The organism is Gemmatimonadota bacterium (assembly GCA_026702745.1).
Classification (GTDB): Bacteria; JAAXHH01; JAAXHH01; order JAAXHH01; family JAAXHH01; genus JAAXHH01.
In genome coordinates, this window is the sequence record JAPPBT010000046.1 from 1 (window position 1) to 57,671 (window position 57,671).

The 57,671-nt window shown below is 62.9% G+C and carries 44 protein-coding genes, 1 tRNA gene and 2 pseudogenes (1 of these 47 running past the window's edge); 26 read left to right on the plus strand and 21 right to left on the minus strand.

The features are described 5' to 3' along the window. From OXH56_06750 to OXH56_06765, 4 genes are all read right to left on the minus strand, one after another. Positions 1-686: biotin--[acetyl-CoA-carboxylase] ligase (locus OXH56_06750; protein MCY3555008.1), on the minus strand; the 686-nt coding region annotated here is incomplete at its 3' end. Between the two features lie 77 nt (positions 687-763). Next, on the minus strand, positions 764-1,642 hold the full coding sequence (nadC, locus tag OXH56_06755) for a carboxylating nicotinate-nucleotide diphosphorylase (protein ID MCY3555009.1): 879 nt from the start codon (positions 1,640-1,642) through the stop codon (positions 764-766). A 13-nt stretch (positions 1,643-1,655) separates the two neighbouring features. Then, positions 1,656-3,227, minus strand: a complete 1,572-nt coding sequence (locus tag OXH56_06760; GenBank protein ID MCY3555010.1) for an NAD(P)H-hydrate dehydratase — start codon at positions 3,225-3,227, stop codon at positions 1,656-1,658. 101 nt (positions 3,228-3,328) lie between these two features. Continuing rightward, positions 3,329-4,747: a hypothetical protein gene (locus OXH56_06765; protein MCY3555011.1), complete on the minus strand. Its 1,419-nt coding sequence runs from the start codon at positions 4,745-4,747 to the stop codon at positions 3,329-3,331. Positions 4,748-4,995: 248 nt separating this feature from the next. On the opposite strand from OXH56_06765, the gene hisA reads away from it, so the two are divergent. From hisA to OXH56_06785, 4 genes are read left to right on the plus strand one after another with little or no spacing between them, the layout of a single operon-like run. Beyond that, a complete protein-coding gene (gene hisA / locus OXH56_06770) occupies positions 4,996-5,751 on the plus strand; it encodes a 1-(5-phosphoribosyl)-5-[(5-phosphoribosylamino)methylideneamino]imidazole-4-carboxamide isomerase (GenBank protein ID MCY3555012.1) in 756 nt (251 codons plus the stop codon). A 2-nt stretch (positions 5,752-5,753) separates the two neighbouring features. Beyond that, entirely contained in the window at positions 5,754-7,400 is a 1,647-nt protein-coding gene (locus tag OXH56_06775) for a response regulator (protein MCY3555013.1), read from the plus strand. 33 nt (positions 7,401-7,433) lie between these two features. Continuing rightward, the gene (locus tag OXH56_06780) at positions 7,434-10,418 is read left to right on the plus strand and encodes a response regulator (GenBank protein MCY3555014.1); all 2,985 of its coding nucleotides are present in this window, start codon (positions 7,434-7,436) and stop codon (positions 10,416-10,418) included. Then, entirely contained in the window at positions 10,415-11,551 is a 1,137-nt protein-coding gene (locus OXH56_06785) for an ArgE/DapE family deacylase (protein ID MCY3555015.1), read from the plus strand. The genes OXH56_06780 and OXH56_06785 overlap by 4 nt, the downstream gene beginning before the upstream one ends. A gap of 27 nt (positions 11,552-11,578) precedes the next feature. On the opposite strand, the gene OXH56_06790 is transcribed toward OXH56_06785, so the two are convergent. Next, complete coding sequence (locus OXH56_06790; protein MCY3555016.1) at positions 11,579-13,327, minus strand: NAD-binding protein; 1,749 nt, start codon at positions 13,325-13,327, stop codon at positions 11,579-11,581. 319 nt (positions 13,328-13,646) lie between these two features. On the opposite strand from OXH56_06790, the gene OXH56_06795 reads away from it, so the two are divergent. Continuing rightward, positions 13,647-15,020, plus strand: coding sequence for a dipeptidase (locus OXH56_06795; GenBank protein ID MCY3555017.1), 1,374 nt, complete (start codon positions 13,647-13,649; stop codon positions 15,018-15,020). On the opposite strand, the gene OXH56_06800 is transcribed toward OXH56_06795, so the two are convergent. The 5 genes from OXH56_06800 to OXH56_06820 all read right to left on the minus strand — a co-directional run bounded on the left by OXH56_06800 (position 15,008) and on the right by OXH56_06820 (position 19,759). Next, positions 15,008-16,309, minus strand: a complete 1,302-nt coding sequence (locus OXH56_06800; protein MCY3555018.1) for a dicarboxylate/amino acid:cation symporter — start codon at positions 16,307-16,309, stop codon at positions 15,008-15,010. The two genes, OXH56_06795 and OXH56_06800, sit on opposite strands and share 13 nt — an antisense overlap. 45 nt (positions 16,310-16,354) lie before the next feature. After that, positions 16,355-17,356: an alpha-ketoacid dehydrogenase subunit beta gene (locus tag OXH56_06805; protein ID MCY3555019.1), complete on the minus strand. Its 1,002-nt coding sequence runs from the start codon at positions 17,354-17,356 to the stop codon at positions 16,355-16,357. Further along, a complete protein-coding gene (locus OXH56_06810) occupies positions 17,343-18,272 on the minus strand; it encodes a thiamine pyrophosphate-dependent dehydrogenase E1 component subunit alpha (GenBank protein ID MCY3555020.1) in 930 nt (309 codons plus the stop codon). Before OXH56_06810 ends, OXH56_06805 begins: the two co-directional genes overlap by 14 nt. Before the next feature lie 244 nt (positions 18,273-18,516). Then, the gene (locus tag OXH56_06815; protein MCY3555021.1) at positions 18,517-19,152 is read right to left on the minus strand and encodes an energy-coupled thiamine transporter ThiT; all 636 of its coding nucleotides are present in this window, start codon (positions 19,150-19,152) and stop codon (positions 18,517-18,519) included. Further along, positions 19,106-19,759 (minus strand): LON peptidase substrate-binding domain-containing protein, encoded by a 654-nt coding sequence (locus tag OXH56_06820; GenBank protein MCY3555022.1) that lies wholly within the window; start codon positions 19,757-19,759, stop codon positions 19,106-19,108. Before OXH56_06820 ends, OXH56_06815 begins: the two co-directional genes overlap by 47 nt. 308 nt (positions 19,760-20,067) lie before the next feature. On the opposite strand from OXH56_06820, the gene OXH56_06825 reads away from it, so the two are divergent. From OXH56_06825 to OXH56_06835, 3 genes are all read left to right on the plus strand, one after another. Further along, entirely contained in the window at positions 20,068-21,708 is a 1,641-nt protein-coding gene (locus OXH56_06825) for a methylmalonyl-CoA mutase family protein (GenBank protein ID MCY3555023.1), read from the plus strand. 24 nt (positions 21,709-21,732) lie between these two features. Further along, positions 21,733-22,914: a PLP-dependent aspartate aminotransferase family protein gene (locus tag OXH56_06830; GenBank protein MCY3555024.1), complete on the plus strand. Its 1,182-nt coding sequence runs from the start codon at positions 21,733-21,735 to the stop codon at positions 22,912-22,914. Between the two features lie 219 nt (positions 22,915-23,133). After that, positions 23,134-23,652 carry a MarR family transcriptional regulator gene (locus OXH56_06835; protein MCY3555025.1) on the plus strand — a complete coding sequence of 173 codons (519 nt, stop codon included), beginning with the start codon at positions 23,134-23,136 and terminating at the stop codon, positions 23,650-23,652. On the opposite strand, the gene OXH56_06840 is transcribed toward OXH56_06835, so the two are convergent. Further along, positions 23,624-23,695 (minus strand) — tRNA-Gln (locus OXH56_06840). The two genes, OXH56_06835 and OXH56_06840, sit on opposite strands and share 29 nt — an antisense overlap. A 4-nt stretch (positions 23,696-23,699) precedes the next feature. Then, positions 23,700-24,098, minus strand: coding sequence for a hypothetical protein (locus OXH56_06845; GenBank protein ID MCY3555026.1), 399 nt, complete (start codon positions 24,096-24,098; stop codon positions 23,700-23,702). Between the two features lie 285 nt (positions 24,099-24,383). On the opposite strand from OXH56_06845, the gene OXH56_06850 reads away from it, so the two are divergent. The 5 genes from OXH56_06850 (at position 24,384) to OXH56_06870 (ending at position 33,021) form a co-directional block, all read left to right on the plus strand. Further along, positions 24,384-26,066: an ABC transporter substrate-binding protein gene (locus OXH56_06850; protein ID MCY3555027.1), complete on the plus strand. Its 1,683-nt coding sequence runs from the start codon at positions 24,384-24,386 to the stop codon at positions 26,064-26,066. A 41-nt stretch (positions 26,067-26,107) separates the two neighbouring features. Further along, entirely contained in the window at positions 26,108-27,904 is a 1,797-nt protein-coding gene (locus OXH56_06855; GenBank protein ID MCY3555028.1) for an ATP-binding protein, read from the plus strand. 15 nt (positions 27,905-27,919) lie between these two features. After that, positions 27,920-29,269 carry a sigma-54 dependent transcriptional regulator gene (locus OXH56_06860; GenBank protein MCY3555029.1) on the plus strand — a complete coding sequence of 450 codons (1,350 nt, stop codon included), beginning with the start codon at positions 27,920-27,922 and terminating at the stop codon, positions 29,267-29,269. Between the two features lie 57 nt (positions 29,270-29,326). After that, entirely contained in the window at positions 29,327-30,184 is an 858-nt protein-coding gene (locus tag OXH56_06865; protein ID MCY3555030.1) for a glycosyltransferase, read from the plus strand. Between the two features lie 215 nt (positions 30,185-30,399). Continuing rightward, positions 30,400-33,021, plus strand: a complete 2,622-nt coding sequence (locus OXH56_06870; protein ID MCY3555031.1) for a TonB-dependent receptor — start codon at positions 30,400-30,402, stop codon at positions 33,019-33,021. A 10-nt stretch (positions 33,022-33,031) separates the two neighbouring features. Here the strand turns inward: OXH56_06870 and OXH56_06875 are convergent, their stop codons facing one another. After that, the gene (locus OXH56_06875; GenBank protein MCY3555032.1) at positions 33,032-33,433 is read right to left on the minus strand and encodes a VOC family protein; all 402 of its coding nucleotides are present in this window, start codon (positions 33,431-33,433) and stop codon (positions 33,032-33,034) included. A gap of 18 nt (positions 33,434-33,451) precedes the next feature. Beyond that, entirely contained in the window at positions 33,452-35,482 is a 2,031-nt protein-coding gene (locus OXH56_06880) for a ribonuclease catalytic domain-containing protein (protein MCY3555033.1), read from the minus strand. Positions 35,483-35,667: 185 nt separating this feature from the next. Here OXH56_06880 and OXH56_06885 point away from each other — a divergent pair, with 185 nt between their 5' ends. Next, positions 35,668-36,306: an MBL fold metallo-hydrolase gene (locus OXH56_06885; protein ID MCY3555034.1), complete on the plus strand. Its 639-nt coding sequence runs from the start codon at positions 35,668-35,670 to the stop codon at positions 36,304-36,306. A 184-nt stretch (positions 36,307-36,490) separates the two neighbouring features. On the opposite strand, the gene OXH56_06890 is transcribed toward OXH56_06885, so the two are convergent. The 3 genes from OXH56_06890 to ahcY all read right to left on the minus strand — a co-directional run bounded on the left by OXH56_06890 (position 36,491) and on the right by ahcY (position 39,858). Next, a complete protein-coding gene (locus tag OXH56_06890) occupies positions 36,491-37,723 on the minus strand; it encodes a DegT/DnrJ/EryC1/StrS family aminotransferase (protein ID MCY3555035.1) in 1,233 nt (410 codons plus the stop codon). A gap of 3 nt (positions 37,724-37,726) precedes the next feature. Continuing rightward, positions 37,727-38,350 carry a hypothetical protein gene (locus OXH56_06895; GenBank protein ID MCY3555036.1) on the minus strand — a complete coding sequence of 208 codons (624 nt, stop codon included), beginning with the start codon at positions 38,348-38,350 and terminating at the stop codon, positions 37,727-37,729. A 65-nt stretch (positions 38,351-38,415) separates the two neighbouring features. Further along, positions 38,416-39,858, minus strand: coding sequence for an adenosylhomocysteinase (gene ahcY / locus OXH56_06900; GenBank protein ID MCY3555037.1), 1,443 nt, complete (start codon positions 39,856-39,858; stop codon positions 38,416-38,418). A 304-nt stretch (positions 39,859-40,162) separates the two neighbouring features. Here ahcY and OXH56_06905 point away from each other — a divergent pair, with 304 nt between their 5' ends. Both OXH56_06905 and OXH56_06910 read left to right on the plus strand, forming a co-directional pair. Beyond that, on the plus strand, positions 40,163-40,429 hold the full coding sequence (locus OXH56_06905; GenBank protein MCY3555038.1) for a hypothetical protein: 267 nt from the start codon (positions 40,163-40,165) through the stop codon (positions 40,427-40,429). Positions 40,430-40,488: 59 nt separating this feature from the next. Then, complete coding sequence (locus OXH56_06910) at positions 40,489-41,844, plus strand: Nramp family divalent metal transporter (GenBank protein ID MCY3555039.1); 1,356 nt, start codon at positions 40,489-40,491, stop codon at positions 41,842-41,844. Positions 41,845-41,912: 68 nt separating this feature from the next. Here the strand turns inward: OXH56_06910 and OXH56_06915 are convergent, their stop codons facing one another. Beyond that, the gene (locus tag OXH56_06915; GenBank protein MCY3555040.1) at positions 41,913-45,827 is read right to left on the minus strand and encodes a hydantoinase B/oxoprolinase family protein; all 3,915 of its coding nucleotides are present in this window, start codon (positions 45,825-45,827) and stop codon (positions 41,913-41,915) included. A gap of 174 nt (positions 45,828-46,001) precedes the next feature. Here OXH56_06915 and OXH56_06920 point away from each other — a divergent pair, with 174 nt between their 5' ends. Next, complete coding sequence (locus OXH56_06920; GenBank protein ID MCY3555041.1) at positions 46,002-46,589, plus strand: carbonic anhydrase; 588 nt, start codon at positions 46,002-46,004, stop codon at positions 46,587-46,589. 66 nt (positions 46,590-46,655) lie between these two features. Here the strand turns inward: OXH56_06920 and OXH56_06925 are convergent, their stop codons facing one another. The 3 genes from OXH56_06925 to hisH are packed head-to-tail and all read right to left on the minus strand — an operon-like array spanning position 46,656 to position 49,760. Then, positions 46,656-48,353: a D-aminoacylase gene (locus tag OXH56_06925; protein ID MCY3555042.1), complete on the minus strand. Its 1,698-nt coding sequence runs from the start codon at positions 48,351-48,353 to the stop codon at positions 46,656-46,658. Between the two features lie 16 nt (positions 48,354-48,369). Then, positions 48,370-49,146 (minus strand): imidazole glycerol phosphate synthase subunit HisF, encoded by a 777-nt coding sequence (gene hisF / locus OXH56_06930; GenBank protein MCY3555043.1) that lies wholly within the window; start codon positions 49,144-49,146, stop codon positions 48,370-48,372. Further along, a complete protein-coding gene (gene hisH, locus OXH56_06935) occupies positions 49,140-49,760 on the minus strand; it encodes an imidazole glycerol phosphate synthase subunit HisH (GenBank protein ID MCY3555044.1) in 621 nt (206 codons plus the stop codon). The genes hisF and hisH overlap by 7 nt, the downstream gene beginning before the upstream one ends. A 297-nt stretch (positions 49,761-50,057) precedes the next feature. Between hisH and OXH56_06940 the strand changes: the two genes are divergently transcribed. The 9 genes and pseudogenes from OXH56_06940 to OXH56_06980 form a co-directional block, all read left to right on the plus strand. Continuing rightward, positions 50,058-51,314 (plus strand): Xaa-Pro peptidase family protein, encoded by a 1,257-nt coding sequence (locus OXH56_06940; GenBank protein MCY3555045.1) that lies wholly within the window; start codon positions 50,058-50,060, stop codon positions 51,312-51,314. 22 nt (positions 51,315-51,336) lie between these two features. Beyond that, positions 51,337-51,621: pseudogene (locus tag OXH56_06945) on the plus strand (hypothetical protein). 126 nt (positions 51,622-51,747) lie between these two features. After that, the gene (locus OXH56_06950) at positions 51,748-52,407 is read left to right on the plus strand and encodes a hypothetical protein (protein ID MCY3555046.1); all 660 of its coding nucleotides are present in this window, start codon (positions 51,748-51,750) and stop codon (positions 52,405-52,407) included. A gap of 76 nt (positions 52,408-52,483) precedes the next feature. Beyond that, positions 52,484-53,674, plus strand: a complete 1,191-nt coding sequence (locus OXH56_06955) for a hypothetical protein (GenBank protein ID MCY3555047.1) — start codon at positions 52,484-52,486, stop codon at positions 53,672-53,674. A gap of 87 nt (positions 53,675-53,761) precedes the next feature. Next, entirely contained in the window at positions 53,762-54,088 is a 327-nt protein-coding gene (locus OXH56_06960; GenBank protein MCY3555048.1) for a nucleotidyltransferase domain-containing protein, read from the plus strand. Between the two features lie 141 nt (positions 54,089-54,229). Then, positions 54,230-54,466: pseudogene (locus OXH56_06965) on the plus strand (HEPN domain-containing protein). A 78-nt stretch (positions 54,467-54,544) separates the two neighbouring features. Further along, positions 54,545-55,537, plus strand: a complete 993-nt coding sequence (locus OXH56_06970; protein MCY3555049.1) for a Gfo/Idh/MocA family oxidoreductase — start codon at positions 54,545-54,547, stop codon at positions 55,535-55,537. A gap of 21 nt (positions 55,538-55,558) precedes the next feature. Continuing rightward, the gene (locus OXH56_06975; GenBank protein ID MCY3555050.1) at positions 55,559-56,536 is read left to right on the plus strand and encodes an aldo/keto reductase; all 978 of its coding nucleotides are present in this window, start codon (positions 55,559-55,561) and stop codon (positions 56,534-56,536) included. Positions 56,537-56,552: 16 nt separating this feature from the next. Beyond that, on the plus strand, positions 56,553-57,671 hold the 5' portion of the coding sequence (locus OXH56_06980; GenBank protein MCY3555051.1) for a peptide ABC transporter substrate-binding protein. Its footprint extends 543 nt past the window's final position; only the first 1,119 of its 1,662 coding nucleotides appear in the window; the start codon lies at positions 56,553-56,555; its stop codon lies off the right edge, out of view.

Consider the following 57,671-nt stretch of genomic DNA (forward strand, 5'->3'; position numbering starts at 1 on the left):
CGCCAGGCGAGCCGGGCGTCAACTTCAGCCAGAAAGGAAGAAGGTCCGGTCGCCAGGTAGTGCCCGTAGGTGGTCTCGAAGGAGTCCAGGATGTCCAGAAACAGTTTCTCGCGACCCACGGGTCGTCCCGATGCGATGCGCAGCGAAGTGGCGGAAGTGGAAAGTTCGTCGGGAAACTGTTCACGGGTATGGTTTACGTTGATCCCCATGCCGATCACGATGACCGATTCGTCACTGGAAACGACGCGGGATTCCGCCAGGATGCCGGCGACCTTGCGTCCTCCCATGAGCAGGTCGTTCGGCCACTTGATTTCCACGGACACGCCGGCGGCCGCTTCCAGGACGGGAGCCACGGCCGCGGCCGCACACAACGTAAGCGGTGGAGTCCGGGCGGTGGGCAGCCGGGGCCGGAGCAGGACGGAAGCCCAGATCCCGCATCCGGGGGGCGAGAACCACCCGTATCCGCGGCGGCCCCTGCCGGCCGACTGCTCATCGGCAAGGCAGACCGTCCCATGGGGCGCGGCCTGTTCGGCCAGGTCCAGGATCACGTCATTGGTGGACCCTACCCGCTCGTGGTATTCCAGTACGCGGCCGAAGATCCGCGATGACAGCATCGCACGCATGCGGACCGCGTCGTATCGGTCCTGGAATCTTGCCAACTCATTGTTCGGGGTAGGGGGGTTCATCGTCGTTCCGTCCCGGAAGGCGGGGCGGTACCCACCGGCGGGAGCCAGGGCCGGCAAGTAGTTCCGGCGCATCTGTTTCAGGTGGAAGCCAGCACATTCAGGCTGATATCGAGTGCCGGCGCGGAATGGGTCAGGGCGCCGACGGAAATCACGTCGACGCCGGTTTTCGCGATCTCGTCGAGCCGTTCCAGCGTGATCGCTCCCGACGCTTCGACCACGATGGACCGATCTGCCGCGGTCAACGCGCGGATCCGGCCGACCGCCGTCCGCATTTCCTCAGTGTTCATGTTGTCCAGCATGATCCAGTCCGCCCCGCTGCGCACGGCCTCTTCGACCTGGTCCAGGGTGCCCGTCTCCACCTCGATGTCGTACCGCATGCCCGAATGGGCCATGTTCGACCTGCACTTGCGGACCGCGCCGGCGATGCCTCCAGCGGCGGCGATGTGGTTATCCTTGATCAGCACCATGTCGAAGAGACCGTGGCGGTGATTGTCTCCGCCGCCGTGCAGTACGGCCCCTTTCTCCAGTTCGCGGAGACCGGGCGTGGTCTTGCGGGTATCCACGATGCGCACTCCGGTGTTTCGCACGGCATCGACGTATCGCCGGGTCATGGAGGCGATGCCGGAAAGGTGACGCATGAAGTTAAGCGCCGTTCGTTCGGCGGTAAGTACAGACGGCGCGGCGCCCCGCACTTCGGCGATGGGCTGGCCGGGTACCAAACGGTCGCCATCGGTCAGCAGGGCCCGGAATTCCAGGCTGGGATCCACCTCCCGGAACGTGAGACACGCCGGGAACAGGCCGGACAGTACACCGGGCTGCCGGGCCTCGAACCGGGCGCGTGTCTGAACGTCGGGCTTCAGGGTCCACGCGGTGGTGATGTCGCCGTCTCCCACGTCTTCACGCAAGGCGCGAGCCACGATTTCCTCTAGTGACACCGGGTCGAATTTCGTGTCCACGGAATCCTGCTTTCTAGGGTGAAATCCGCCCCTCGCCCGCGCCCTTGAACGCGCCGGGCAAATAGTCGATAAGATCACCGGCCACCAGGCTGTGCGGCCCCATGGCTTCCGCGCCGAGATCGCCTGCCAGGCCGTGTAGGTATACCCCCAGGCGGGCCGCGTCCCATGCGCCGAGACCCTGTCCGAGCAGGGCCGCGATGAGACCGGTCAGCACGTCGCCCGATCCGGCGGTGGCCATCCCCGGGTTCCCCGTGGGATTCACCGAGACCTGTCCGCCGGGGGAAGCCACCAGCGAGGCGGCGCCCTTGAGCACGAGCGTAACCTGAAGGGAGCCGGCGGCCTGTCTCGCGGCCGTAACCCGGTCCGCCTCGATGTCGTCGACGGCCATGCCGGCCAGCCTGGACAGCTCGAACGCGTGGGGCGTCATGACCACTTCCGGTGCCGTGCCGGCCAGGCGGTCCGGTTGGCCCGCGAAGGCGTTCACCCCGTCGGCGTCGATGACGACCGGTCGCTCGCTGTTCGATACAACGCGGCGGACCAGCTCGGATGTTTCCTCGTGGCGCGTGAGACCCGGACCGATGGCCAGCACATCAGCCCAGGAGAGCAGTTCCTCGATGTCGGACTCGGCCACAAGAGAAAGCGATCCTTCAGCGGTTTCGGGCAGGCCGCGAAGCATCACTTCCGTGTGCCTGGCCGTCAGGGCATCCATAAGGCCCGCGGGTGCACCGAGCATGACCATGCCCGCGCCGCCGCGCAGGGCTGCCCGAGAAGCCAGCGTGGCCGCTCCCGCCATGCCTGCCGAGCCGGCGACGACGGCGACCTTCCCGCGACTTCCCTTGTGATCCCCGGGCCAGTGAGCCGGAATCAGGCCGGCCATCTCGTTTCGCTCGGGCATGAAGAGGTACAACCCCTCCGCTTCTACGGCAGGATCGGGAAAGCCGATGTCCGCGACTTCCAAACCGCCGCACCAGGAACGGCCGGGGAAGGTGGCCAGGTCGACCTTCATCAGGCCGATCGCGAGGGTATGGTCGGCGCGCACGCAGGTCCACTCCGCGCGGGGGCGGGACTGAGGTAATCCGCAACCGGGCGCCAGGCCCGATGGGGTGTCGACGGAGAGCACGGGGGAAGGGCTGAGGTTGATCACCGCGATGGCGGCGTCGTATGGCTCTCTCGGTGGTCCCTTCAACCCGGTGCCGAGGAGCGCGTCGATGATCAGCGCCGGTGGCCGGTCGGGCATTTCGAGCGGACCGTCGGGCCGGAAGTCCGGAACCAGACCAGCTTCCTCGAGCCTTTCCAGGTGCTTGGCGGCATCGACCGGTAGGTTCGGCCTGTCGGCGAGCACGTGACAGGTCACCGAAGCGCCCCAAAGATGGAGATAACGGGCGGCCACGAATCCGTCCCCGCCGTTGTTCCCCTTCCCGCATACCACGGCGACCGTCTTGCCGGCCACACCTTCCAGCAGCTGTTTCGCAGTTTCCGCCACCCGGCAGCCCGCCCTTTCCATGAGCTCATAGCCGGACAGGCCGAAGTCATCGATGGTGCGTCGGTCAATCGACCGCATCTGGAGGGTGGTACAGAGCTTCATGGTCAACACTCGCAGTCCGGACCGCGCTATGTGCTTTCCGCGCCGGTCACGCCATGCGCGCCGGTCTCTGCATGCGTGCCGGTCACGCCATGCGCGTCGGTCTATGCATGCGCGCCGGTCTCTGCATGCGCGCTATCCTCGTAAAGTAGCTTCCGGGCCTGGTCCCTGTTCCGAATATCATATATGGTCTGGATCGTTTCAAGTTTATCGAGCAGGCGACCGACCTCCGGACCCTCGTGCAGGCCCCGGTCGGCCATGATGTCCGCGCCGTTCAACATCAGGCCCTTTGCCCGCAAACTTCGGTGCCGGGTGTAAAGCCGCAGAAGCTGCCGCGCGGCCTTCGCGATTCTTCCGCTCGCCACGCTATCTTCGTCCGGTCCGTGCGCCAGCGCGAGGAGCGCCACTCCGGGGGTTTCGTCTTTAGACCCCCGCAGAATCCGGCAGAGCGCCTCGTCGTCCGGTTCCCGCGTAGCGGCACCATCGAGCAGCCTCGCCGCCCCGAACACCAAATGGTGAAGCGCCTGCCTTTCCCGATTGCTCAGCCTCAACCGGTCGGCCGCGCCTTCGACCCGTTCAAGGGCCGTGTTTGCACTGCCCGTCGCGCCGCCCGTCGCGCCGCCCGTCGCGCCGCCGATCCGGATGCCGCACAGCACGAGGCTGGCGAACCGGAGGATCCACAGGCTGGTCCGGTCGCCCGCCATTTTAGCTTCGTAACCGGTCAGATGGGGGTAAAGTCCGTGATCCTCCATGAAAACGTCCCGTGCGATGAGCCGGTCCGTCCGTTCCATCCGTTGAGACGCCGGTTCCGACAACGATCCCATCCAACCGGGAAAGAGCGACCCGAACACGCCGGAGCGGATCATGGCGGACACCCGGTCCGACGTGCGACGCCGGCCCATGATCAAGGACAGCTCGTAAAGCAGGCGTTCTCCCGATACCTTCCGCAGGTCTTCGTCGCATGCCGTGATCCATGCTTCTGTAGGGGGCGTGATGTCCAGGCCGAACTGGCCGGCAAGTCGGAACGCCCTCAATACGCGCAGTGGGTCGTCACGAAAGGACGCCTCGGATACCGCCTTGAGCCGCCTTGCCGCGAGGTCGGCCGCGCCGCCCAGTGGATCGATGACCGACGGCCGGCCGTTCAGTACGTCCGCCAGGCGGACGGCCATGGCGTTGATGGTGAAGTCCCGCTTGCGGAGATCCGCCTCCAGGGAATCGCCTTTGAAGGACGAGATATCGATCGTGAACCGGCGCCGCAACACGACGCGTCCGGTTCGATCCGTATCATCGAGCGGCACGAAGGGACACCGCAGGCGGTCTGCCAGTTTCCGACCCAGCGTCAGTCCGTCCGCCGCGAGCGTGAGGTCCAGGTCCCGTACCGTGCGGCCCAGGATGGCATCCCGCACGGAACCGCCCACGAGATAGACTTCGTGATTCACTTCCCGGCACAGATCGGCCAGATCGGAGGCCAGTCGCCTATGGGCCTTCAACAGGGGCTGAACAGGATCGACAAGGGCTGACATCGGGTATTTGAAAGGCGTGGGGTCGTGGGTCGGAGGGGAAATCGGCCATCGCACGGGGAACCGGCGAAGAATGGGCCGGGACGCCCGGTAGCCATCGAGCCGGATTCCACCGAAAACTATGGGCCCGGATCCTCCAAGTCAAGGGATTTGTCGGTTGACAGACCGGCGCTTTCCGGTCCATCTTTAGCACAGGACGCGTAGTTCGGAAGCGCGCCGTCGGACAGGGCTTCGGAGGGTGATGATCCCAGATGCAACTCTACCCCGCCATCGACATCAGACAGGGGCGATGCGTCCGCCTCGTCAAAGGCAGGCGCGACCGGGAAACGGTGTATGGTGACTCCCCGGCGGAGGTCGCGTTGAGATGGAAATCGCAAGGCGCGACTTACCTGCACGTCGTTGACCTGGACGGCGCCTTCACCGGCGAAACGGGCAACCGGAAAAGTGTCGTCGGCATCCTGGAAAAGGCCGATATGCCGGTACAGCTGGGCGGAGGCATCCGTACGCCCGAGACCGTGGAGGCCTGGCTGGCGCTGGGGGTGCGCCGCGTCATCCTGGGCACGGCGGCCGTGGAGCGTCCCGACATGGTGCGGCAGGTGGTGGAGGAGTGGGGGCCGGAACGCATCGTCGTCGGAATCGACGCCAGGGCGGGACGGGTTGCGGTCGACGGCTGGACATCCGGCGGGTCCTGTTCATCCCTCGAACTGGCGGAGGCCATGAAGGAAGCCGGGGTCCGCCGGATCGTCTACACGGACATCGACCGGGACGGTACGATGAACGGACTGAATACCGGTTCGACGGCGCACCTGGCCCGTGAAAGCGGACTGCGGGTGATCGCGTCGGGGGGTGTGGCCACGCTGGACGACCTCGAACGGGCATCCGGAGCCGTCGCGGACGGCCTGGAAGGGGTGGTGCTCGGGAAATCCCTGTACGAAGGAACGATCAATCTGTCGGAAGCCGTGTGCAAATACCAGTCAGCCCCTGGCGCTCAGGACCTTGGAGAGTAAACATGCCGGATAACACCGTCGAAGTCCTGATGATCGAAGACAACCCCGTGCACGTGCAGTTGATTCGTCACTACATGGAATCCAGCCGGCTTACGACCCGGCTGCACGTCGCCGGGACGCTCCGGGAAGGACTGGACCAGATCGGGGAGGCGTCCTTCGACGTGGTGCTGCTGGACCTTGTCCTGCCCGACAGCGCCGATCTCGACACGCTCCACAGCGTCCGCGCGGCCGCGCCGGACCTGCCGGTCATCATACTCACCGGGCTCGACGACGTTTCCCTGGCCGCCACGGCCGTGGAAGCGGGCGCCCAGGACTACATCGTGAAGACCCAGGCCAACACGACCCTGCTGTCCCGGTCCATCCACTATGCCATGGAACGCGTGCGCGCGCGCAGCGGCGAGTGGGACTCTGCCATGTTCAAGTTGGCCCAGCAGCAGTTCCTCAAGGCGGCGCAGATCATGGGGCTCGACGAGAACATACGGGAAAGGCTGCTCTTTCCCCAGCGGACCCATATCGTTACACTCCCCTTTCGCCGGGACGAATACCATCTCGTGGAAAATGTCTTCGGATACCGAGTGCAGCACCTGCTCACCATGGGGCCGACCAAGGGCGGCATTCGCTACCACGAGGACGTGAACCTGGGAGAGGTCTCCGCCCTGGCCATGTGGATGACGTGGAAATGCGCGCTGATCAACCTGCCCTTCGGCGGCGCCAAGGGCGGTGTCCGGATCGATCCGACCGACCTGTCCCGCCGCGAGCTGCAGCGCCTCACCCGCCGCTTCACATCGGAAATAATCGACATCATCGGGCCGGACAAGGACATCCCCGCCCCCGACATGGGTACCGACGAGCAGGTCATGGCCTGGATCATGGACACGTACAGCCAGCAGGCGGGCTACACGGTTCCGGGTGTCGTCACCGGCAAGCCGGTCGTGCTGGGCGGGTCCCTGGGACGCCGCGAAGCCACCGGTCGCGGCCTGGTCTACCTGGTCGAAGCGGCCGCGCAGCACATGGACATGTCCCTGGACGGCGCCACTGCGGTGGTCCAGGGCTTCGGCAACGTGGGCAGCAACACGGCGCGATTCCTGGATGCGGACGGAGTCAGGGTGGTCGCGGTAAGCGACGTCACCACCGGGATCTACAACGCCAACGGACTGTCGCTGGAGGACGTCTTCAAGTACTGCGAGAAAAACCGTTTCCTGTCGGGCTATCCCGAGGCCGACGAAGTCACCAACCAGGAACTGCTGGAACTGCCCTGCGATATCCTCGCCCCGGCCGCGTTGCAGAACCAGATCACCGGCGACAACGCGGACCGGTTGAAGTGCGGGCTCCTGGCGGAAGGGGCGAACGGCCCCACCACGCTCGATGCCGACGAGATCCTCGGGGAAAAGGACGTATTCATCCTGCCGGACGTCCTGGGTAACGCAGGCGGCGTAACCGTCTCGTACTTCGAATGGGTACAGGACACGCAGAACTACACGTGGACGCTCGAGGAGATCAACAGCAGGCTGCACAACATCCTCATCGACGCCTTCGGCCGGACCGTCCACCGGGCTTCCGAAGACCAGATCGACATGCGTACCGCGGCGTTGATCGAGGGAATCAGCCGGGTGACCCAGGCGAAACTGCTCCGGGGGATCTTCCCCTGACGAACGCCGGCCTGCGCTGACCGGGAGGTAGCCATGGCTTCAACGGATTCCGACGCGGCTTCGTCGGAAATCGGCGAGGCTTCGACAGCGATCGACGCGGCTTCGACGGAGATCGACGCGGCGTGGGTACGGCTGCTTCAGAAAGCCGCCTACCTGTGCAGCGTGATCGTCATCGCCTGTTCGGTGCTTGTGCTCGCCGGATGGCAGTTCGATCTCGCCGTCCTGCGGGGATTGGTCAACCCCGGGCGGGTTCCCATGAATCCGCTCACGGCCGCCGCCTTTCTGCTGGCCGGCGGCACGTTGTGCACCCTTTTGCCGAGGAACGCTTCGGCATACCGCAGGTGGACGGGTTTCGCCGGCGCGGCCCTGCTCATGGCGCTGGGAGCCGTCAAGCTATTCGACTTCGATCTGGGCGGCCGGGGGATCGACCAGTGGCTTTTTGCCGAGTCCCTGAGCGGCAACCGCATGGCCCCGCACACCGCCTTTACCTTCATGCTCGTGGGCCTGGCACTCCTGCTGCTCGACCTGCGCGGGCCGAGACACTGGCTGTCCCACGTCTGCGTCATGAACGCCGGGATCATCGCCCTGCTGTCCCTGGCCGGTGCGATCTACAGCACCATGGTCCTGTACAGGGTTTCCGGCGTGATCCCCATCACCCTGAATACCGCGCTGGGCTTCGGCGTCCTGTGCGTCGGCATCTTTTGCGCGCGGCCCCGCCGCGAACCGGCGGCCACCCTGGTCAGCGCCACGGCCGGCGGCCTCATGGCCCGCCGCCTGCTTCCGGCGGCCTTTCTCATTCCCATCATCCTGGGCTGGCTCCAGTTCCAGGGAGAAAGGGCGGGATTCTACGGGGTGGAGTTCGGTCATTCGATCTTCGTGGTCTGCAACGTGATCGCCTTCAATATCCTGATCTGGTGGAACGCCCGCTCGATCGGGCAGATCGACGCGGAACGGACGCGAATAGCCCACGAACTGCACCGGCAGAACGCCCTGCTGGAGCAGACGACCCACGACATGGTGCTCTTCCAGGGGGAACTCCAGGAAGCCAAGGAGTCGGCCGAGGAAGCCAGCCGGGCCAAAAGCGAATTCCTCGCCAACATGAGTCACGAGATCCGCACGCCGATCAACGGGATCACCGGCATGACCCAGCTCATGCTGCATACCGACCTCACCTCCCGGCAGCGGGAGTTCATGCGGCTCATCGATCAGTCAACGGAATCGCTCCAGGGCCTTTTGAACGATATCCTGGACTTCTCGAAGATCGAGGCCGGCCGCCTGGAACTCGAATCGATCCCTTTCGAATTGCGGGAGCGCATCGCCAATACGGTGCAGGCCATGTCGATACCCGCTTCGGAAAAGGGCCTCGAGCTAGCGTACCAGGTCGCTCCCGACGTGCCCGACCAGTTGTTGGGCGACCCGGGACGGTTGAGCCAGATCGTGATCAACCTGGTTGGAAACGCCATCAAGTTCACGGAAACGGGCGACGTGGTCCTTTCCATGTCGCTGGCCTCGGAATCGGAGGGAGCCGTGACGCTGTCCTGCTCGGTGGCCGACACCGGCATCGGCATTCCGGAAGACAAACAGCAACTGATCTTCGACGTTTTCAGCCAGGCGGACAGTTCCATGTCGCGGAAGTATGGCGGTACGGGCCTGGGACTGGCCATCTGCGCGCAACTGACCGCCATGATGAACGGACGCATCTGGGTCGAAAGCGAAGAAGGCCGGGGAAGTACCTTCCACTTTACCGTCGAAATGCAAAAACGGCGCGACGCGGTGGAAAAGCCGGCCGTAGACGCCGGGCCGCTGGCCGGCCTGCGGGTACTCGTTGTCGACGACCATCCCACCAATCGGAGGTTCCTGGTCGACATGCTGGCCGAGTGGTCCATGCAGACAATGGAAGCCGGCACGGGCGTGGAGGCCCTCGCCGCCCTGACCGGCGATGGCGGCGAAGCCATCCGGCTGGTCCTGCTGGACGAAACCATGCAGGAAATGGAAGAATACGGTCTCATCCGGGAAATCAACCGGTGTGCCGAAGGACGGGACCTCGCCATCATCCTGCTGGTCACCGCCGGACAGCGGGACGATCTTGAGTTCGGCAAGTCGTTCGGAATTGCCTGTTCAGTCAGCAAGCCGGCCAAGCAGTCAGACCTGCTGAATGCCATCATGGAAACGGTGGCCGGCACGGGCAGCCCCGCGCTGGAAGAGGGCGCCGAAGGCTTGTCCGATGGAGTGGTGCCGAGACGCATCCTCCTGGCCGAGGACGGTGCCGTGAACCAGCGCGTCGCGGTCCTCATGCTGGAGTCCAGGGGCCACGAGGTCACCGTGGCGAACAATGGCCGGGAAGCGGTCGAGCGGTTCAAGTCCGGCGCGTTCGACCTGATCCTGATGGACGTGCAGATGCCCGAGATGGATGGACTGGAGGCGACGCGGACCATTCGCGGCCTGGAAACGGGCGGCGATCATATCCCCATCGTCGCCATGACGGCCCACGCCATGAGCGGCGATCGGGAGCGGTGCCTGGAGGCGGGAATGGATGATTACCTGTCCAAGCCCATCCAGGCCCAGTTGCTTTACGCGGCGGTGGAAAGCGCGCATGTGGTCGGCAGTCCACCGGCCAAACCGGAAACCCCATCATCCACCGTTATTACCGACTCCGCGCCGGTCGATTGGGAAAAGGCCGTGGCACAGGTTGGCGGGGACGAAGCCATCGTCGCTGAGCTGGCCAGACTCTTCCTGGCCGAGTGCCCGGGACTCGAGACCGGCATACGCGAGGCGGTCGCTGCGGGGAACACCGCCGACCTGAGACGGCATGCCCATACGTTGAAAGGATCCGCAGGGGTTTTCAAAGCCGAGGCCGCCGTGGACGTCGCCCAGCGTCTTGAACAGATGGGCAGGGAAGGCGACCTGGACGGTGCGGAAGAGTTCCTGGCGACGCTCGCCCATGAACTGGATCGGTTGAAGCCGGCCCTTGCGGAACGGATAGCCGAAGCGAAACTGCAGGCAGGGAGTGAAAAATGACCAGCACGCTCCAGGAGCTCACCGCCAGACTCGTTTCGATTGACTCGACGAATCCCTCGCTGTCACCGGACGCCGCGGGCGAGCAGGAAATCGCCGCCTTCGTCGCGGACTGGTGCCGGGACCGGTCCCTCGACGTGCGGATCGTGGATGCAGACGGACGTCCCAGCGTGGTTGCCGTCGCGCGGGGTACGGGGGGCGGCCGCGCGCTCATCCTGAATGGTCATCTCGATACGGTCGGCGTTGACGGCATGGACGATCCCTTCCGTCCGAGGGTCGAAGCGGGCAGGATGTACGGTCGCGGCGCCGGCGACATGAAGGCTTCCGTCGCCGCGATGATGGCTGCATTGGCCAGCGCGCGGTCCATGAATCTGAGGGGGGACGTGGTCATGACGGCCGTCGCCGATGAAGAGGCCTACAGCGTCGGCACCACGGCCGTCCTGGACAGCGGCGTGACGGCCGACGCAGCCATCGTGACCGAACCCACCGACGGGGATGTCCTGGTAGCGCACAAGGGTTTCGTCTGGGCGGATGTCATCACGCAGGGTCGTGCCGCCCATGGCTCCAGGCCGGTCGATGGCATTGACGCCATCACGAAGATGGGGGCGTTCCTCCAGGGGCTCGGAAACCTTCAGGCCGAACTGGAAAACCAATCGGGCGATCCGCTGCTCGGTACCGGATCGGTGCATGCATCGGTTATCGCCGGCGGCCGTGAGATGTCAAGCTATCCAGCGACCTGCCGCCTGGGCGTGGAACGGCGCACGGTCCCGGGAGAGACGGCACGGAGCGTGATCAGTGAACTGGAAGATATCGCCGAACGATGCCGCCAGGCCGATCCGGATTTCAAGGCCGCGATCGATCTGACCTTCGAACGGCGGCCGTTCTCGATCGATGCCGGTCATGAGATCGTTGAACTGGTCAGGGAGGTCGCCGAACGGACATCCGGCCACAGGCCCCGTGTTGCCGGGAGTGCCGGCTGGATGGACGCCGCGCTGCTGAGCGAGCGCTCAATCCCGACAGTAATCTACGGCCCGGTGGGAGGCGGCTTCCACGGGGATGATGAATGGGTGGACGTGGCGTCGATCGAAACCTGCGCCGAGGTCCTCGCTGAGGTAGCAAAATCGTTCTGCGCATGACCCGGCGCAATACGGCCCTGTGCCGGGTTACGTTCTCTTGCCGTACCGCTCCAGGTACCTGTTTTCCGCTTCGATCGTCCCAATGAGCAGGATCTCGCACCCGGTGGACAGCTTCATCGACGGAGGGGGACTCACGATGCTCTCTTTCCCGGTGAAAACGGCTGCGATGTAACATCCCGTCTCCGGATAGACCTGCGACTCGGCGATGGTATTGCCGGCCAGTTCGCGGGGAAGCCGGACCCGGAAGAAGTTCAACCCTTCCGTGATCATGACGATGTCGTTCCGCTTGAGCAGGTTCAGGATGATGTTGGCGCCCATGGAAGCGTAGGACATGACGAAATCCGCCCCTGCACGGTGGAGCGCTTCCACGTTCCGTTCCTGTTTCGCCCGCGTGATGATCTGGATATCCGGCCGCAACTTGCGGCAATAGATCGTGAGGTAGATGTTCATGTCGTCTTCATGGGACGTGATGATGACGGTGGGCGCGTCCATGAGTCCGGCATTCTTCATGGTCTCGATATCCGCCGCGTCGCCCAGTACGTAGTGCTTTTCATTCCGGATCCGGTCAGGCTGCTGTTCGATGATCCGGTAGTCCAGCCCTCTTGCCGCGAGCGTGCCTCCCGCGGACCGTCCCACCCGTCCGCCACCGATGATGACAATGGGCGGATCGGAGACGTTGTAGATGGCGAAGAGCTCGTTGTAGGAAGTGATCTGGCTCTCCGTTCCCAGGAGCACCAGGATCATCCGCTCCGTCAGCGGCGTATCGGGCGCGATCACGTGGAACCTCCCCCGCTCCCATACGCCGACGACCGTGACGCCCGTCAATTCGCGAAGCCGCGTCTCGCGCAGGGTCTTGCCGATGAGCGGGGTATCTACGATGCTCGCGTCGGCGACCATCAGGTCTTCCACGTTTCCGAGGACGTGGGACATGGAATCCACGCTCGACGCAAGCCGGGCGAGGAGCTGTCCCATCTGCTGTCCCAGCTGGATCACGTGGGTGCAGCCCGCCAGCTCGAGGATATCCACGGAGTCGGGAGAATTTGCCGTCGCCAGGATAGGGATTTCCCGGTTGATATTTCGGATTGTGAAGGCGATGCTGGTATTCAGGGTGTCCTTGCCGGTGGCTACGACGAGCGCCGCCTGGTCCACGTTCGCGTGCCGGTAGGTTTCCGCGTTGTCCAGGTCGCCGTACACGACGTTGAGACCCCGGTCGTGGAGGAGAAGCGCTTCGTCCAGGTCCGGTATGATGAATACGTAATCGTTCCCGTACTGTTTGAGCCGGGCGGCGAGCGAACTCGTCACCTCGTCGTGATGGGTGATGACCACGTGTTCCTGGAAGTTCGGTTCCAGCGTCCGTGGGGCGCGCGCGATGGAGTGGGCGCTGAGCCAGGGCCGGTAGATGAACTCGACAAAGGCTACGGGAAGCACGATGATCAGCGTCGTCAGGCCCGTCAACAGCACGCACAGGGAGAAAATCCGTCCCAGGTCGCTGGTAAAGACGATGTCGCCGTATCCGAGCGTGGTCATGGTGACCAGCGTCCAGTAGAAACCGGTGAACCACGAATGTTCCCGTCCCTCCATTTCCTGGAGCTCGTGGAACAGCACCGTATAGACCATGATCAACAGGAAGAGGAGGATGAAGAACCGGTAGAAGAACTTCAGGTTTCCCGATCCGATCGTGGTGCGCAACACGCCCAGGTACTGTTTCAGGAAGGTCTGCATGGCGAATCCGGGGTTGCCGGTTGTGGCCTGACGGCCGGTTGCGGTTCGGGGCACGACGCGGTGAATCCTTTCCGCGCCGTGCACTGCGCTGGTGCCGTGCACTGCGCTGGCACCGTGCACTGCGCTGCGAAGTTACCAGTCTAAAACCATGGGGGCATACTGTCAAGCCCACACGGAAAGACCGCAGCTGAATTGTCGAATCCCTCCCGGCTCCGTCCGATCCGCAGTCCCGTCCACGGCCCCGTCCCCCGCGTTTTCTTCTTGCTCCACCGCACGCCGATCCTGTAAGGTGCCAGACGCACGCGGCGTTTCGTCGCGGACGACCAGCGGCCGGTACTCATCTCATCATCCCCAACGAACGGAATCGCAGACCATGGACAACGTCATTTCCTACCTGGCAGGACGGCGTACCCAGGCCCTGGAGGGCTTGAAGGACTTTCTACGCATTCCCAGCGTGAGCACCCATCCCCACCACCGCGAGGACCTGGGCCGGTGCGCCCGGTTCCTCGCCGACGAACTGGAGCGGATCGGCATGCAGAACGTGGCCGTGAACCCCACGCCCGGCCATCCCATTGTGACGGCGGATTGGCTCAATGCGCCGGGCAAGCCTACCGTATTGTTGTACGGCCACTACGACGTCCAGCCGGCGGAACCCTTTGAGTTGTGGGAGAGCGATCCCTTCGATCCCGTAATCCGGGGCGACAACCTCTACGCCCGCGGGTCGACGGACGACAAGGGGCAGGTCTGGCTGCACGTGAAGGCGCTGGAGGCCCACCTTCGGGAGAATGGGCGCCTGCCGGTGAATGTCCGCATGTTGATCGAGGGCGAGGAAGAGGTCTCGAGCGAGAACCTGGAAGCCTACCTGGATAGACACAGGGAAGCACTGGCGGCGGACGTGGTGGTCATTTCCGACACGTCCATGTTCGACTACGAGCAACCCTCGATCGGGTATGCCCTGCGGGGCATGGCCTACATGGAGGTCCGCCTCGAGGGACCCAACAAGGACCTGCATTCGGGTGTCTACGGCGGCGCTGTTCCCAACCCACTGAACGTGCTGTCGGAGATGCTGGGCAAGATGGTGGACGACGACGGAAGGATCACCGTGCCCGGTTTCTACGACGACGTCCTGCCCCTGGACGATGAAGAGCGTGCGTCCCTTGCCGCGCTGCCCTTTGACGAGGAAGGTTTCGCCGGGAAACTGGGCCTGCCGGAGGCCACGGGCGAGAAAGGCTACTCGGTCGTGGAACGCCTGTGGGCGCGGCCCACCCTCGATGTAAACGGGATGCTGGGAGGATTCACAGGCGAGGGATCGAAGACCGTGATCCCGTCGAAGGCCATGGCCAAGGTGAGCATGCGCCTCGTTCCGAACCAGGATCCCGACAGGATCGCCCGGTCGTTCGAAGACTACGTCAGAAGCCTGGCACCGCCCTCGGTCAAGGTGGAAGTCATCCATCACGGCACGGGCAAGCCGGTCCTCACGGCACGGGACCATCCCGCGGTGACGGCCGCCCACGAGGCCATTACGCGGGGCTTCGGCAAGGAACCCGTCTACATCCGGGAAGGCGGGAGCATCCCGGTGGTGGCCATGTTCGAGGAGATCCTCGGCCTGCCCACGGTGCTGATGGCCTTCGGCCTGCCCGACTGCGACGCCCACGCGCCCAACGAGAAGTTCCACCTGCCCAATTTCTACCGGGGCATCGACAGTGCGGCCTGGTTCTACGAGGAATACGGACGTTACGCGGACTGACTGGCGGCCGCCCGTTTCTCCATGGCATCCACCGAGGTCGCCACGGCGGCGTCGCCCGTGACGTTCACCGCGGTGCGGCACATGTCGAGGATGCGGTCGACGCCGAGGATCAGCGCGATGCCCGCGGCCGGAACGCCGATGGTCTCGAGGATGATGATCAGCATGATGATGCCCGCGCCGGGCACCGCGGCGGTGCCGATGGAGGCGAGGACGGCCGTGAGGACGATCTGCAGCTGGGCGGTCATGTCGAGCCCGAGACCGAGGGCCTGGGCGATGAACACAGCGGCCACGGCCTGATAGAGCGCCGTGCCGTCCATGTTGATCGTGGCGCCGAGAGGCAGGACGAAGGACGAAACCTCTTTTGAAACCCCGAGATTCCGTTGGCTCACATCCATGGTGACCGGGAGCGTGGCCCCGCTGGAACTGGATGAGAAGGCCAGGAGCTGGGCCGGGGCGATACCCCTGAAAAACCGCCCGATTTTCATGTTGGAGAAGATCTTGAGCATAACCGGGTAGGTGATGATGCCGTGGATCAGCAGTCCCACGAGAACTACCAGGCAGTAAAAGCCCAGGGCGCCAAGGAGTTCACCGACCGCGGACAGGTCGTCCCGGGCAACCTGGTTGATGGTCTTGGCGATCAGGGCGAAGACCCCTATGGGGGCGACGACCATGATCATGTTCACGATCTGGATGATGACCGACGTGAGACCGGAGAAGAAGTCCACCAGGGGTTTGCTCTTGTCGGACGGGATCAGTACCAGGGCAATGCCGAAGAGGAGTGAGAAGAAGACGACCTGGAGCATGCGCCCGTTGTTGCTCAACGCGCCGAAGATGTTGTCGGGGGTCATGTCCACGAAGACCTGCAGCGGACCCCGCTCCCTGGCCGTATCGGCCCGTTCCATGTCGGATTCCGCGTCGGTCTGGTAGGCCGCCTGCAGCTGTTCCTGCAGTGCCTGGGGCACGCCGGTCCCGGGTTCGAGCAGGTTGACCATGACGAGCCCGATGGTCACCGAGACGGTCGTCGTGAGGATGTAGATGGCGATCGTCCTTCCCCCGATGCGCGACAGTTTCCTCACGTCCGACAGGGAAGCGACGCCCATGATAAGCGAGCCCAGCACGAGGGGCACCGCGATGACCTTGAGCAGGTTCAGGAAGATGTCGCCGAAGGGCGTGATCCAGTCCTCGGTGAACCGGCTCCAGCCCATGGCCGCGGAGAGGATCCCGTAGAACAATCCGAGAATCATCCCGATGATGATCTTCCAGTGCAGGGGAAGGCGCCACAGGTTCATAAAGTATGATCGCTCCGCGGTCTCGGTCTAATCCGCAGTCTCGGTTCAGACGGCAACGTCGTGGAAAAGTCCCTGGACGGTCTGGACCAGCTTCGCCTCGTCGGGGATGGTTTCCGGTTCCAGACCGGGACTGAAGGGTACGGGGACGTCCATGGCCCCCACGCGCTTCACGGGGGCGTCCAGGTAGTCGAAGGCCTCGTCGGCGATGCGGGAGGCGAGTTCACCCGTGACTCCGTAGCTCTGGTAGGCCTCGTCGACCACTACGGCGCGGCTGGTCTTCTCGACGGAACGAATGATCGTGTCCATATCGAGGGGTGAAAGCGTCCTGGGATCCACCACCTCCGCGCTGATACTTTCCTTGTCCAGCATGTCCGCGGCCTTGAGCGCGGTGTGCACCATGCTCGAGGTGGCGACGAGGGTCACGTCCGACCCTTCCCGCTTTATGTCGGCCACGCCGAAGGGTATGGTGTAGTCGTCGTCATCGGGTACCGGCCCCTTCAGGGCATACATCATCTTGTCTTCGTAGATGACGGTGGGGTTGTCGTCGCGGATGGAGGTCTTGAGCAGGCCCTTCAGGTCGGCCGGCGTGGAGGGGATGGCCACCTTGACGCCGGGTATGTGAGACAGCCAGGCCTGCAGGCTCTGTGAGTGCTGGGCCGCCGAGGAACGCCCCGCACCGATCGTGGTCCGGATCGTCAGCGGCACCATGGCCTGTCCACCGGTCATGTAACACATCTTGGCCGCCTGGTTGACGATCTGGTCCATGGCGATGGTGATGAAATCGCCGAACATGATTTCGACGATGGGCCGCATGCCCGTCAGGGCGGCGCCCACGCCGGCGCCCATGATACCCGCTTCCGAAATGGGCGTGTCCCGCACCCGGTCATCTCCGAACTCGTCGAGCAGCCCCACGGTGACCTTGAAAACGCCGCCCGCGGCGGCTACGTCCTCACCCATGAAGAAGACGGTCTCGTCCCGACGCATCTCCTCCGCGATGGCCTCGCGGACCGCCTCGCCATAGGTGATTACCCGCTCAGGCGTAGACATGGTCGGTCACCTCGTCGGCCGCGGGATAGGGGGATTCGTTGGCGAAGGTCACGGCGTCTTCCACCCGCTTCGTAATTTCCGTGTCGATGGATTCGAGTTCCGCCTCGTCGACCATGCCCGCCTTCAGCATGCGCCGGGCGAAGCGGGGGATGGGATCCTTCGCGAGCCAGGTGTCCGTCTCTTCCTGGGTCCGGTAGGTCTTTTCAGGGTCGCCGTCGCCCACGTGGTGCCCGCGGTACCGGTAGGTCTTGTTCTCAATCAGGCACGGACCCTCGCCGGCCCGGGCCCGCTTCACCATCTCCACCGCGGTCTCGTGCACCGCGACGGCGTCGTTGCCGTCCACCACCATGGCCGGCATGTTGAACCCCGCGGCCCGTTCGGCCACGTGTTCCCTGACGGCCGTAACGTCGCTGGCGGCCGTGTATTCTCCGTAATGGTTGTTTTCGCAGACGAACAGGACGGGCAGCGACCAGATGGAAGCCAGGTTGGCGGATTCCAGGAAAGCGCCCTGGTTGATGGCGCCGTCGCCGAAGAAGCACACGGCCACCTGCCCGCTGCCGCGCATCTTGCCGCTCAGGGCCGCGCCGGTCGCCATGCCCATTCCGCCCCCCACGATTCCGTTGGCGCCCAGGATACCCAGGCTCATGTCGGCGATGTGCATGGTGCCGCCCTTGCCGCGGTTGTAGCCGTCGACCTTGCCCATCATTTCCGCCATCATGCGGTCTACCTTGCCGCCCTTCGCGATCAGGTGGCCGTGGCCTCTGTGGGTGCTGGTGAGGTAGTCGTCGTCGTTCAGCGCCGAGCAGATGCCCACGGCGGAGGCTTCCTGGCCGATATACAGGTGCGCCAGGCCGCGCATCAGGCCCTGGGTGTAGATCTCCAGCACGGCCTCCTCGAAGCGCCGTATGGTCAGCATTTTGTCGTAGATTTCCCGGCACAGCGGCTCGGGCAGCGGCAGCGTTCCTTCGTCGCTGGAGGTCGTGATCAACTCCAGGGATTCCGTCATGGACCCATCGCTCCTGAACAGTAGAGGCTAAAGGGAAAAACGGTTCGGACGAACTGTGACATAATACGGGAGGGCCGACGGCCAGGCAAGAGGAAAATACCTGCGTCGAAGCGTCGTGGATCCTGCTCGATTCCAGCGGTTTCCACGCCCGCGCTCACCGGGATTGTTCCGGCGCGAATCCACGATTGAGCCGGCGGACCAGCGGCGGGGCGAAGAGGATCATCAGGATTGTCTCGGGAACGACGACGCTGGCATTGTAGAGCAGGGCGTAGAGCCACGGCGCCGTCCATTCCTGGAGCAGGGGGGAGAGGGTGACCCCCGTGTAATCCCGGATCAGTTCGTAGACCTGCCGGTTCAGTTCCGGGGGCGTGAAGGCCGCGAAGTAGACCGCGCCGGACACCACGTGGCTTGCCAGGCGGAGTATGCCGGCCGCAAGGATGCCCACCCTGGGCCAGGAAGGAAAGAAGCCGATGTTCCCGATCAGCGCGTAGGGCAGCAGGTAATCCAGGAAGACCTGTATGGGATGTAAGATGACCGGGTCGAGGATCAGCGTGACCAGGCCCGCGGCGAGCCCCCCTGCCACGCCCGCCCTCGGTCCGTAGGTGATCGCCAGGTAGACCAGGGGCAGGATCTTGAGCGAAAGCGAGCCGCCCCACGGCAGCCGGTATAGACGGATGAACCCGAGGAGGACCGCGAGGGCCACGGCCACGGCCATGGCCGTCAGGCGGCGCGTGCCGGCGGTGCTATTCGCCGTTTTTGGATTCGCTTTCTTCGGGCTCGTGCTTGCCATGTCCGTTCATTTCGGCCACGCGCTTCAGTTTTTCCTGCTTGTCCAGTTTCTGCATCGTCACGAGGAGCGCCGTGTCGAGTTTCCTGATCCGTTCCGTGGTGGAAGTCAGTTCCAGCAGGGATTGCCTGTCCTTCAGGACCATGTCGATCGTCGACGCGATGATGAAGGAGAAGTGCACCGGATCGAATATGCCGCGGATGGCGCCCACGCCCCTGGTCTGCAGGCGGATCATTTTCTGGTAGGCGTTCAGGACCTTCTTCAGGAGATCGGAGGGGATGTCCTCGTTCTCGTCGTCGAAGTACTCCACGACGGCTTCCAGGTAGGACTCGCGGTTCAGCACGTCGAGGACCCGGAAACGCCTTCGGCCCTCGGTGAGGATATCCATGGAACCGTTCTCGAACTGTCTCAGTATCTGCGTGATCCGGGCCGTGCAGCCCACCTGGCACAACTGGGTTTCATGGAGGAGGAGAATGCCGAATTCCGTTTTCTCGTGGATGCACTTGTGCACCATTTCCTTGTAGCGTGGTTCGAAAATGTGAAGGTGCAGAGGCATGCCCGGAAAGAGCACGGTATTGAGCGGGAAGAGCGGTATCTCGGGAGTGTTCATAACCTTACTGGAAGTTCGGAATTCGAGATAATGACGTAGCCCAAGGTTGAAGTGGATGACGAACGCGGCACGGTGGGCGGCGAATCCTGAAATCGCCGCGTGCGAATATCGCGATCAAAAGTGTGATCTGGTCATGCGAATCTTAACCGGTCGGTGTCGAAAATGTCAACGGAATTCAGCGGTTCCCGCCGGTAGCTGAAGAGAGCACTTCCCGCTTGACGACCCCCTGGCCACGGCTATATTACGGTGTTGCTAACGGGTGTAACTGAGTTAGTTTTGACGCAATTAAGTCTTGCCTGGCGGACGCTATGAACGGAATCGAAAGTAAGTCGAAGGAAGCTAAAAACGGGGGGCGGCCCCTGCGCAAGCCTTCCTTCACCAATATCTCCGGATCTCCCGTTGAAGGGTTGTATACGGCCGGCCGGCCGACCGATGCCGGGTATCTGCAGGACGGAGGATATCCGGGCCAGTACCCCTACACGCGCGGGATCCACGCTTCCCTGTACCGTGGCAGGCCCTGGACCATCCGGCAGTTCTCCGGCTTCGGTTCCGCGGCCGATTCCAACGCCCGTTTCAAGTTTCTCCTGGAACAGGGCCAGGACGGCCTGTCGGTGGCCTTTGACGTACCGACGCTGATGGGGCTGGATTCGGATCACCCGTCCTCCGAAGGCGAAGTGGGCGTCTGCGGGGTCGCCATTGACTCGCTGGATGACATGGAGACCCTGTTCGGCGGCATTCCGCTTGACCGGATCAGCACGTCCATGACCATCAACGCCCCGGCCGCCGTGCTGCTGGCCATGTACCTGGCCCTGGCGGAGAAAAGAGGCATACCCTGGACCGGATTGCGGGGCACGCTGCAGAACGACATTCTGAAGGAATACATCGCGCAGAAGGAGTGGATCTGTCCGCCGGCCTCCGCGGTAAGGTTCGTATCCGATTCGGTGGTTTTCTGCACGGAGCGCGTACCTCAGTGGAACCCTGTCAGCATCAGCGGTTACCACATTCGGGAGGCGGGCTCGACGGCCGCCCAGGAACTGGCCTTCACCCTGGCGGACGGATTTGCCTACGTCGACGCCTGCATGGCCTCCGGTCTCGAAGTCGACCGCTTCGCTTCCCGGCTGTCCTTCTTTTTCAACGCCCACATCGATTTCTTCGAAGAGATCGCCAAGTTCCGCGCCGCCCGAAGGATCTGGGCGCGCCACATGCGGCGGCGGTACGGCGCCCGGTCCGAGCGATCCTGGATGCTGCGATTCCACACCCAGACTGCCGGGTGCAGCCTGACCGCCCAGCAGCCGGAGAACAACATCGTGCGCACGGCCGTGGAAGCGCTGTCCGCGGTGCTGGGCGGCACGCAGTCGATGCATACCAACGCGCTGGACGAAGCCTACGCGCTGCCCTCGGAAAAGGCGGCCCGCATCGCCGTGCGGACCCAACAGATCATCGCCCATGAAACCGGCGTGACCGACACGGTCGATCCCCTGGGAGGATCGTACTACGTCGAGTCCCTGACGAACCGGCTGGAAGAGGAGGCCGAGGCCTATTTCAAGAAGATCGACGGCTACGGCGGCATGGTCGGGGCGATCGAAGCGGGCTTTCCCCAGCGCGAGATCATGGCCGCGGCCAACCGTTACCAGTCGGAGATCGAGAACAGGGAACGGATCATCACCGGCGTAAACGATTTCGTTACTCCCGACGACCCGGACCTGGAGACGCTTCGCATCGACCCCCGCATCGAAAGGGAACAGCGAAACCGCCTCGACGCGGTGCGGCAGCGTAGAGACGGACCGGCGGCCCGGCGCGCCCTCGATGACCTGGGTACCGCGCTGCGGAACGGGGAGAATGTCATGCCGACCATGCTGGCCGCGGTGAAGGCCTACGCCACGCTGGGGGAGATCGTGGGCGTGATGCAGGAAGTGCACGGCTTGTACGAGGAACCCGTAGTTTATTAACGACCTTAAAGGAAACCGATTCACATGCCGCGTAACAAAAAGGGGCTGTCCACACGCTCCGTGCATGGCGGGGAACACCGCGACAAGCCGTTTTCGTCGGTGACCAATCCCATCGTCCAGACCTCCACCTACGTCTTCCAGAATACCCGGGAGTTGATCGACTACACGACGGGAGAGGTCGACCGGGAGGAATACGGTCGCTACGGCAACCCCACCAAGTCGGTGGCGGAGCGCAAGATCGCCGAGTTGGAAGGCGGTGAGGACGCCGCCCTGTTCTCTTCGGGGATGAGCGCCTTTACATCCGTGCTGCTCGCCATGCTCTCCTCGGGCGCCCACGTGATCGTCATGGACGAGTGCTACCGGCGCAGCCGCCAGTTTTGCCGGCAGATCCTCCCGCGATACAACATCGACGTGACCTTCGTCAAGACGGGCGATTATGATGAACTGGCCTCGGCGATCACCGGGAAGACCCGGCTTATCGTATCTGAATCCCCCACGAATCCGTACCTGAACGTGATCGACCTGGAGAAGGTTTCGGAGATCGCCGACCGGCACCGGGTGAAGGTACTGATCGACGGCACGTTCGCCACGCCCTTCAACCAGAAACCCCTGGAATACGGGATCGACCTGGTCCTCCACAGCGCCACGAAGTACCTGGGCGGCCACAACGACCTGCTGTCGGGCGCCGTCGTGGGCAGCGCGCCGCTCATCGCGGCCGTCCGCGAGTTCCGCGACGTCACGGGGGGCATCGTCGATCCGCACGGCGCGTACCTGCTGATCCGCGGCCTGAAGACCTTCGCCCTGCGCATGGAACAGCACAACACGAACGGCCTGGCCGTAGCCCGTTTCCTGGAAGGCCATCCGCGCATCCGGAAGACGTACTATCCCGGCCTGGAAAGCCACGCGGGCCATGAAATCGCGCGCAGGCAGATGAGCGGTTTCGGCGGTGTGGTGAGCTTCGAGGTCGACGGAGACATGGATACGACCATCCGCTTCATCGACGCTGTGCGCATCCCCTACATCGCGCCGAGCCTGGGCGGCGTGGAGAGCCTGATCGAGCAGCCCGCCATCATGTCCTTCTATGAAATGGACCGGTCCGAGCGCCTCGAGATTGGCATCAAAGACGAACTCGTCCGTTTTTCCGTGGGGATCGAAAACGCCGACGATCTGATCGCCGACCTGGACCAGGCCCTGGGACAGATCTAGGCGCATCATGGGTGGCAGGTTCGAAGGGACGGGAAACCCGCGACCATCCGTTACCGTCCCTCAGTTTTCATCCAACATTCGATCCAACTTCCAGTATCAATTTTTCGATCGAGGCTGCTGGTTGGATTCGAATCGGTTGTTACTTTAGCAGAAATGTTTATATTCAAAGAATAGTCGTTTTCTTAATGTGATGCGTGAACCCATGTTTCCAGTCAGGCGATGATGCAGAGAAAACCGAAAACAGGCCCGGAAGGCAAGCTGATCGAACGGTTCGTATATGCGGTTGAACATCTGAATCGCTTGATGTTCAGCGGTCGTATTACAGAACTCAGACGCCTGCACGTGAATGCGCACCAGATGAACACCCTGTTCCTGCTGGGATACTTCGGCCCGTTGAAAATGAGCGATATCGCGAGCGAACTGGGCACTTCGATCGCCCACACGACGATCATCGTGAAGAACCTGGTTCAAAAGGAGTACGTTAAGCGAGGCACAAGTCCGACTGACCGCAGGCTGATTATCTGTGAACTGACCGATCTCGGCAGGAAAGCTACGGAAGTGTTCTTGAGTCACGCTCGACAGCGTGCGTTACAGATCGCAGAGAGGTGGGATGCGGAGAGTCTGGAGTCCGTGGTGGATTCGTTGGAGTTGTTGTGGCAAACCGAAGACGAAGTACTGAAAACAGCAGGGGCCGATTCAAAGCAGCAAACTCCGGGGCCAGGACTCGAACCTGGATAGCCAGAACCAAAATCTGGTGTCCTGCCAATTGAACGACCCCGGAATACTCACGGTCCGGTCGGCGTTACGGACCGGAATTCCTCTACACGCCACGCGATTTCACACGCCCCCGTCTGCGCGTTTCTTTCGGCGCGGTACCGGAGAATGGTATCGGCGGCGACTTCCACCGAATTGCGGTCGACACCCGAACAGGTAGGGGATTCCACCGACAGGATGTGCGTCCCGGGCTTGACCGACCGGAACTCCGTGTACGCGCCTACCGGCAGTTCCCTCGCGTCCCCCGCCAGGTCGACCCGAATGGCTTCCGTACTCTCCAGCGTGTTGTAAACGGTCAGCACAAAGGTGTCTTCGCCCCCGCAGGCCGCATGCACGAATGCCGCGACAAACAGGGCAGCGACGCAACCGGCTCGCTTTCGCGTTGACCCTGAGCCGTTGAATCCATCCATAAACAATACCCGATACCGTTGCCCCGAATACCGCGGTGCCCGCGGCCCGGCTCAATCTACCCGGCCGGCCGCCGCGTGTCAATTGGAAGTTGGGCACCGGTCCGTATTCATCACCGGTCCGTGTTGGCCATCGGTCCGTGTGGGCCGATTGTCCGCGACAGCCGGCATCCCGCATTGACTCGTGCCCGGGGCCGTAATCTGCTTGACAGGCGGTCCAGTCGATATTAAAATGCTGACACTCACACGATCCCCCCGACAGATCAGGTAACACAGGGCGGTGTTTTCATGCTGAAGACACGGCATATCACAGTCAAACACCCGCTTGCCTTCACGTTGATCCTGGGCCTGTTCCTGCTCTCAATACCAGAGGTGGTCCTCGGCCAGCGTTTGGTGCGTCCTGAGCTCCAGGACCGACTGGACCGTTTGGAACCCCAGGAGCGCCCGGACCAGGATGGCAGTACGGTCACCATCGGCAAGGTGGCCGTCGGCGATCTCACCTTCCACCCCCTGTTCAACAGTCTCGGCGTGGAGCGGGAGATTGCCTCGCTGATCTATGGCGAAGGCCTGCTACGCGTGGATGAATCGGGTACGCCGTCGGACGGGCTGGCCTATCTGCCCTTCAAGCTGTCAAACGGCCGCGACTGGGTGTTCCGGCTGAAACAGGATATAGAATTTCACGACGGGGAGCCGATGACGGCCGCCGACGTGATTTTTACGTACACGCGATACAAGGCCGCCCGGGTGTACGATCCCGTCTTTCACCGCTATTTCCAGAACATCGAACAGATTTCCGCCCTCGATCAACAGACCGTCCGGATCATCATGAAGTCGCCGATCGAAGCCTTTCCCAACCGGCTCGCAACCCTGCCCATACTGCCCAGGCACCAGATGGGCCCCGGCCTCTTCGCCGACGCCGGCGCGCACCTGGAAACGACACGGCCCATCGGACTGGGTCCATACCGGGTCGCGTCATGGCCCGTCCACGATACGGTGACGCTCGAGGCCAATGAGACCTGGCACCAGGGCCGCGCGAACCTGGACCGGGTGGTCTACCGGTTCTACCCCACTTCGGAATCCCTGCAGGCGGCTTTCATCATGCGGGAAGTGGATCTCATCGAAGTGGAACGCGACGGCACGCTGAAGGACCTGAAACGGGCGCGCTTCGATGCGAAGATACAGGCGATCGTGCCCGGAAGCCGCGCCTTCTCGGCGGTATTCTACAATCACCGGCATCCGCTGCTTGCGGATTCGGCCATCCGGCGCGCGCTGACCTACGCCACCGACCGCCAGCGCATCCTGGAAGAGGTGCTCGTGCGCGGCGCCGGGGTGCTGGCCCAGGGTCCCATACACCCGGATTTCGAGTTCAAGGGCGGCGACATGGGACTCAATTACCGTCCGCGCGAGGCCCTTGAACTGCTGCGCCTCCAGGGTTGGGGGGACGGCGACGGCGACGGGTTCCTGGACCGGGAGGGACAGCCCCTCCGGTTCGAGCTGCTGTTCCCAAGGGGACAGACTTCGGCCGAGAAGACGGTGCGTGTCGTCAAGCTGAACCTGAACCATATCGGCATCCAGGTCGTTCCCGTGCCCGTTACCCAGAAAGAACTGGTCCAGCGGCTCGGTATCGGCAGCTACGACGCGGCGCTGTTCGTGCAGGATTTCGAGCCCACGGCAGACGATCTCTACGCCGTATTCCACTCTGAGAGCATTGGCCTGGGGAACATGCTCGGTTACAGGAACCGCCAGGTCGACCGCAACATAAACTTCCTCTTCGGGCTGCCCGACCAGTATCGGGCCGGACCGGTCTATCAGCAGCTCGAAATGCTCTTGATCCAGGACCAGCCCTGCATGTTCCTCTACTTCGTGGATACCCGGTACATCGCGTACGATCCTACCTTGAAAAACCTGGGCCGCCCAGGTGAAGCGCTCCGGTCGCCCGCGGCCTGGATTCGAGCCGAAACCGCTCCTTGACGGCGCGCAATTCCATGTTTCCCAGAAACTTACGAGAAGGTTTGTGGCCACGGCTGCTCGTGTCCCATATCGCGCTGGCCACCATTCCGGTGCTGATCGTCGGACTGCTTCTGCTCGCGACGGCCCGCCGTTCGATCGAAGACACGGTGGCGGACGGCAACCTCGAGGTCGCACGCCGGGCGAGTAACGAAATCCGATTGTATATCGAACAGGCGCAGCGCGTGATCGATCTCGCCGCGGACAATATGGACATGATCGACGCGACGGACGCGGTATATCAGCAACTGATCGACAACCTGGTCATCCGGCAGGATTTCCTCAGCGAACTATCCGTGCTTGACCTGTCGGGGAGCGAGTGGCTGACCACGCGGCTCGAAGGGCCGTTGCAGGCACGCCCGGACCTGGTGCTTCCTGTGGAAGACGGCACTTCGGTCTCCCCGGTATTCATCGCGGACGACGGCCTGCCCGCGGTGACGATCACCGTGCCCGTACGGCGTCTCGACGAACACACGGGATACCTCGCTGCGCGGGTAAGCCTGAAGGACATGTGGGACCTGGTGGACAACATACAACTGGGGGAGGGACAACGGGAGGGGTTCGGGAATGCCTACGTCGCGACCGGAACCGGCCGCCTGATTGCCCATCCGGAACGGGAAAGGGTGTACCGCCAGGACGATTTGACCGGCTCTCCCGTCGGCACGGCGCTGGGTGAACAGCAAAGCGGCACGCTGGTCTACACCGGGGCGTCGGGGGAAATGGTCGCTGCCTTCGCGACCGTCGCGCCGATCGGGTGGAAGGTCGTCATCGAACAACCGGCGGACCGGGCCTTTGCCAGGTCCCGGGACATGATCCTGGGCATCAGCGTACTCATGGTGATCAGCGCGGCGGTCGCATCGCTGATCGGTATCCTCGTCGTCCGGAAAATCGTCCGACCGATCTACGAACTGGTGCGTGGCGCGCAGTTGTTCGCCCGGGGCAGGCTGACTCATACCATCGAAACACCGGGCCATGGCGAACTGACGACCCTGGCCCGTGAGTTCAACCAGATGGCCCGCGAGCTGCTGGAGAAGGAACGCCGCCTGAAACAGGCCGAGCGGCTTGCGACGCTGAGCAAGTTCGCTACCATACTCTCCCACGAGATCCGGAATCCGCTCAATTCCATGATCATCAACCTCAGGATCCTCAAGCGGGACATGGAGAAGCAGAACGGCGACCTGGGTAACCGGGGCGGGCACTATGAGAAAGTGATTTCGGAAATCTGGCGTATCGACAGCCTCGTCGAGAACTTCCTGAATTACGCCCGCCCCCCCGAACTGGTGCCTTACCCCCACGACATCAACGAGGTGCTCGACGAAGTCGTCGCGACCCACCAGGGCACGGCACAGGAACGAGGCGTCCGCATCGTCACCCGGTACCGGGACGGCGCAATGCCGGTATCGGTCGATGTCAACCAGATCAAGCAGGTGTTTCTGAACATCATGCTGAACGCTTTCGATGCCATGGAGGCCGGAGGCACGCTTACGATCTCCACGGAGCGGGCGCCGCCCCTCAACCGCAGCGACCTGACCCTGGAAGGTTCGGGGGACAGCCCCCGGATCAACATAAAATTCGAAGATACGGGAAGGGGTATTGATCCCGGCCGGCTGGATCGTATATTCGAAGTGTACTACACGTCCAAGTCGACCGGAACGGGCCTTGGCCTGCCCATCGCCCAGCAGATCGTGGAGAAACACGGGGGCGTGATCCTGGTCGAAAGCACGCCCGGCAAAGGAACGGCCTTCACGCTGACCCTGCCGGCGCTGGAAGCGGAAACAACCGGGTCTTCCGCCGGACAATAGGAACAGAGGTCACACATGGAACGCATCCTGATCGCGGAAGACGACCGGAACACCCGTGAAGGACTGGTCGAGCTGCTGTCGGGCGAGGGGTACGACGTCACGGGCGTGGCGGACGGGGAGCAGGCCTATGAGACGGCGCGGAACGGCCGTTTCGACGTCCTGCTCACGGATATGAAAATGCCCCGGGTCAACGGCCTGAACCTGATCAAGCGCATGACCGGCACTTCGCCGGATACGAGTATCATCATGATGACGGCCTTCGCCACCGTGGAGACGGCCGTCAAGGCCATGCGCGACGGCGCTTTTACCTACCTGACCAAGCCGGTGAAGTTCGAGGAACTGCTCGCCACCATAGAAGGCGCGCTGCAGGAGAAGAAGAACCGAAGGAGCATGGATGCTTCACCCAAACCGCCTTCCATCCCCGCCCCGGATATCATCGGCGAAAGCGCTCAGATCAAAGACATCTTCGACCGGGTGGAGAAGGTCGCCCGGGCCAATACGACGGTCCTGCTGCTCGGTGAAAGCGGTACGGGCAAGAGCCTGATCGCCCGGGCAATCCACGCCAGAAGCTACCGGAGGGAACATCCGTTCGTGGATGTAAGTTGCGCTTCCATTCCCGAAAGCCTCCTGGAAAGCGAACTTTTCGGGACCGAAAAGGGGGCGTATACCGGCGCGCTAAGCACGACGCGCAAGGGGTATTTCGAGCGGGCGGGCGGCGGGACGATCTTCCTGGACGAAATCGGCGAGATAAGCGGAGCCGTCCAGGTCAAGCTGCTGCGCGTGCTGCAGGAACGCCGGTTCGAACGACTCGGCGGCACGGAACCGCTGCATATCGACGTCCGGGTAATCGCGGCCACCAACCGCAATCTGGAGGACGCGGTAGCCGAGGGGCGCTACCGGCAGGACCTCTACTACCGGCTGAACGTCATACCCATCGTGGTGCCGCCTCTTCGCGAACACCGGGACGACATCCCGCCGCTCATCGACTACTTCATCCGGAAGTACACGCGGGAGAACGGACTAGGCGACAAGTACATCTCCGAAGAAGCCCTGGAGATCTGCACGAGGTACGACTGGCCCGGGAACATCCGGGAAGTGGAGAACGCCATCGAAAGCGCCGTCGTATTGAGCGACGGAGAACGCATCCTGCCGGAACATCTGCCCGGCTTTCCCCACGCGTCCACGCTAGAATCGGCCGCGGTCCCCGTCCAGGGTTCGCTCAAGGACTCCAGGGGAGAGGCCGAGAAACATCTCATCCAACAGGCGCTGCTGAAATCAGGCGGAAACCGGACGCGCGCGGCGGAGGCCCTCGGCGTCACGGTCAGGACCATTCAGTACAAAATCAAGAAATACGGCCTGCATTGACGGGTACAGGGAAGGTGCTGTTCCTGTCGACGAGTACGCGCCGTCATCTGGTACCGTATGGAATCGAAAAACCGCCCCGTCTCCGTCGTGATTCCCACCTACAACCGGGAAGACAGGCTGCCGTCGGCGATCCGGTCCGTCCTTGAGCAGACGGCGCCGCCGGCCGAGATCATCGTGGTCGACGACGGTTCGACGGACGGTACCCCCGCCCTCGTCCACGCTATGCCGGAAGTACGGTACCTTCGCCAGGAAAACCAGGGCGTGAGCGCGGCCAGGAATCACGGCATCCGCGCGGCGGAACACGACTGGATCGCCTTGCTCGATTCCGACGACGAATGGCTGCCCCGCAAGGTGGAAAGACAGTGGGACGCGCTGGAACGCGAGCCGCAGTTCAGGTTCTGCCATACTGATGAAATCTGGATCCGCAGGGGCAGGCGGGTCAATCCCATGAAAAAGCACGCCAAGCACGGCGGACACATCTTCCAGCACTGCCTGCCCCTGTGTGTCATTTCTCCTTCCTCCGCGCTGATACATCGTGCGTTGTTTGAACGCTTCGGCATGTTCGACCCGGAACTGCCGGTCTGCGAAGACTACGATCTGTGGCTGCGCATCTGCGCGCGGGAACCGGTGCTTTACGTGGACGAACCCCTGCTGTTGAAGTTCGGCGGCCACGAGGACCAGTTGTCGCACGCGTACTGGGGCATGGACCGTTTCCGCATCCGCGCATTGGAGAAGCTGATTCACAGCGGCGCGCTGGAAGGCGAGGCCCTGACCGCCGCCCTGGATACCCTGTACCGGAAAATCGACGTATACGCCGCCGGCGCGGAGAAGCGGCGCAGGTTCGAGGAAGCCGATCGCTACCGGGACAAGAAACGGCGTTTCGAGGCCAGCTACGCCGGTTCTGCGGGCGGCTGAGCCTATGCAAATCCTTTCACATCGTTCCGAAGGGGTTTTCCGGTTCGCACCCGCGTTACGCACAGATTCTCCGCTTTCCGAGCGGTTTGAACCCGAAATTCCACGTTTTTAAACGTTTCCGGCAGAAAATGCGTGCGGTAAACGCCTGTCGGCATGTTATTTGCGGCCTGTTAATGATGGATGATTGTATCCAACTTGAGAGAAACTGGAGGCCTATGAAGCGCATTGCTTTGCTGATCGTTTTTTTATGCGGACTCGTCCCGGGTTCCGCCCTGGCCGTCACCTCCGGCAAGGTCACGGGGTTTGTGCGGGACGCGGCGACCGGTGATCCACTGGCCGGCGTCACGATTCGCGTCGAGGGCACCGATTCACGGGCCATTTCCGGCTTGAACGGGGAGTATTTCATCCTCAATGTTCCCGTGGGCGCGTACCGGCTCGCAGTGCAGATGATCGGCTACCTGCCCGTCCGTACCCAGGTGCTGACCATAAACAGCGACCGCACCACGCGGATCGATTTCGAGCTGGAAACGACGATGCTCGACCTGGCCGAGCCCGTTACCATTACCGCGCGGAGGACTTCCGTTCGGTCGGACCTGACCGCTTCGAGCGAATTGATCGTCCCCCGGGAAATCGAGTCATTGCCCGTAACGGATTTGTCGGACCTGATCTTTCTCCAGAACGGGGTGGTCCGCGACGCCGAGGGCGGCCTGCACGTACGGGGCGGCCGGGCGAACGAGATCTCCTACTACGTGGACGGCGCCACCCTGGAGGACCCCCTGCTGGGCGGCATGGGTACACATATACCCCTGGCTTCGGTCGAGGAACTGGTGGTCAACCGGGGCGGCTTCAACGCGCAGTACGGGGAGGCCATGTCGGGCGTCGTCAATATCGTGACCCGCGAGGGGAGCGGTCCCCTGTCGGGCACCTTCAGGGTCGCGACGACGCTGCAGTCCCAGTATGACCTGGAGGCGGGAAGTTACGACGAAACCGCGGCGGGCCGGGGAGGTCGCCTGGAGGGGACGCTCAGTGGCGCGCTGCCCTGGTTCGGGAACCGTGGCGGCTATTTCCTTTCGGGCCAGGTCCTGAGCGACGGGCACCATATCCCCCACAACAGCCGTTCGCTGGCCACGGTGGCGGGAAACCTGGTGTTCAAGCCCTATCCCCTCATGAAGCTGAAGATCAGCGGTCACTACTTCCGTCAGCGCCATTTCCAGTATGACCATCGCAATCAGAACGGGCTTTCCTACGATTTCAATCCGGACGGACTTCCGGAAAGACAGGCCGGCAGCCAGGCGCTCAACCTGTCGGTCAGCCAGAACATCAGTCCGCGACTCTTCTATACCGCGCGGTTTTACAGGTATGCCACCAACAGCATCCTGTTTCCCACCATGCTGGCGGACAGATATTGGTCGGAGTGGCCGGGCTATTCGGTGGACGATCATGGTCAATACAACGGATCGATCTACGAGTCCACCCAGTTGCCGTCCGATCGATACGAGGGACTGCCGTTCACGGAAGGCAACGACTTCTTCCCGCTGTACCGGGACGCCCGGGCAACCTATTACGGCGTAAGAGCGGACCTGAGCGGGCAGGCTACCTACTGGAACCAGGTCCGGGCGGGCGTCGAAGCGCAGTGGTACCGGCTGGACTGGAACGAGCGGTCGTTCCTGCAGGCCGTACCGCAGGGGCAGAGGTACATCGTCAATCCCGTGGAAGGCGCCCTGTACTTTCAGAACAGGGTGGAGTTGAACCGGTTGATCGTGGACGCCGGGCTTCGAATGGATTACCTGGACACGAGCCAGCGGTTTTTCGTCGATCTTCCCTCGGGCCAGGCCGCGCAACGGGACAACTCGACCAAGTTAAGGCTGAGCCCTCGTCTGGGCGTTTCCCACTCCTTCACGCTGCGAAGCCTGCTCCGGTTCAACTACGGCTACTTCTACCAGCCGCCGGAGTTCCGGCATGCCTATACGAACCTGCGGCGCGACTTCAGCGGCGAATCCCCGCGTCTGGGGAATCCCGATCTGTCCCCGCAGAAGACCGTGGCCTATGAGTTCGGCCTGGAGCATATGCTGTCCGAAGACGTCCGCGTCGGGTTCACGGCATCCTACAAGACCATCTCCAACCTGACGTCGACAGCGCAGGTCCAGTATCCTGGTGGGATGTACTACATCTTCAACAATGCGGACTTCGGTTCTGTGCGCAGCGTGGAACTGATCGTGAAACGGGACGTGTCGCGCGTTGTTTCCGGTTCCTTCAACTACACCTATTCCATCGCCCGCGGAAGCGCGTCCACGCCCCAGGAGCACGCGGAGCAGGCCAGGCCGACCGGCTCCACAGATTCCGCGGAAAGAGGCTATTTCCCGCTCGCCTTCGACCAGCGGCACACCCTGAAAGCCGTGGTGAACGTGCTCGCGCCCGAAACGCTGGAGAAACGCATACTGGGCGTACCGCTGCGGGGATGGGGGATGTCCCTGGTCGGTTACTTCGGCAGCGGCCTGCCCTACACGCCGACCAACGCCCTGCGTGAACGGACGGAAATCGAACGGAATCAGGCGCGGTTGCCGGCCTTCGCCAACCTCGACCTGCGTCTCAGGAAGCGCTTCAGGGCCGGCCGGTTATCGTACACGTTGTTCTCCGAAGTCCGTAACGTGTTCGACCGCCGGAACGTCGTCAGCGTCTACGCCAACACGGGCCGTCCGGGAGACGACGGATATACCCTGGAGTCGTTTACGGGCCGGTCGGAGGAGTTCGTCCGGCTAAGGCGCCTGTTGAGCCTCGATCCTCAGCAGTACGCCCCACCCCGGGAGATCCGGCTCGGTTTCGAAATCGGCTTCTGAAGTCTCGATCTCAGAGCGGTTTCGCCCGCTGTACCAGTTGCAGCGGCGCGCCTTCCGGATCGCGGAAGAAGAGCAGGATGTTCTCCCCGGCCCGGGTCGGCGGACCTTCCAGCATTACCCCCTTCGATTTCAGCACGGCAACCGCTTCGTCCATGTCATCCACGTTGAAGGCGATATGCACGTGGGAGGTCCGGATATCGGAGAGTTGCGTGTCATCTCCATCGGGCATGGAAATGATCTCGATGAAACAGGTGCCGGCGGGATCCCGGACGAAGTAGAAGTTCGCGTCGTTCCCCGGGTTGTTGAACTTGAGCGCGATTTCGAATCCCAGCACGTCGCAGTACCACTTCGCCGCGGCGTCCGTGTCCCGGTAGGCCACGGCTACATGCTCCAGTGAACGTATCTTTACCAAGGAAAAGCTCCTTCCGGTTCAGGAGTGATCTGTAACCTGCCGCAATCTCAGCGTACCCGACCACGGGTCGATTGCGACGGGCGTCAACACGAGTTCTACACCCGGTGAAGGCCTGCCCTCCACCTTGACCGCCATCCGCGTTCCGAAATCCGGAAACTCGACCAGGATGTTCCGTTCCCGCGTCTCGAGGACGATCGCCCGGATATGCACGTCTTTCTGTTGCTCGAGGAGTTTGAGCAGCCAGTACCATTCCCGCCTGGCCTGGATCTTGTTCAGTATCCTGCTGCGTTCGAGGGCGGACAGTTCATCCATCATTTCGTCGGCGTCGTAGGACGGGGACCCTTCCGCCAGGGCCGCCCGCAGCTGCCGCTGGAGGACCAGGTCGGCATAACGCCGGATCGGCGACGTGATCTGGCAGTAGGTGTCTACCCCCAGCGTGGCGTGCGGACCGGACTTCAGGCTGAGTTCGAGGGGCTTCATTTTTCTCAGAACCAGGAAGCGCCAGACCGCGTCGTGCTCCGCCTGCTCCAGGTCGCCCAGGTCGGTCTCGGCCTGGGTACGATAAACCGCGGGTATGTCTCGGCTGGACAGATAGGCCGCGGCGGTCCGGTTGGCGAGGATCATCAGTTCCGACACGATGTGTTCGGACCGGGTGGAAGTGTCCCGGCGCACAATCCGGATACGTTTCTCTCCGTCTACCTTGATCGAGATTTCGCTGCGCTCCAGGTCGACCGCGCCCTGGTCGATGCGACGCTGGTAGAATACGTCCACCGCCTGGTTCAGGATCTGCAGCACTTCTGCGTACGGTTGCTCAGTCGTCCCCAGCAACCGGTTGGCTTCGTCGTAGGACAGCCTTGCCCGATTGACGATCAGGGTCGGCTTGATCCGGGAATCCAGCAGATCGAAGTCCGATGACAACGTGAAAAAGAAACTGATTGCGCAGCGTTTTTCGCCCTCGAGCAGCGCACAGTGGTCCTGGGAGAGACTGGCGGGCAGCATGGGTATGTGCCGATCCGGCAGGTAGAGGGACGACATCCGCTCCCGTGCCGCGAGGTCCAGGACCGAATCGCGGGGAACGAGGTCCGCCACGTCGGTAATATGCACGCCGATCCGGTAGCCGTCCTCGGTCCGTTCCGCGGAGAGGGCATCGTCTATATCCTGCGTGGACGCATCGTCTATCGACAGGATCGGCAATCCGGTCAGGTCTTCCCGGCCGGACTCGGAGGACCGGCAGGCCGCGGCATAGTCGAGCACCTCGTTGGAAAACTCGGTCGGTATCTCGTAACGCAGCAGATCGAGGTTTTCGTCTTCGTCCCAGTACCCCTTGCGCACCATGACATCGAAAACGGACCGCTGTGGATCGCCGCCCGCCAGGGTGGGCAGTTCCTTCAGCAGGATCCGCACCTGCTCGATCGCGTCGCATTCGTCGCCCTGAACGACGTACTCCCGGAGATGGGACAGCCAGCGTTTCTGGCGGTTCGTCAATGATTGGAGATCCTGTTGGTTTACGTCCGCGAGCCAGCGGTCGAAACCTTCCCGCTCGGCGTCCACGGCGCGCTGGCGGGCCTCCTTGTCCAGGATGCTACTGACCTGGTCGGACGTGCGGGACGTGAAGCCGTTGTCCCGCGCGCAGAAGTACAGGCACTGGCGGCTCAGGTGCAGCTGCATGGCCGCCCGTTGTTCGGGCGACCCAGGTTCGCCCCAGTACAGTTCACCGATATCTTCCGCGGTGAAAACGGTGGGATCGTCCTTGAGGATCTCCCAGACCTCTTCAAGGTCGAAGGAAAGGGCCTGGTCCTCGATTTGTCGCCGGACGGCCAGCATTTCCGGCAGGTCGCGGACCCGGATATCGGTATACCGTACGATGGGATCCGTCGAGAGGTCCATGACCCGGTTGGCGGAGGTCGCCACCTTGAGTTTCTTCCGGGAAACCGCCTGCAGCATGCCGATCTGGATCTCCCCGTGATGACGGAAGATGATCAGGTCGCCGATATGCACGGAGCGCTCGTTTCTATCGGATTCAAGCCGTTTGAACACGCGTGTTTTCATGCATTTATCCTGCGTCAGGGGCGGGTCGAAGTCAAGCGAATTCACGGGCGGTGGGTAACCGGTTGACTTCATCCCGCCGATGGGATATCATGCGGGAAACCGAGTTGCGACGGCTCGGGGCACAGGCGATACACAAGGGACCGTGACGACATTCAGGGGAGAAGGTCGATTCGAGAGGAACGAGGATGATATTCGAACAGATTGAAAACGGGGGCGACCGGAACTTCGGTTACCTGGTGGCCGACGAGAAAACCAGGAAGGCGGCGGCGGTGGACCCCTCCTACCGGCCCGAATACTACATACGACGCGCGGGTGAACTGGACGTGGAACTGGCCTGCATCATCTGCACCCATTCCCACCATGACCACGTAAACGGCAACGACCATCTGATCGAGGAACTGGGCCTCGACGTGGTGATGTACCGGGATGCGGAGTATTTCTACGATATCGAAGTGAAGGATGGGGAGATCTTCAGACTGGGTGAACTCGAACTGGCCGTGATCCACACGCCCGGCCACTGCGAGGACGGCATGTGTCTCCTCGTGGAAGACAAGCTGATTACCGGGGATACGCTCTTCGTGGGCAAGGTGGGCGGCACGGCCACCGAAGAGGAAGCGCGGAAGGAATACGACAGCCTGCGGCGCCTGATGGAACTGGACGACGGGATCGGGGTCTACCCCGGCCATGACTTCGGTGTAAATCCTACTTCGACCATCGGTTACGAGAGAAACAACAATCCTTTTATCCTGCAGCCCACCTTCGCGGATTTCCTGCATCTCAAGGAAAACTGGCTCGCCTACAAGCAGCAGCATAACATCCCGTAGATCACCGCGAAAACCGCATTGACCCTCTGTCGGATTCAACGCTCGACCCGCATCGCCCCGGCGCCGGATTCCCGCGGCGCCGGATTCAACGCTCGACCCGGATCACCCCGGCGCCGGATTACCGTGGCGCCGGATTCAACGCTCGACCCGGATCACCCCGGCGCCGAATTACCGCAGCGCGGGATTACCGCGTAGTTTCCAGCCCGGATGCGACCTTCCGCACGGCGCCGGCCACGTCGTCGATGTCCCCCTCGGTGTACTGTTCGTTGAAGGAGAGCATCACGAGTTGTCCGAGCAGTTCTCGGGTTCTTGGACACAATTCGTCCGCATGCTCGAAGGTGCGGTCCGTGTACGGGCTGAAAAAGGGGAAACGGGAGTCTCCGTAAGTACGGTGATCCGCGAGCGCCGCCGAACACTGGAAAATCGGATCGCCGATGTACCCGGCGCTCGCCCCGATCCCCTCGGCGTTCAGCGCCCGGGCGAAGGTTTCGTTCGGATACCCGGTGACCCGCATCGGGTAGGACCAGTAACTGTGCGTTGCACCCGGGGTAACCGGCGCCGGCACGATGCCGTCGAGGTGCTTGATCCCCTCGGACAGCCGGCTGCCGAGGCGGTTCCTCGATGCGACGACCGAGCCCACTTTTTCCAGCTGGGCCAGTCCCACCGCGGAATGGAGTTCCGTGATACGGCAGTTCATGCCCAGCGGTCCGTACATGCGCGATCCCGATCGATCCCGGTCGTAGTGCTTGTCCGCGAAGCTGCGCATACAGCGGTCCAGGGCGTCGTCGTTCGTGATGGTCATGCCGCCGTCCCCGGTGGTCATGTGCTTCGACTGCTGGAAGCTGAAGCAGCCGATGTCCCCGTAGGTACCCAGCAGCCGTCCCCGGTAACGCGTCAGGTGCGCCTGGCAGCAGTCCTCGATGAGCGGAATCCCCTTGCGGCTTGAAATCTCCGCCAGGGCCTCCATCCGGCAGGCGTTACCGAAGAGGTGTATGGCGATGATCGCCCGCGTCCGCGGCGTGATGAGCCGTTCGACCTCCTCCGGGTCCACGGTAAGCGTCTCCGGGTCCGTGTCCGCGAAGACCGGCACGGCGTTCTGGTACAGGATCGGGATGATCGTGCCCAGGTCGGTGATCGCGCTCGTGATGATCTCATCGCCAGGTTCAGGGTTTACCGCGCCGATGGCGACATGCAGGGCGGCGGTCCCCGAAGTGGATCCGATGGCGTGACTCGCACCGTAGGCTTCGGCGAAACGGCTTTCGAACAGCGGGGTGAGTTCGCCGCCCCAACGAAAGAGGTTCTGGGAACGCAGTGCCTTCGTGACGAGTCGTATTTCTTCGTCGCCGAATGGCGTCCTGGCAGGAAAGGGGCGGGATTGCGTATCCCGGTAGGGCGATCCGCCGTGGAGGGCTAACATGGGCTACAGGTCCACCCGGTACCGGCACTTCCACTTCGTGTCCCACCGGTAGAGCGGATCGCTCGGGGGAATCGGGACGGTCTCCACCAGCGTGGAACCGATGATCTCGCAGGTCCTTCTGGATGCCGCGTTCTCCGGATTGCAGGTGATCCAGAGCGGGTTGATCCCGTGTGCCCGGGCGAGCGGCAGGATGAGCAGGCAACTGCGGGCGGCCAGCCGGTGGCCTCGATAGGGCGGGTCCACGGAGTATCCAATATGGCCGGCGTACTTCTCGATGTGCTCCGTATTGCCGATGCGCAATGACAGCCTGCCCATCGCGGTGGCCGGGCGATCCGGTTTGTCAGGGCGGTCGAGGAGGTCCTCACGATCGAGTACGCCCGGTCCGCCTGGTCTGCCCGGCCGGTCCGGTCGGGCAGATCCGTCCGGTCCGTCCAGGCTGTCCGCACGAACCATGTCGAAGATGTACTCGGGAACGATGCCGCGACGCGCGTCTCCCGGCAACGTCCCGTGGAGCCGTAATCGTAGATCTCCGTCCACAAGCACGCCCGGTTCGTGAAATTGAAACGGGACGTCATCGACCTTGAATCGGTTCCTGAGGGTGGCAAAAAACAGACTGAGGTTTTTCATCGAGAACGGTGGACATCCCCTGCGAATTCACGGGGAAGGCTGATGGTCCACGCCCCTTTAGCCCGTCAGTATCGATAATGATCGGGTTTGTAGGGGCCTTCGATGGGGACGCCGATGTAATCCGCCTGGTTCCGGGACAGCCGGGTCAGCTTCACGCCCAGTTTCTGAAGGTGCAGCCTGGCCACCTCCTCGTCCAGGTGTTTCGGCAAGGTCGTCACGCCGGTTTCGTGCTCGTTGAGCCGCAGGTCGATCTGCGCGATCACCTGGTTGGTGAAGGAACTGGACATGACAAAGGAAGGGTGGCCCGTGGCGCATCCCAGGTTCACCAGTCTGCCCTCCGCGAGCAGGAAAACGGCGTGCCCGTCGGGGAATACATACTTGTCCACCTGGGGCTTGATGGGCTGTTTCACGATGCCCGGAAACTCGTTCAGCGCGTCCACCTGGATTTCGTTGTCGAAGTGCCCGATGTTGCTGACGATGGCCTGGTCCTGCATGCGCTCCATGTGCTCGACACGGATGATGTCCCGGTTCCCCGTCGTCGTAACGAAGATCTGGCCCTGGTCCAGCACGTCTTCGATGGTTGTCACCTCGTAGCCTTCCATGGCGGCCTGCAGCGCGCAGATGGGATCGATCTCCGTGATCACTACGCGCGCGCCGAATCCCCGCATCGACTGGGCGCATCCCTTGCCCACGTCGCCATATCCGCAGACGACGACCGTCTTCCCTGCGACCATGACGTCGAGGGCGCGCTTGAGACCGTCCGCGAGCGACTCGCGGCAACCGTAGAGGTTGTCGAACTTGGACTTGGTCACCGAATCGTTGACGTTGATGGCCGGGAACAGGAGCTTGCCTTCATCCATCATCTGGTACAGCCTGTGGACGCCCGTGGTCGTCTCTTCGGAGACGCCGCGTATGTTCGCACTCATGTCGTGCCAGAATCGCGGGTTCCGGTCCAGCTGCCGCCGGAGTATTTCGTTGATGATCTGCAGTTCCCGGTTGTCCGTGGGTTCATCCAGGATGGAGGGGTCGTCCTCGGCCTCCACGCCGCGGTGAATGAGGAGCGTGGCATCGCCGCCGTCGTCCACGATCTGCGTGGGTCCGGTCTCGCCGTCGAAAGTCAGCGCCTGCAGCGTGCAGGCCCAGTATTCCTCCAGGCTTTCCCCCTTCCACGCGAATACGGGAATGCCGTCGTCCGCGATGGCGGCCGCCGCGTGGTCCTGGGTCGAAAAGATGTTGCAGGAAGCCCACCGAATCCCGGCACCGAGGGCCCTGAGTGTCTGGATGAGCACGGCGGTCTGGATCGTCATGTGGAGGGAACCCATGATCCGCGTGTCCCGCAACGGCTGTTCGCGGGCGTATTTCTCGCGGACGGCCATCAGCCCGGGCATTTCCTGTTCGGCGATGGCGATTTCACGGTGTCCCAGTTCCGCCTCGGACAGGTCGGCCACCTTGTAAGGCAGGCCGGAGTAGTCGGGTAACTCGATGGTGGTCGGCAAATCCTGCGCCATGTATACACTCCTTGATTCCAATATTGGGTCTGCTTTTGGGTCTGCGGTTACACAAAATCACTCTGAAAATCGCACCTCATTATACGAGGTAGCCTCCATAAATGCAACAACCACGTTATCCAACACCGGCCGATCGCGACGTTCACCTGAAATCACGCCGCCTGCCCGGTACCCGGCGCCGCAAAAATCGCTTGATCGCGATTCCGGTGCGTCTTATAGTCTGTCCCTACCACGACCATTCAACGCGCGGGTCGCCCCAGGACGGTCGACGCGGGCGGCACAAGGCATCGGACGCGGGGGTAGCATGATCGATCAGGATTTGCTGGACATACTGGCCTGCCCGGAAACCAAGGAAGAGGTGCGTCTCGCTTCCGATTCCGAAGTCGCCTCCATTAACGAAATGATCAGGGCGGGCGATCTAGTCAACCGGGGCGGCATGAAGGTGACGGAACCCATCGACGGCGGGCTGGTCCGGGCCGACGGCAAGTACCTCTATCCCATCCGGGAAGAGATCCCCATCATGCTGATCGACGAAGCAATTCCATTCTCCGCCGAGGTGGACGCATCCTGAACGGCGCCGCGCAGCGCCGAACCGGCCGTCTCAAATAAAAACCCCGTACAGGCAACCGCATGTCCCATGAATACGACCCTTACGCGCTGCTCCCCGAACATGTGAGAAAACCGCCCACCGACCGCTGGTCGACGATCCGCCAGCTGGGTCCGGGCCTGCTGTTGACCGGTTCCATCGTGGGTTCCGGCGAACTCATCGCCACCACGCGTCTCGGCGCCGAGGTCGGTTTCGTGGTGCTCTGGCTCATTCTCCTGAGCTGTGCCGTCAAGGTGCCGGTGCAGAGCGAACTCGGCCGCCACGCCATCGCCACGGGTCAGACCACTTTCGTCGCCTTCAACAAAGTGCCGGGACCGCGCCTGCGGGTATCGTGGCTCGTTTGGGGAAGCTTGCTGCTCCTGCTCTGGAGCACGATGCAGGTCGGGGGCATTTTCGGTACAATGAGCCTGTCGCTGGACCTGATCTTCCCGGTTTTCGGAAACACCTCCTGGCTGATCATACTCACCCTGGTCGGCATGGGACTCGGTCTCGTAGGCCAGTACATGACGCTGGAGCGGATCACCACCATCCTGGTCGCTCTCTTTACTTTCACCACGCTGGCCAGCGCGCTGCTCCTGTTCTGGACCCCCTATGCCGTTTCTCCCCAGGCGCTCCTGGACGGGTTGCGGTTCGCCCTGCCGACGGACGGCGCCGTGACGGCATTCGCCGTCTTCGGCATCACCGGCGTCGGCGCGTCCGAACTCCTGCTCTACCCGTACTGGTGCGTGGAAAAGGGATATGCCCGGTCGGCCGGACCCAGGGACGGCAGCCCCGACTGGCGGGCGCGCGCCCTGGGATGGATCGGCGTGATGAAAAAGGACGTGTGGCTTTGCATGGTCATCTACACGCTGGCCACGCTTGCCTTCTTCTTTCTCGGCGCAGCTGTGCTTCACGCCCAGGGCATGGTGCCCGAGGGTTTCGGCACCGTGCAGATACTCTCCGGCATGTACACGGAAACGCTGGGGAACTGGGCGTTCTACCTGTTCGGCGTGGGCGCTTTCGTGGTCCTCTTCTCGACCTATTTCGTCACCATCGTGGGCCAGTCGCGCATGCTGGCGGACGCCCTTTCGGTTCTGGGTTTCGTTACCTATGCCCGGCCCAACGACCGGCAGCGCGTCGTGCGGGTGATCGGCGTCCTGCTGCCCCTGGTTTATCTCGTCCTCTACGTTCTGTGGTCCGCGCCGGTCACCATGGTGATTATCGGCGCGCTGATGCAGACAATCCTCCTGCCGGCCATCGGGTGGGCGGCGCTGTACTTCAGCCGGACGACGGCGAGGGAAGCGGGCGTTCCCCCGTCCCGGCTCATGCTGGCGGCGCTGACGGCCGCCACGCTGGTCATGGCCGCTTTCGCGATCTATGCGGTGTGGGTAAGGTTCTAGATCGAGCGCTCGTCAGGCCAGGCCGGAATCCTGATCGCGGCCGTGGCCCGTGCAGGGACGCGGCCCGATCAAACCAGTCCCGATTCCCGGTCGCGTGAACGGTTGTCCGGGTCCCGTGATCCGGGCGGTCCGTAGCCACCTCCTCCGGCGGACAGGGCGATGATGCGGTCTCCGGGGAGAATGGGCACTTCGGTTTCCTTCGATTTCAACATCCGCTCTTTGCCGTTGGACACCACCCTGTACCGGTGCGGCAGGCCCGGCGCACCGCCGAAGAGCCCGAAGGGCGGATTGACGACGCCGTCGCCCGCCATGTTCAGCTTTGCCGGTTCGTCCCCCTCGTAGACCATCTCGAACACGGCGCCCAGTCCGCCCCGCCACGTTCCGTCGCCGCCCGAGCCCGGCCGCAGGTCGTTCCGTACGATCTTGAAGGGGAAGCGCTCCTCGGTGATCTCCACGCTGGGGCTCCGGATCGCCCCGGCCACGTTGACCTCGCCCACGCAGGACCAGCCGTCGTATCCCCGGGAGGCGCCCCCGCCCCCCCGTCCGAAGAAGAAGTGCCAGATGAACCGGTTCCCCGTGCGCGGATTGCGCCCGGTGATCGCGAATCGAAGCCTCCGGGAGAACCCCGCGTTCACGGCATCCGGTGCGACCGGGGCCAGCGCCTTGAAGACGGCCTCCACGATCTCTTCCCCGCAGTGGTTGGTGCTCATGCAGACCGGCGCCGGCGGGTTCGGGTTCACGATCAGGCCCCTGGGCGCGATGACATTCACCGGCCGCATGGATCCCTCGTTCTTCGGTACGTCGGACGGTGCCATGTACATGATGGCGACGTGGGCCAGCGATCGCGTGTTGGCATAGGCGCTGTTGATGAACCCGGTGACCTGGGGACTCGATTCGCTCAGATCAATGGTCATGTGGTCGTCCTGGACGGTGACCTTTGCCCGTATGGGGATCGACTCGGCGTCGAATCCGTCATCGTCCAGCAGCGTCTCCCCGAAGTACACGCCGTCCTTCCAGCTGCCGATGAGTTGCCGGATCCGCCGTTCCGCGCTGTCCAGGATGGCTTCGACGGACGCCATCAGGCCATCGGCGCCGTAATCGTCGAGCAGCGCCTGCAGCCGGCGCGCAGCGATCTGTACCGATCCGATCTGGGCGTGCAGGTCGCCGGTGAAGTTCTCCGCGTGGCGCACGTTGACTGCCAGCATGTGAAGCAGGTCCTCTCTGGGCCGGCCCGCTTCATAGAGCCTCACAGGAGGAATGCGAAGACCTTCGTGGTACAGTTCGCTGGCCGAGGGGTTGTATCCGCCGTGGGTTCCCCCGCCGATATCGCTGTGATGGGCCCGGTTTACGGCGAAGAAGCGCAGTGCCCCGTCGCGGAACACGGGGTAGATCGCCGTGATGTCCGGCAGGTGGCTGCCGCCGAAATAGGGGTCGTTAAGGATGAACAGATCGTCTTCATTGATGTCGTCGCCGAAGTACTCGCGCACCGCTTCGACCGACGGCGGCAGGGCGCTGATATGCACGGGAATGCCTTCGCCCTGCGCCACGAGTTGCCCCGTCGCGTCGAGGATCGCCGTGGAGAAGTCCCTGCTGGAGTTAAGGATCTGCGACATGGAAGTGCGGATCATGACGTCCGCCATCTCTCGTGCGATCGATTCCAGGCGGTGTGCCACGACCGAGTGGGTGACCGGATCCGACCTGGCCGGAGCCGCGTCGGGGGCGTCGGTCGTCGCGGACGCTTCCGTCGACACGGGCGTGTCGGGCGCGTACAGCGTCTCCGGGTTCGCGTCCGGCGCTTCCGCCGCCGTAGTCGATACGGCCAGGAACATGCCGCCGTAAGGATCGACTTCGAGATGGTCGCCTTCTTCTACGAGCACGGTGGTGAAATCGGATTCGACGATGGCCGGTCCTTCGATCACGGAGCCGGGTGCAAGATCGTCCGCCGCGAAGACGGCGGCTTCGGTCCAGGTTCCGGTGTAGACCCTTCGCGTGCCCTTGCACGCCTCCCCGGTCCGGTCGTTCCGTTCCCTGGCGTTCCGTTCCCTGACGGGCAGCTCGACCGTCGGCAGCTTGCCCGTGACCGTGGCGCGCAGCGTGACCAGGCGGATCTCCTGGTCGAGCTGATGGTAGGAATACAGGGTCTGGTACCGTTCGTGGAAGAGCGAAGCCCACGCGCGCCGAATCGCATCGTCGTCCATCGAAAGGTCCGGCACGGTCACGTTCACCTCGTAGATCTGGTCCAGGTAGCGCATGTCGGCCGTGAACCGGGTGGCGATGTCCTCGTCAGCCAGTCCCTGGTTTCTGAGCCGCGCGATGCCCTGGCCGGCCATCCGGTCCGCCAGGCGCCTGACCTCGCCGAGGTCGACCACGTCCAGGCTTGCCGTGAATGACTGGGCGAAGTCGTACCGCAGATCGGACGCGAGCATGCCGTAGGCCGACAGCACGGGGGCTGCCGACGGCAGGTAGACTTTGCCGATACCCGTCTTCCGGGCGACCTGGGCCACATGCAAGCCCGCCGCTCCTCCGAAGGCCAGTAGGGAAAAATGGCGGGGATCGCCTCCCCGGCGCACGGTCAGCAGCCGGATGCCTTCGGCCATGGCCGTGGTCACCACGTCGAGGATGCCGCGGGCCGCGTCCACCGTGGACAGCCCGAGCGGTTCGGCAACGGATTCCTGTACCGCCCGTTCAGACAGATCGGGAAAGAGGGGATTCCGTCCGCCCAGGAAGTTCCCGGGATCAAGGTAGCCCAGGACCAGGTTCGCGTCGGTAACCGTGGGCTGATCGCCGCCCCGGCCGTAACAGGCCGGACCGGGATCGGCCCCGGCGCTCCGGGGTCCGACGTGCAGCGTACCTCCGTCGTCCACCCGCGCGATGCTCCCACCGCCCGCGCCCAGTGTGTGGAGATCGATCATCGGCACGGCGATCTTCCATCCCCCTTCGTAATGTTCCCCGGAGACCTGGGGATCTCCGGCTTCAATCACCGAGATGTCCGTGCTCGTTCCGCCCATGTCGAATCCGATGAGATTCTCCGCGCCGGTCAGGCGGCCGTAGGCGACGGCCCCGCTGACCCCGCCGGCCGGTCCGGAGAGTATGGCCTGCACGGCCTGCCGCGACGCGACGTCCAGTGGCGTTACCCCTCCGTTGGAGGTCATCGTAAGGATGTCACTCGCGAGACCGAGGCTGGTGGCCTCCTTCTTCATGCGTTCAAGATACCTGGCGTAGACCGGACCTACGTAGGCGTTCACGGCCGTGGTACTCAGGCGGTCGTATTCCTTGATCTGGGGCAGGATTTCGGAGGAGAGCGAGAGGTACAGTTCCGGGTACCGCTGCCGGATGCGGTCACCGACGAGTCGTTCGTGCGCCGGGTTCAGGTAGGAGAAAACCAGGCAGACGGCGACGGATTCCACGCCGGTCCGTGCGAGTTCGTCCAGTATCTCGTCAAGCGCTTCTTTATCCACGGGCGCTTCAACGGCGCCGTCGGATCGGATACGTTCCTCCAACGTATGCCGCAGGGACCGGGGAACCAGTGGTTCGACGGGGGTCATCCTCAGATTGTACCGATCTTCTTTCAGCCCTTCCCTGAGCGCCAGCAGGTCCCGGAATCCCTCGGTGGTGATCAGTCCGACCCGGGCGCCTTTGCGCTCCAGGAGCGTGTTGGTCGCGACGGTGGTGCCGTGAATGAACAGCCGGGTCCTGGACATCAGTTCGGCCGCGGAAAGGCCGTGGGCTTCGGCAATGTCGCGGAGTCCGTTCATCACCGCGTCGGACGGCGCCCGGGGAGTCGACGCCGTCTTGAAGTAGCGTGGCGCGGCATCTCCTTCCACAACGACGAAATCCGTGAACGTCCCGCCGACGTCGATGCCAATGGAGATGGGCGGTTTGGCGGCGTCGGGTTTGACGGTGCCCGGATTCGCGGCGTCGGGTTTGATGGTGCCCGGATTCGCGGCGTCGGGTCTCGCGGCATCGCTGGCGTGAATGTTCATTTCGAATCTCCCGACCGGTCCGTATTGACGCAGCACGATGGAAGGTCTATACTGTGCAAGTTGTCACACCCACTCGGTGCGGTGATAAAGGTTCCCTGACGCGATGGCAAGGTCAATGCGCACGCGTCACCACGAATTTCGTTGTCTACATCAAGGAGTCGCATCGCCAAGATTATGAACCTGGACCGCATTTTCGAACAGAACGCGCACTGGATCAAGCGAAGGCTGGACTCCGATCCCGGCTATCTCGATCGGCTGTCGCGGCAGCAACATCCCGGGATTCTCTACATCGGATGCGCGGACAGCCGGGTGATGCCCGAAGCCTTCATGGGCGCCGGCCCGGGTGAGGTCTTCGTGCATCGCAACGTGGGCAACCTGGTCGCCTCCGAGGACCCGAACACGGGTTCCGCTGTTATCTACGGCGTCGAGTACCTGAAAGTCGGACATATCGTCGTGTGCGGCCACTACGACTGTGGTGCGGTGAAAGCGGTGCTCCAGTCGGAAGACCTCGGTTCGCTGGAGCCGTGGCTGCGGAACCTGAGAGTGGTTTACCAGCGTCATCAGGAGGAACTGGACGCCCTCCCGGATGATACGGACCGTTGCGACCGCCTGGTCGAACACAGCGTCCGCGCGCAGTGCGCGAACATCCTCGGATTCACCGAAGTACAGGCGGCGATCAGCGAGACCGGTCTTCAGGTGCATGGCTGGGTCTTCGACCTGCGCAATGGCAGGATCGTGGACCTGAACGTAGGATGCGGATAAAGCCGTTCTCTGCAGACGCGGGTTGAGTCGAACGAATGGCGCGTACGTCAACCTCGCTGCAGGTTCTCAGGCCGATCCCGCCTGCTTCCGTAATACCCTGCCCGGCAGCGCGCCGGTGTGCTCCCCCCCGTCTATGACGACCGCGCCGTTAACGAGGACGCTTTCGATGCCCTGCGCGTACTGGTGGGGGTTCATGAAGTCGGCCCGGTCGATGACCGTGTCCGGATCGAACACCACGAGATCGGCGACCAGGCCCACGTCTATCCTGCCGCGGTCGGCGAGTCCCAGCCGTTGGGCCGGCAGGCCGGTCATCTTGTGCACGGCGGTGGGCAGGTCGAACAGTCCCTCTTCGCGGCAGTACTTGCCGAGCACCCTGGGAAAGGTCCCGTAGTACCGGGGATGAGGCGTGGTCTCGCTCAACGGGCCAGTGACAGCGGCGGCCCCGCCGTCCGAAGCGACCATGACCAGCGGATGGGTCAATACGGAGGTGATCTCCTCCTCGCTCATGCCGAACCCGACCATGCCCACGCTCCCATTCTCCGCGATAAGCAGTTCCCGCACGAACTCGAAGGGATCCTGGCCGTTTCGCGCGACGATCTCCGATACCCGCCGGCCCACGTAGTCCTGGTTCTCCGCCCTGTCGACCGAAGTAATCATGACGGCGCTCCAGTCCCCCAGCATGTCGACCTTGTCGACGGCCGCCCGTCTCATGGCGGGCAGGACATCCGGTGACTGGAGACGGCTGACGAACGCCTCGGCGCCGCCCGAGCGGAAGCGGGTGGGAAACAGGTTCTGCAGCGTCGTGGCGTAGGCAATGTAAGGATACCTGTCGAGGGTGATGTCCATCCCCTCGTCGATTGCCTGTTCAATCATGTCGAAACATTCCGCGACCTTGTCCCGGTTCCGCCTGCCCGACGCCTTGAAGTGGGCGATCTGTAGCGCGATCTCGGCTTTCCGTGCGGTGCTGATCGCTTCGCTCACGGCTTCCACGAGGAAATCGTCCTCGTTGCGCATGTGGGTCGCATAGAACCCGCTGTATCCCGCTGCTACCCGGCCGAGTTCGGCGATCTCATCCTCGCCGGCAAAACTGCCGGGGGTGTATTCGAGTCCGGACGAAAGGCCCCAGGCCCCCTCCGACATGGCCTGGTCCACGAGGTCCTTCATCGCATCGACCTGGCGTGCGCTGGCCGGGACGTTCTCGTACCCCACGACGTATCCGCGTATGGTGCCCTGGCCCGCGAGCGAGATGAAATTCAGGCCGATGCCCTGCTGTTCCAGGGTGTCGAACAGGCCCGTGAAATCCCTCCATCCTATATCCACGCCGTATCGCCGTCCGTAACCGTCCTGTAGCGACCTGAGCCGCGCATCCGTCAGCGGGGCCAGTGAGGACCCGTCCTGGCCGGCCACCTCCGTCGTCACGCCCTGCCGGATCTTGCTTTCCGCCCTGGGGTCCACCAGGAGCGAAAGGTCGGTGTGGGAATGGATGTCGATGAAGCCGGGGCAGACGATCTTGCCTGAGGCGTCTATCGTATTCCTGCCGGATCCCGGGATCGGACCGATCTGGACGATCCGGTCTCCCTCGATGGCGATATCGGCGGCCACGGGCGCAGCGCCCGTCCCGTCGATCACCCGTCCCCCTCTGATGACTACATCGTAACGAAGGGTGATCGCGCATCCGTCCAGCGTCGTGGACAGGCCGCCGACGGTTGCGCCCGCGGCCGCCAGTCCGGTTCTCCTGAGAAAGTTGCGTCTGGACCAGTCCATGATGGTACTCTTCTCGTCAGTTGGTCATCCGGATCTTCAGGCCTCGATCGTGAAGATGCCGCTTGATGGAATCCACCGAGTACTGACCGTAGTGCAGCATGGAGGCCACCAGGGCCGCGTCGGCCCCGCCTTCCGTAAGGGCGTCGTACAGGTGCTCCGGTCTGCCGCCACCGCCCGATGCGATGACCGGGATGCCCACGTTATCGGCGATCGTCCGCGTGAGTTTCAACTCGTAACCTTCGAGCGTGCCGTCCGCGTCGATGGAGTTGACGACGATCTCGCCGGCGCCGAGGGCCTCGCCGCGGCGCGCCCATTCGAGGGCGTCCATACCGGTGTCCCGCCGGCCTCCATGGGTCACGATCTCGTAGCCGGACGGCAACGAACCCGCACCGGTCGCCCTGATGTCCATGGAAAGCACCACGGCCTGGACCCCGAAGGCATCGGCCGCCTCGGTGATGACACCGGGATTGTCGACGGCCGCCGTGTTCAGATTGACTTTCTCCGCGCCCGCTTCCAGCACCTTGCGGCAGTCTTCGACCGACCGGAGGCCGCCGCCCACCGAGAAGGGGATGAACACCTGCCGGGCAACCTCCTCCACCACGTCGAGCATGATGCCGCGCTGGTCGCTGGATGCCGTGATGTCGTAGAAAACGAGTTCGTCCAGCCCGGCCTCGTAATACCGCCGCGCCGCGGAGACCGGGTCGCCGATATCCTTCGTGTTGACGAACCGGACGCTCTTGACCAGCCGTCCGTCACGCACGTCCAGGCAGGAAATTAGCCGCTTGCTCAGCATGGATTCCCGTCCCAGCGTGCGAACTCGCCCAGCATCTTCAAGCCCAGGGGGCCGCTTTTCTCCACGTGAAACTGGGCCGCCACGATATTGCGCCGGCCGATGACGGCCGCGAACTCCACGCCGTACCGGCTCCTCGCAAGCACGTCCCGTTCATCGCCGGGGACGGGGTAGAAGGAATGTACGAAGTAGACCTCGTCGCCCGGTCTCACGTGGCGTAGCACGGGGTGCGCACGGTCGACCTGCAGCGCGTTCCACCCCATGTGCGGCACTTTAAGGGCGTCGTCTTCCGGTCGGAACCGAAGGCAACGGCCGCCGATCAGGTCCAGGCACGGCAGATCGGTTTCCTCGGAACCCGACAGCAGGATCTGGCAGCCCACGCAGATTCCCAGGATCGGCGTCCCCCGGTCGGCGGCCGATTTGAGCGCCTGGTCGAGCCCCCGATCCCGGAGCGTCTCCAGGGCGGAGTGGGCATGCCCCACGCCTGGAAACACAATACGCTCCGCCCGGACCAATTCCTCCGGATCCGACGTGATGACCGAATCCACGCCCAGGTGATCCAGCGCTCTTTTCACCGAGGTCTGATTCCCGGCGTCGTAGTCAACGATGTGAATCATTAAATGTGGATCATTTGAACGTTCGTTCGTCGGGGTGGTCAGGAGGGACAGAATACGCTCCTGGCGTATGCTCGCCGCATGTCCCTAGTAATCCGATTGCACCGGTTTTGTCAAGAGAAACATGGCTCCGCGGGCACGGCGGGGGACGGCCCTGGAAGAGGATTCGGTCGTTGACATCGCAGGGTGGCGTTTCTATACTGGCTTGGTGCATCTTCACGCCGATGCCGCCGCGCCGGAATGAAGGCATAAACGGCGGGTCCATCGCACCGAAATCCATCCTGCGGAATCGAAACCCAGATGCTCTTCAATGCCGAGCGAGCCAGGGCGTACATGCGGGATCGCGGACTCGACGGACTGATCGCGACTTCGCCCGTGAATATCACCTATTTCACGGACTACTACATCTGGATCGACGGGCTCATGAAGGCATACATGGTCCGGCCCGGTGCATCGGCGGACCTGTCGCAGGGATTCGCCCTGTTTCCCCTCGATGGCGAACCCGCGCTGGCGGTGACCGGCGCGATGCTGGCCGTTAATGGCGTAGACCTGTGGGTACGGGACCTGAGGATCAGCGGCGATTCCGGACTCGACTGGTCCCTGCCGCCGAGGCCGTTGTCCGATCGGATGGACCGTATTTACCATCTCCTGCAAGGCGCGCCCGACTACCACACGACCACCCAGGCACTCGCAGGGGCCCTGAGCGACCGGGGACTTGCCTCGGGCACGCTGGGCGTGGAAGCCGACGGCCTGACCGCCGACCGCTACCGGCAACTGAAGGAGGCGTTGCCCGGTGCGCGGCTGCTGGACTGCTCCAACCTCATCCGGCTGCTTCGCATGGTCAAGACCCGGGACGAGATCGAGCGGCTGGAACGGGCGGCCGAGATCAGTGAGACGGCGGCCATGACGGCCATGGAACAGGCGAAACCGGGAGACAACGTGCAGGGAGTCGTTCACCGGTTCAGGGCGGAACTAGGTGCCCGGGGAGCGGACCTGGACCACTTCGCCTTCGGAATCCACGGGCTTGGCATCGCGACGGAGCCGGATTTCATCCTGGGTGATTCCGACGTGGAGTACGTGGACTGGGGATGCCGGTACCGATCCTGCTATTCGGACACCGGGACCACCTTCGCCATGAAGCCGCTTTCGGCCGACATGCAGGTCCGGTTCGACACGCTCCGTACGTCCATGGACGCCGGCCTGGCCGCGATCCGTCCAGGCGTCAAAGCCTCGGCGGTACAGGCGGCCATGCAGGAGGTGGTCGACGTAGCGGGCTTTGCCATGTATCCCCATGGCCACGGGGTCGGCATGGAGGTGCGGGACTATCCCGTCCTGTCGCCGGACACCGGCCTGAGGATCTCGGACGACTGTGTCGACGTACCTTCGGACCTGCCCATTGAAGAAGACATGGTGCTCAACGTGGAAGCACCGCTGAGCCTGGCCGGGGTCGGATCCCTGCACCTGGAGCAGTCCGTCGTCGTGACGGCGAGCGGATCCCGTCCCCTCACGGTTCAGCGTAGGGACGGACCGGTGTTTCCCAGGAGCGCGTCGGGGTAGGAGTAGGGCGGAACAGAATCGGCGGCAACCTCCCATGAAAATCACCAAAATCACGTTGCATCAGCCCGCGGGCCTGCTTCGACTAATGACCGACGATGGGTTCGAGGGATATTGTACCGGGATCACCGCCACAGGATCCGACGTCGAGCGCGCGGCATCGGTCGTGGTGGGATCGAACCCCCTGGACCGTGAACGGACCTGGTGGACCACGCGGGATCTGGACGAAGGACCTCCGTCGGCTTTTCGCGCTGGTATCGACGTTGCCCTTTGGGACCTCTCCGCGAAGATCGCAGGACGGCCGCTCTTCCGGCACCTGGGCGGGTTCAGGGACCGGGTTCCGGTCTGCCGGGTCGGCACTGCAAGAGACGCCACAGGCGCTAAGGGGGACACCTCGGGCGCTGCGGGCACCACCGGACCGGAGATCATCAAGGAAGTGAAAGACGCGCAGCGGGCCGGATTCAAAGCTTATCGGTTCTGTGCTCATCGACCTGGCGCACCGTCGGATGGAAACGCCATCGTCCACCTGGTGCGCAAGGTGCGTGCGGCCGTGGGACCGGACTTCCCGCTTATCCTCGATGGCAGGGCCCGGTGCGTGGTCGACGAGGCCATACGGATCGGACTTGCACTCGACGAGGCGGACTTTTTCTGCTTCGACCGGCCCCGCCCCCGCAACGACCACACGGGCGGTAAGCAGGTGGCCGGCGAAATCGATACGCCGACCAGCGCGGAAGTGTGCAGCCCCATCGAAGCGTCCCAGGTCATGTCGGTGCAGTCCGCCGATCACGTTCGAGCCAGCGTACATAGCGCGGGCGGCATCACGGATGTGTTGAAGGCAGCCCGTTGCGCAGAAGCATTCGGCGCGTATTGCCATCTGGACGGTGCCGGGATCAGCGACGGTTTCGCGCATCTCCATCTGGCGGGTGCACTCAGGAATATGCCATTTATCGAGATATCGGGCCACGAGGTCACACCGCCTTTCGTCCGGAACCCGGTACAGATCGAAGACGGCTTCGTCCAATTGCCCGATCTTCCGGGCCTCGGTATGGAAATCGATTTGGATGCGGTCATGGACGCGACCTCGGAACTGTTATAAGCCTGAATCCGGTGCGGCCGGATGCAAACGGTGCGGCCGGATGCAATCAACGCGGCCGTCTGAACAAGGAAATCCCATGCAGATCCGGGACGTCAAATGTTACGTGCTGAAGGACGAACCTGAAACGCGCCGGGAGAGCAGCGCGGACCGAGGAAGCATGGCACCGGTGCCTCCGGGCATCTCCGGGCTGTTTACCCATGACCAGGGATTCGGCGCCGGCGCGCCCGATGGTTACGAGTTCACCGGAGACGGGCCGGAACCTAAGTACCGGCTTATGGTCCGCCTCGTGACGGATGGCGATCTGGACGCCTATGCCGAATTTGGCACAGGTTTCGATCCTCGGGAACTGGAATGGCAGGGCCGCCAGTTCATGGCCCGGTACGCTCACATGCTCATCGGCGTGGACGCCTACGACCGGGAATACGTGTGGCAGCGGTTCTGGATGGCTCAGCGCTTCATGTACACGGGAAGAGGCTTGCTGGATACGGTCGACCGGATGTTGTGGGACCTTGCGAGCCGTAGCGCACGTCTCCCTATCTATAAGTTGCTCGGCGCATGCCGGGAAAGCGTGCCCGCCTACTGCAACGTGGGCGGGCGCACCATCGACGACCTGGTGGCCCACGCGGTGCAGCGTGTGGACGAAGAGGGATTCATCGGCTGCAAGGACCATTCCTACCGGGGCGTGAAGACCAACGGGGAGATGGCCGTCAAGTTGCGTGAGGCCCTTGGCGACGAAATCATGCTGTTCCACGATCCCGTCGAGTCGTACACCTACGAAGAAGCCGTGAAAATCGGGCGCATCATGGAAAAGTGCCGGTACCGGTGGATCGAGGAGCCCCTGCAGGACTACGATATCCTGGGGCTCAAGAAACTATGCGCCACCCTCGACCTCCCGGTCCTGACCCTGGAATGGATCGGCGCCATCGGCGGTCAGCCGTACAACACGGCGCCGTACCTGGCGATGCAGGCCGCTGATATCGTCCGCCAACGGGGCATCGGGATCACGGGACAGGTCAAGCAGGCCCAGTTGGCCGAAAGTTTCGGTGTGGAGGTGCACGGCGGAGATCCCCACGTCATCCTTGCCATAGGGAACGACCCCGTCTTTGAAGCCTTCATGGGATTGCAGCCACGCCCGCCCGTCGAGGAACTCGACTGCCGGGGTACGCTCGTCGTGGAAGACGGCGCCATGTCGATCGCCTGGAGCGACTGCCCCGCACCCGAACCCGACTGGGACGAAATGGCGCGGAGCGCGATTGCCGTGATCTGAAGTTGACAAGCTCAAGCGGTGAGTGGAAATTCGGTAAGGTGGAAATAGTCTGTTACGATGGCATCTAGTTCTAAGCTGTGAGGGACCATGAACGAAGGAATGCTCGACCCTCAGGTTCTGGACGAAATCATCCGACGGGTCGTCGAGGTGGCAGAGCCGGAGAAGATCATCCTTTTCGGGTCCGCCGCCCGCGGCGAAATGAACCGCCATAGCGACGTCGATCTGCTTATCGTTAAGGAATGTGCGCGTCCACTTGACCTGATGGGCGAGATATACATGAACTTGCACCGGGTCGGAGCAGCTGTTGACGCCATCGTCGTCACACCACAGGCGGTCGAGCGTTACAAGGACAGCCACGCGTTGGTCATCAAGCCAGCACTGCGCGAAGGAAGGATCGTCTATGAATCTACCTGAACGCTTTCCAGCTGACGACCCGCGTGAGTGGATAAACCGAGCGAGAAGTGACCTGACTCAGGCGACGAATGCGGTTCCATGTATATCGAGAGTCTGTGCTTCAACGCCCAGCAAGCCGCAGAAAAAGCGATCAAAGCTGTGATGATTTCTCGCAACATCTAGTTTCCTTTTGTGCATGACCTCGATTACCTGTTGTCATTATTGGAAGACAAAGGAGAGGTCATACCAGCGCCGATCCAATAAGCGAGCAAGTTGACTAAGTATGCCGCAATTACACGCTATCCTGGTGACATAGATCCCGTTACCAGCCAAGAGTACACCGAGGCGATCTCCATCGCCGAAGCAGTTCTTCATTGGGCGGTGGAACGCATCCTGTGATTTCACTTTAACTAAAGCAAATCGCCAAAGTCAGTTTTATTAGAAGGCCAATCATACACGTCAGAATGTGGAGCGAACATGTCTGAAACCATACAATGGGGCATTCTTGGAACCGGGAAGATCGCTCACAAGTTCGCCGAAGCGCTCGCGGTGGTGGCGGATGCCGAGCTTTCGGCTGTTGGGTCCCGGGCACAGGGTACGGCAGACGCCTTCGGCGACGAGTTCGAAGTACCCCGAAGACACCCGTCCTACGCGTCCCTGGCGGAAGACCCGGAGATCGACGCGATCTACGTGTCTACCCCCCATCCCATGCACTGCCGGGACACGCTGCTCTGCCTGAACGCGGACAAGCCGGTGCTCTGCGAGAAACCCTTCGCCCTCAACGCATCGGAAGCGGAAGCCATGATCCGGTGCGCACGGCAGCGGGGTCTTTTCCTCATGGAGGCCATGTGGACGCGGTTCCTGCCGGCCATCGCGCAGGTACGCCAATGGCTCGTCGATGGTGCCATCGGCGAAGTTCGGAACATGATGGCCGACTTCGGATTCCGTGCGGGATTCAATCCGGAGGGCCGCCTGCTTAATCCCGAACTGGGCGGAGGCGCCCTCCTGGACATCGGTGTATACATTGTATCTATGGCTTCGATGGTCTACGGGCAACAGCCGGACCGGGTCGCGGCGCTGGCGGATATCGGCACCACGGGAGTCGATGAGCAGACCACCATGGCCTTTCGCTACGACTCGGGCGCCATGGCCGCGCTGACCTGTGCGGTCCGGACCAACACGCCCGGCGCCGTGTCCATCCACGGGACGCAGGGCAATATCCGCATCCCGTCCGCATTCTATGACACCTATACCGCAACGCTGAACGCGGATGGCAAGGAACCGGTAACGGTGGAGCCGCCGCGCGTGGAGAACGGATTCAAGTACGAGATCGAGGAAGCGGGACGTTGCCTCAGGGAAGGGTTGCTCGAGACGCCCGCGCTCCCGCTGGACGAGACTCTGGCCATCATGAAAACGCTGGACGCCGTCCGTGCCGAGATCGGGTTGAAGTATCCTGTAGAAGCGTCATGATCCTTTTGTAGAGGAGCACCCATGGAGTACGGCAACATCTCGAACGTCGACAAGCCTGTATCACGCCTGGTTCAGGGCACGATCATGCTGAGTTTCGCCGAGGAGGAATACAGTTTCGACCTGCTGGACCAGGTGTACGACGCGGGAATCAACACCTTCGACAGCGCCCACCTGTACGGCGGCGGCGAATGCGAACGCGTGCTGGGCCGCTGGATCGAAGACCGGGGCCTGCGCCGGGAAATCGTCATTCTCACCAAGTGCTGCCACATGAATGCCGACCGGGCCCGCGTGACGCCCTACGATATCTCATCGGACCTGCACGACTCCCTGGCCCGCCTGAATACGGACTACGTGGATCTCTACCTCCTGCATCGCGACGACGTAAGGGTTCCCGTCGCTCCGATCATGGATACGCTCAATCAGTACATCAGCGCGGGCATCCTGGGCGTAATCGGCGGATCCAACTGGACCCACGACCGCATCGAAAGGGCGAACCTGTACGCCGCCACCAGCGGACAGCAGCCCTTCACCGTGAGCAGTCCGAATTTCAGCCTGGCCGAACAGGCCGAACCGCCGTGGCGGGGATGTATCAGCATCAGCGGGAAGGACGGGGCGGACGCGCGTTCGTGGTACCTGGAAAACCAGATGCCGCTGTTTACCTGGTCCAGCATCGCCAGCGGGTTCTTCTCCGGCCGGGTAAATCGTGAGAATTACGAATCCCAGGCCGAACAGGGTCTCTTCGACGAAAGTTCCGTTCGGGCCTATTGCACGGACGACAACTTCGAACGACTGGACCGGGTCGAGGAACTGGCGAACGAAAAGGGCCTGTCCATACCCCAGGTCGCCCTGGCCTATGTGCTCAGCCAGCCGCTCAACATCTTTGCACTCGTCGGCGCTCGCAACGGCGATGAGATCCGAGCCAACCTGCAGGCACTTGAAACGAAGCTGACGGCCGAAGAGATGGCCTGGCTGAACCTGGAACGGACGGAGCGATTCTGACGCGAGGAATACCGCTATGAGACCTGCAGCTTTATTGACCACAGTGCTGGGCCTTGCTATGCTCGGGCTTGCGGCATACACCGGCATGCCGGAAGCCCAGGTGCGCAACGCCGTCGGTCGAGTCATGCCCGCGGACGCAGCGCCGCTCGACCGGCAGGTCTTCCGCTTTCTGAATGACGAGCCGACCAACCTTGACATAGGCGTGGCCATCTACGAGGTAGGCGGCATCGTCTTCCTCTTCGAACGCCTCACCATGCTGGACCACAACAACCGCGTGATCCCGGGCGCCGCTTCCAGCTGGATGGCCAACGAGGATCAGACGAGGTGGACCTTCAAGATGCGACCCGGTGCGCGGTGGAGCGATGGCCGGCCGGTGACAGCCCGCGACTTCGAGTACAGCTACAAGCGCATGCTGGACCCCGCGTCCGGCAGCGGGTACGCCTTTTTCTACTACAACATCAAGGGCGCCCGGGCCTTCAATACCGGGCAGACCGACGATCCGGACTCGGTGGGCGTCTACGCGGTGGACGACATGACCCTCGTGATCGAAACCGACGGGCCCTGCCCGTACCTGCCCATGATCGCCGCCTTCTTCACCTCGATCCCGGTCCCCCGCTGGCAGGTCGAGCGGTTCGGCCCCCGCTGGGCGAGCGACGAGAATGTAGTCAGCAACTCCTCCTACAAGGTGGACAACTGGCGTATCGGGGAGCGTCTCACACTGTCACTCGATCCCTACTACAACGGTCCGATCAAGGGGTATTTGACCGAGATCCACTCCATGTTCCAGAACCGGGTAAACACCGGGCTGCTTTCCTACGAGAACGACGAACTGGACCTGGTGCAAATCGACGTGCGCGACCTCACCCGGATCGAGGATGATTCCGAGTTGAGCGCGGAATTGCACAAGTACATGGATTTCAACGCGCTTTACTTGTTTTTCCGGACGCGCGAAGGCGTGTTCAACGACCACCGGGTGAGAAAGGCCATCAGCCATGCCATCGATCGTGACGCGCTCTGCAACATCGTGCTGCGGGGAACGGCCCTGCCCGCGTACACCATGCTGCCGCCGGGCTTTCCGGGTTATTCGGGCGATGCCTTGAAGGACGTCCAGCGGTACGATCCCGAACTGGCGCGC

Coding starts and splice junctions, on each gene's coding strand:
- OXH56_06760 (MCY3555010.1), bottom strand. CDS start 3,227: ATGAAGCTCTGTACCACCCTCCAGATGCGGTCGATTGACCGACGCACC.
- OXH56_06765 (MCY3555011.1), bottom strand. CDS start 4,747: ATGTCAGCCCTTGTCGATCCTGTTCAGCCCCTGTTGAAGGCCCATAGG.
- hisA (MCY3555012.1), top strand. CDS start 4,996: ATGCAACTCTACCCCGCCATCGACATCAGACAGGGGCGATGCGTCCGC.
- OXH56_06775 (MCY3555013.1), top strand. CDS start 5,754: ATGCCGGATAACACCGTCGAAGTCCTGATGATCGAAGACAACCCCGTG.
- OXH56_06780 (MCY3555014.1), top strand. CDS start 7,434: ATGGCTTCAACGGATTCCGACGCGGCTTCGTCGGAAATCGGCGAGGCT.
- OXH56_06785 (MCY3555015.1), top strand. CDS start 10,415: ATGACCAGCACGCTCCAGGAGCTCACCGCCAGACTCGTTTCGATTGAC.
- OXH56_06795 (MCY3555017.1), top strand. CDS start 13,647: ATGGACAACGTCATTTCCTACCTGGCAGGACGGCGTACCCAGGCCCTG.
- OXH56_06800 (MCY3555018.1), bottom strand. CDS start 16,309: ATGAACCTGTGGCGCCTTCCCCTGCACTGGAAGATCATCATCGGGATG.
- OXH56_06805 (MCY3555019.1), bottom strand. CDS start 17,356: ATGTCTACGCCTGAGCGGGTAATCACCTATGGCGAGGCGGTCCGCGAG.
- OXH56_06810 (MCY3555020.1), bottom strand. CDS start 18,272: ATGCTGACCATACGGCGCTTCGAGGAGGCCGTGCTGGAGATCTACACC.
- OXH56_06815 (MCY3555021.1), bottom strand. CDS start 19,152: ATGGCAAGCACGAGCCCGAAGAAAGCGAATCCAAAAACGGCGAATAGC.
- OXH56_06820 (MCY3555022.1), bottom strand. CDS start 19,759: ATGAACACTCCCGAGATACCGCTCTTCCCGCTCAATACCGTGCTCTTT.
- OXH56_06825 (MCY3555023.1), top strand. CDS start 20,068: ATGAACGGAATCGAAAGTAAGTCGAAGGAAGCTAAAAACGGGGGGCGG.
- OXH56_06830 (MCY3555024.1), top strand. CDS start 21,733: ATGCCGCGTAACAAAAAGGGGCTGTCCACACGCTCCGTGCATGGCGGG.
- OXH56_06835 (MCY3555025.1), top strand. CDS start 23,134: ATGATGCAGAGAAAACCGAAAACAGGCCCGGAAGGCAAGCTGATCGAA.
- OXH56_06845 (MCY3555026.1), bottom strand. CDS start 24,098: ATGGATGGATTCAACGGCTCAGGGTCAACGCGAAAGCGAGCCGGTTGC.
- OXH56_06850 (MCY3555027.1), top strand. CDS start 24,384: ATGCTGAAGACACGGCATATCACAGTCAAACACCCGCTTGCCTTCACG.
- OXH56_06860 (MCY3555029.1), top strand. CDS start 27,920: ATGGAACGCATCCTGATCGCGGAAGACGACCGGAACACCCGTGAAGGA.
- OXH56_06865 (MCY3555030.1), top strand. CDS start 29,327: ATGGAATCGAAAAACCGCCCCGTCTCCGTCGTGATTCCCACCTACAAC.
- OXH56_06870 (MCY3555031.1), top strand. CDS start 30,400: ATGAAGCGCATTGCTTTGCTGATCGTTTTTTTATGCGGACTCGTCCCG.
- OXH56_06880 (MCY3555033.1), bottom strand. CDS start 35,482: ATGAAAACACGCGTGTTCAAACGGCTTGAATCCGATAGAAACGAGCGC.
- OXH56_06885 (MCY3555034.1), top strand. CDS start 35,668: ATGATATTCGAACAGATTGAAAACGGGGGCGACCGGAACTTCGGTTAC.
- OXH56_06890 (MCY3555035.1), bottom strand. CDS start 37,723: ATGTTAGCCCTCCACGGCGGATCGCCCTACCGGGATACGCAATCCCGC.
- OXH56_06895 (MCY3555036.1), bottom strand. CDS start 38,350: ATGAAAAACCTCAGTCTGTTTTTTGCCACCCTCAGGAACCGATTCAAG.
- ahcY (MCY3555037.1), bottom strand. CDS start 39,858: ATGGCGCAGGATTTGCCGACCACCATCGAGTTACCCGACTACTCCGGC.
- OXH56_06905 (MCY3555038.1), top strand. CDS start 40,163: ATGATCGATCAGGATTTGCTGGACATACTGGCCTGCCCGGAAACCAAG.
- OXH56_06910 (MCY3555039.1), top strand. CDS start 40,489: ATGTCCCATGAATACGACCCTTACGCGCTGCTCCCCGAACATGTGAGA.
- OXH56_06915 (MCY3555040.1), bottom strand. CDS start 45,827: ATGAACATTCACGCCAGCGATGCCGCGAGACCCGACGCCGCGAATCCG.
- OXH56_06920 (MCY3555041.1), top strand. CDS start 46,002: ATGAACCTGGACCGCATTTTCGAACAGAACGCGCACTGGATCAAGCGA.
- OXH56_06925 (MCY3555042.1), bottom strand. CDS start 48,353: ATGGACTGGTCCAGACGCAACTTTCTCAGGAGAACCGGACTGGCGGCC.
- hisF (MCY3555043.1), bottom strand. CDS start 49,146: ATGCTGAGCAAGCGGCTAATTTCCTGCCTGGACGTGCGTGACGGACGG.
- hisH (MCY3555044.1), bottom strand. CDS start 49,760: ATGATTCACATCGTTGACTACGACGCCGGGAATCAGACCTCGGTGAAA.
- OXH56_06940 (MCY3555045.1), top strand. CDS start 50,058: ATGCTCTTCAATGCCGAGCGAGCCAGGGCGTACATGCGGGATCGCGGA.
- OXH56_06955 (MCY3555047.1), top strand. CDS start 52,484: ATGCAGATCCGGGACGTCAAATGTTACGTGCTGAAGGACGAACCTGAA.
- OXH56_06960 (MCY3555048.1), top strand. CDS start 53,762: ATGAACGAAGGAATGCTCGACCCTCAGGTTCTGGACGAAATCATCCGA.
- OXH56_06970 (MCY3555049.1), top strand. CDS start 54,545: ATGTCTGAAACCATACAATGGGGCATTCTTGGAACCGGGAAGATCGCT.
- OXH56_06975 (MCY3555050.1), top strand. CDS start 55,559: ATGGAGTACGGCAACATCTCGAACGTCGACAAGCCTGTATCACGCCTG.